Annotated in this window: 53 protein-coding genes and 1 pseudogene (2 of these 54 only partly in view); 25 read left to right on the top strand and 29 right to left on the bottom strand. The window is 67.5% G+C overall.

From position 1 onward, the window contains the following. The 5 genes from HT102_RS16300 to HT102_RS09550 all read left to right on the top strand — a co-directional run. Positions 1 to 780, top strand: the 3' portion of a protein-coding gene (locus HT102_RS16300; protein ID WP_192039197.1) for a sensor histidine kinase. The gene continues 354 nt to the left of window position 1, outside the view; 780 of the gene's 1,134 nt are visible here — the last part of the coding sequence; its start codon lies beyond the left edge, outside the window; the stop codon is at positions 778 to 780. Further along, the gene (locus HT102_RS09535; protein WP_192039198.1) at positions 777 to 1,433 is read left to right on the top strand and encodes a response regulator; all 657 of its coding nucleotides are present in this window, start codon (positions 777 to 779) and stop codon (positions 1,431 to 1,433) included. Before HT102_RS16300 ends, HT102_RS09535 begins: the two co-directional genes overlap by 4 nt. Positions 1,434 to 1,781: 348 nt before the next feature. Further along, positions 1,782 to 2,411: an HD domain-containing protein gene (locus HT102_RS09540; RefSeq protein ID WP_408611340.1), complete on the top strand. Its 630-nt coding sequence runs from the start codon at positions 1,782 to 1,784 to the stop codon at positions 2,409 to 2,411. 23 nt (positions 2,412 to 2,434) lie between these two features. Next, positions 2,435 to 3,490 (top strand): hypothetical protein, encoded by a 1,056-nt coding sequence (locus HT102_RS09545; protein ID WP_192039200.1) that lies wholly within the window; start codon positions 2,435 to 2,437, stop codon positions 3,488 to 3,490. A 545-nt stretch (positions 3,491 to 4,035) separates the two neighbouring features. Continuing rightward, a complete protein-coding gene (locus HT102_RS09550) occupies positions 4,036 to 4,848 on the top strand; it encodes a GIY-YIG nuclease family protein (RefSeq protein ID WP_192039201.1) in 813 nt (270 codons plus the stop codon). 48 nt (positions 4,849 to 4,896) lie between these two features. Here HT102_RS09550 and HT102_RS09555 read toward each other — a convergent pair whose 3' ends face one another. The 3 genes from HT102_RS09555 to HT102_RS09565 form a co-directional block, all read right to left on the bottom strand. Then, positions 4,897 to 5,607 (bottom strand): pentapeptide repeat-containing protein, encoded by a 711-nt coding sequence (locus HT102_RS09555; protein ID WP_333473368.1) that lies wholly within the window; start codon positions 5,605 to 5,607, stop codon positions 4,897 to 4,899. 255 nt (positions 5,608 to 5,862) lie between these two features. Next, on the bottom strand, positions 5,863 to 6,117 hold the full coding sequence (locus tag HT102_RS09560; RefSeq protein WP_192039203.1) for a hypothetical protein: 255 nt from the start codon (positions 6,115 to 6,117) through the stop codon (positions 5,863 to 5,865). Further along, entirely contained in the window at positions 6,111 to 7,295 is a 1,185-nt protein-coding gene (locus tag HT102_RS09565; RefSeq protein WP_225443477.1) for an ADP-ribosylglycohydrolase family protein, read from the bottom strand. Before HT102_RS09565 ends, HT102_RS09560 begins: the two co-directional genes overlap by 7 nt. A 42-nt stretch (positions 7,296 to 7,337) precedes the next feature. On the opposite strand from HT102_RS09565, the gene HT102_RS09570 reads away from it, so the two are divergent. Then, the gene (locus HT102_RS09570) at positions 7,338 to 7,781 is read left to right on the top strand and encodes a hypothetical protein (RefSeq protein WP_192039204.1); all 444 of its coding nucleotides are present in this window, start codon (positions 7,338 to 7,340) and stop codon (positions 7,779 to 7,781) included. Between the two features lie 69 nt (positions 7,782 to 7,850). Continuing rightward, positions 7,851 to 8,174 carry a thioredoxin family protein gene (locus HT102_RS09575; protein WP_192039205.1) on the top strand — a complete coding sequence of 108 codons (324 nt, stop codon included), beginning with the start codon at positions 7,851 to 7,853 and terminating at the stop codon, positions 8,172 to 8,174. A 54-nt stretch (positions 8,175 to 8,228) separates the two neighbouring features. Here HT102_RS09575 and HT102_RS09580 read toward each other — a convergent pair whose 3' ends face one another. Then, entirely contained in the window at positions 8,229 to 9,986 is a 1,758-nt protein-coding gene (locus HT102_RS09580; protein WP_192039206.1) for a lipase family protein, read from the bottom strand. A 134-nt stretch (positions 9,987 to 10,120) separates the two neighbouring features. Then, positions 10,121 to 10,621 (bottom strand): winged helix-turn-helix transcriptional regulator, encoded by a 501-nt coding sequence (locus HT102_RS09585; RefSeq protein ID WP_192039207.1) that lies wholly within the window; start codon positions 10,619 to 10,621, stop codon positions 10,121 to 10,123. Between the two features lie 149 nt (positions 10,622 to 10,770). On the opposite strand from HT102_RS09585, the gene HT102_RS09590 reads away from it, so the two are divergent. After that, positions 10,771 to 11,739 carry an NADP-dependent oxidoreductase gene (locus HT102_RS09590; protein WP_192039208.1) on the top strand — a complete coding sequence of 323 codons (969 nt, stop codon included), beginning with the start codon at positions 10,771 to 10,773 and terminating at the stop codon, positions 11,737 to 11,739. A 22-nt stretch (positions 11,740 to 11,761) separates the two neighbouring features. Here HT102_RS09590 and HT102_RS09595 read toward each other — a convergent pair whose 3' ends face one another. The 4 genes from HT102_RS09595 to HT102_RS09610 all read right to left on the bottom strand — a co-directional run bounded on the left by HT102_RS09595 (position 11,762) and on the right by HT102_RS09610 (position 14,978). After that, a complete protein-coding gene (locus HT102_RS09595) occupies positions 11,762 to 12,181 on the bottom strand; it encodes an MmcQ/YjbR family DNA-binding protein (RefSeq protein ID WP_192039209.1) in 420 nt (139 codons plus the stop codon). Between the two features lie 76 nt (positions 12,182 to 12,257). Further along, positions 12,258 to 12,863, bottom strand: coding sequence for a hypothetical protein (locus HT102_RS09600; protein WP_192039210.1), 606 nt, complete (start codon positions 12,861 to 12,863; stop codon positions 12,258 to 12,260). 119 nt (positions 12,864 to 12,982) lie between these two features. Beyond that, positions 12,983 to 13,543 (bottom strand): GrpB family protein, encoded by a 561-nt coding sequence (locus HT102_RS09605; protein WP_192039211.1) that lies wholly within the window; start codon positions 13,541 to 13,543, stop codon positions 12,983 to 12,985. A gap of 484 nt (positions 13,544 to 14,027) precedes the next feature. Beyond that, entirely contained in the window at positions 14,028 to 14,978 is a 951-nt protein-coding gene (locus HT102_RS09610; RefSeq protein ID WP_192039212.1) for an alpha/beta hydrolase, read from the bottom strand. Positions 14,979 to 15,159: 181 nt separating this feature from the next. Here HT102_RS09610 and HT102_RS09615 point away from each other — a divergent pair, with 181 nt between their 5' ends. Then, on the top strand, positions 15,160 to 15,729 hold the full coding sequence (locus HT102_RS09615) for a TetR/AcrR family transcriptional regulator (RefSeq protein WP_192039213.1): 570 nt from the start codon (positions 15,160 to 15,162) through the stop codon (positions 15,727 to 15,729). 108 nt (positions 15,730 to 15,837) lie between these two features. On the opposite strand, the pseudogene HT102_RS09620 reads toward HT102_RS09615, so the two are convergent. After that, positions 15,838 to 16,011 (bottom strand): annotated as a pseudogene (locus HT102_RS09620) (helix-turn-helix domain-containing protein); the annotation flags it as partial. A 1,059-nt stretch (positions 16,012 to 17,070) separates the two neighbouring features. Here HT102_RS09620 and HT102_RS09625 point away from each other — a divergent pair. Beyond that, entirely contained in the window at positions 17,071 to 18,015 is a 945-nt protein-coding gene (locus tag HT102_RS09625) for a hypothetical protein (RefSeq protein ID WP_333473369.1), read from the top strand. Positions 18,016 to 18,030: 15 nt separating this feature from the next. Here the strand turns inward: HT102_RS09625 and HT102_RS09630 are convergent, their stop codons facing one another. Beyond that, positions 18,031 to 19,320 (bottom strand): condensation domain-containing protein, encoded by a 1,290-nt coding sequence (locus HT102_RS09630; RefSeq protein ID WP_192039215.1) that lies wholly within the window; start codon positions 19,318 to 19,320, stop codon positions 18,031 to 18,033. Between the two features lie 173 nt (positions 19,321 to 19,493). Here HT102_RS09630 and HT102_RS09635 point away from each other — a divergent pair, with 173 nt between their 5' ends. Both HT102_RS09635 and HT102_RS09640 read left to right on the top strand, forming a co-directional pair. Beyond that, positions 19,494 to 20,075 (top strand): hypothetical protein, encoded by a 582-nt coding sequence (locus tag HT102_RS09635; RefSeq protein ID WP_192039216.1) that lies wholly within the window; start codon positions 19,494 to 19,496, stop codon positions 20,073 to 20,075. A gap of 487 nt (positions 20,076 to 20,562) precedes the next feature. Next, entirely contained in the window at positions 20,563 to 22,377 is a 1,815-nt protein-coding gene (locus HT102_RS09640; RefSeq protein ID WP_192039217.1) for an ATP-binding protein, read from the top strand. A 157-nt stretch (positions 22,378 to 22,534) separates the two neighbouring features. Here the strand turns inward: HT102_RS09640 and HT102_RS09645 are convergent, their stop codons facing one another. The 8 genes from HT102_RS09645 to HT102_RS09680 all read right to left on the bottom strand — a co-directional run bounded on the left by HT102_RS09645 (position 22,535) and on the right by HT102_RS09680 (position 30,421). After that, positions 22,535 to 23,887: a fatty acid desaturase family protein gene (locus HT102_RS09645; protein ID WP_192039218.1), complete on the bottom strand. Its 1,353-nt coding sequence runs from the start codon at positions 23,885 to 23,887 to the stop codon at positions 22,535 to 22,537. A gap of 12 nt (positions 23,888 to 23,899) precedes the next feature. Beyond that, entirely contained in the window at positions 23,900 to 25,003 is a 1,104-nt protein-coding gene (locus HT102_RS09650) for a ferredoxin reductase (RefSeq protein WP_192039219.1), read from the bottom strand. 541 nt (positions 25,004 to 25,544) lie between these two features. After that, on the bottom strand, positions 25,545 to 26,225 hold the full coding sequence (locus tag HT102_RS09655) for a CE1759 family FMN reductase (protein ID WP_192039220.1): 681 nt from the start codon (positions 26,223 to 26,225) through the stop codon (positions 25,545 to 25,547). Then, the gene (locus HT102_RS09660) at positions 26,222 to 26,674 is read right to left on the bottom strand and encodes a MarR family winged helix-turn-helix transcriptional regulator (RefSeq protein WP_333473370.1); all 453 of its coding nucleotides are present in this window, start codon (positions 26,672 to 26,674) and stop codon (positions 26,222 to 26,224) included. Before HT102_RS09660 ends, HT102_RS09655 begins: the two co-directional genes overlap by 4 nt. A 10-nt stretch (positions 26,675 to 26,684) precedes the next feature. Next, entirely contained in the window at positions 26,685 to 27,860 is a 1,176-nt protein-coding gene (locus HT102_RS09665; protein ID WP_192039221.1) for an LLM class flavin-dependent oxidoreductase, read from the bottom strand. An 84-nt stretch (positions 27,861 to 27,944) separates the two neighbouring features. Continuing rightward, complete coding sequence (locus HT102_RS09670) at positions 27,945 to 29,045, bottom strand: winged helix DNA-binding domain-containing protein (RefSeq protein ID WP_225443498.1); 1,101 nt, start codon at positions 29,043 to 29,045, stop codon at positions 27,945 to 27,947. 194 nt (positions 29,046 to 29,239) lie between these two features. Beyond that, on the bottom strand, positions 29,240 to 29,641 hold the full coding sequence (locus HT102_RS09675; RefSeq protein ID WP_192039222.1) for a DoxX family protein: 402 nt from the start codon (positions 29,639 to 29,641) through the stop codon (positions 29,240 to 29,242). A 189-nt stretch (positions 29,642 to 29,830) separates the two neighbouring features. Next, positions 29,831 to 30,421: a helix-turn-helix transcriptional regulator gene (locus HT102_RS09680; protein ID WP_192039223.1), complete on the bottom strand. Its 591-nt coding sequence runs from the start codon at positions 30,419 to 30,421 to the stop codon at positions 29,831 to 29,833. A 106-nt stretch (positions 30,422 to 30,527) separates the two neighbouring features. Here HT102_RS09680 and HT102_RS09685 point away from each other — a divergent pair, with 106 nt between their 5' ends. Continuing rightward, a complete protein-coding gene (locus tag HT102_RS09685) occupies positions 30,528 to 31,469 on the top strand; it encodes an NAD(P)/FAD-dependent oxidoreductase (RefSeq protein ID WP_192039224.1) in 942 nt (313 codons plus the stop codon). Positions 31,470 to 31,498: 29 nt separating this feature from the next. Here the strand turns inward: HT102_RS09685 and HT102_RS09690 are convergent, their stop codons facing one another. Then, positions 31,499 to 32,182 carry a TetR/AcrR family transcriptional regulator gene (locus HT102_RS09690; protein WP_192039225.1) on the bottom strand — a complete coding sequence of 228 codons (684 nt, stop codon included), beginning with the start codon at positions 32,180 to 32,182 and terminating at the stop codon, positions 31,499 to 31,501. Between the two features lie 62 nt (positions 32,183 to 32,244). Between HT102_RS09690 and HT102_RS09695 the strand changes: the two genes are divergently transcribed. Then, the gene (locus HT102_RS09695; RefSeq protein ID WP_192039226.1) at positions 32,245 to 33,414 is read left to right on the top strand and encodes a DUF2306 domain-containing protein; all 1,170 of its coding nucleotides are present in this window, start codon (positions 32,245 to 32,247) and stop codon (positions 33,412 to 33,414) included. Here the strand turns inward: HT102_RS09695 and HT102_RS09700 are convergent. The 3 genes from HT102_RS09700 to HT102_RS09710 form a co-directional block, all read right to left on the bottom strand. Then, positions 33,348 to 34,202 carry a sterol desaturase family protein gene (locus HT102_RS09700; protein WP_192039227.1) on the bottom strand — a complete coding sequence of 285 codons (855 nt, stop codon included), beginning with the start codon at positions 34,200 to 34,202 and terminating at the stop codon, positions 33,348 to 33,350. The two genes, HT102_RS09695 and HT102_RS09700, sit on opposite strands and share 67 nt — an antisense overlap. Before the next feature lies 1 nt (position 34,203). Next, positions 34,204 to 34,893, bottom strand: a complete 690-nt coding sequence (locus tag HT102_RS09705; protein WP_192039228.1) for a FadR/GntR family transcriptional regulator — start codon at positions 34,891 to 34,893, stop codon at positions 34,204 to 34,206. 297 nt (positions 34,894 to 35,190) lie between these two features. Beyond that, positions 35,191 to 36,588 carry a mycothione reductase gene (locus tag HT102_RS09710; protein ID WP_192039229.1) on the bottom strand — a complete coding sequence of 466 codons (1,398 nt, stop codon included), beginning with the start codon at positions 36,586 to 36,588 and terminating at the stop codon, positions 35,191 to 35,193. A 227-nt stretch (positions 36,589 to 36,815) separates the two neighbouring features. Here HT102_RS09710 and HT102_RS09715 point away from each other — a divergent pair, with 227 nt between their 5' ends. Next, on the top strand, positions 36,816 to 38,072 hold the full coding sequence (locus HT102_RS09715) for a bifunctional alpha/beta hydrolase/OsmC family protein (protein ID WP_225443478.1): 1,257 nt from the start codon (positions 36,816 to 36,818) through the stop codon (positions 38,070 to 38,072). Between the two features lie 4 nt (positions 38,073 to 38,076). On the opposite strand, the gene HT102_RS09720 is transcribed toward HT102_RS09715, so the two are convergent. Further along, on the bottom strand, positions 38,077 to 38,970 hold the full coding sequence (locus HT102_RS09720) for a LysR family transcriptional regulator (protein WP_192039230.1): 894 nt from the start codon (positions 38,968 to 38,970) through the stop codon (positions 38,077 to 38,079). Between the two features lie 103 nt (positions 38,971 to 39,073). On the opposite strand from HT102_RS09720, the gene HT102_RS09725 reads away from it, so the two are divergent. Beyond that, a complete protein-coding gene (locus tag HT102_RS09725; protein WP_192039387.1) occupies positions 39,074 to 40,297 on the top strand; it encodes an MFS transporter in 1,224 nt (407 codons plus the stop codon). A gap of 138 nt (positions 40,298 to 40,435) precedes the next feature. Here the strand turns inward: HT102_RS09725 and HT102_RS09730 are convergent, their stop codons facing one another. Then, complete coding sequence (locus HT102_RS09730; protein WP_192039231.1) at positions 40,436 to 41,416, bottom strand: patatin-like phospholipase family protein; 981 nt, start codon at positions 41,414 to 41,416, stop codon at positions 40,436 to 40,438. Between the two features lie 132 nt (positions 41,417 to 41,548). Beyond that, on the bottom strand, positions 41,549 to 42,976 hold the full coding sequence (gene rox, locus HT102_RS09735; protein WP_192039232.1) for a rifampin monooxygenase: 1,428 nt from the start codon (positions 42,974 to 42,976) through the stop codon (positions 41,549 to 41,551). A gap of 242 nt (positions 42,977 to 43,218) precedes the next feature. On the opposite strand from rox, the gene HT102_RS09740 reads away from it, so the two are divergent. The 3 genes from HT102_RS09740 to HT102_RS09750 all read left to right on the top strand — a co-directional run bounded on the left by HT102_RS09740 (position 43,219) and on the right by HT102_RS09750 (position 46,003). After that, positions 43,219 to 43,764, top strand: coding sequence for an NADPH-dependent FMN reductase (locus tag HT102_RS09740; protein WP_192039233.1), 546 nt, complete (start codon positions 43,219 to 43,221; stop codon positions 43,762 to 43,764). A 174-nt stretch (positions 43,765 to 43,938) separates the two neighbouring features. Continuing rightward, complete coding sequence (locus HT102_RS09745) at positions 43,939 to 45,222, top strand: alkane 1-monooxygenase (protein ID WP_192039234.1); 1,284 nt, start codon at positions 43,939 to 43,941, stop codon at positions 45,220 to 45,222. Positions 45,223 to 45,304: 82 nt separating this feature from the next. After that, positions 45,305 to 46,003 (top strand): hypothetical protein, encoded by a 699-nt coding sequence (locus tag HT102_RS09750; RefSeq protein ID WP_192039235.1) that lies wholly within the window; start codon positions 45,305 to 45,307, stop codon positions 46,001 to 46,003. Here the strand turns inward: HT102_RS09750 and HT102_RS09755 are convergent. Both HT102_RS09755 and HT102_RS09760 read right to left on the bottom strand, forming a co-directional pair. Continuing rightward, positions 45,927 to 46,178, bottom strand: coding sequence for an SHOCT domain-containing protein (locus HT102_RS09755; RefSeq protein WP_408611341.1), 252 nt, complete (start codon positions 46,176 to 46,178; stop codon positions 45,927 to 45,929). The genes HT102_RS09750 and HT102_RS09755 overlap by 77 nt on opposite strands. A 92-nt stretch (positions 46,179 to 46,270) precedes the next feature. Continuing rightward, the gene (locus tag HT102_RS09760) at positions 46,271 to 48,001 is read right to left on the bottom strand and encodes a SulP family inorganic anion transporter (protein WP_192039236.1); all 1,731 of its coding nucleotides are present in this window, start codon (positions 47,999 to 48,001) and stop codon (positions 46,271 to 46,273) included. 309 nt (positions 48,002 to 48,310) lie between these two features. Here HT102_RS09760 and HT102_RS09765 point away from each other — a divergent pair, with 309 nt between their 5' ends. From HT102_RS09765 to HT102_RS09790, 6 genes are all read left to right on the top strand, one after another. Then, on the top strand, positions 48,311 to 49,465 hold the full coding sequence (locus tag HT102_RS09765; RefSeq protein ID WP_225443501.1) for an alkane 1-monooxygenase: 1,155 nt from the start codon (positions 48,311 to 48,313) through the stop codon (positions 49,463 to 49,465). Positions 49,466 to 49,605: 140 nt separating this feature from the next. Then, positions 49,606 to 50,838 carry a glutamate-cysteine ligase family protein gene (locus HT102_RS09770; RefSeq protein WP_192039238.1) on the top strand — a complete coding sequence of 411 codons (1,233 nt, stop codon included), beginning with the start codon at positions 49,606 to 49,608 and terminating at the stop codon, positions 50,836 to 50,838. Beyond that, positions 50,835 to 52,184, top strand: a complete 1,350-nt coding sequence (gene egtB, locus HT102_RS09775; RefSeq protein ID WP_192039239.1) for an ergothioneine biosynthesis protein EgtB — start codon at positions 50,835 to 50,837, stop codon at positions 52,182 to 52,184. Before HT102_RS09770 ends, egtB begins: the two co-directional genes overlap by 4 nt. Then, the gene (gene egtC / locus HT102_RS09780) at positions 52,184 to 52,942 is read left to right on the top strand and encodes an ergothioneine biosynthesis protein EgtC (protein ID WP_192039240.1); all 759 of its coding nucleotides are present in this window, start codon (positions 52,184 to 52,186) and stop codon (positions 52,940 to 52,942) included. Before egtB ends, egtC begins: the two co-directional genes overlap by 1 nt. 64 nt (positions 52,943 to 53,006) lie before the next feature. After that, positions 53,007 to 53,999, top strand: coding sequence for an L-histidine N(alpha)-methyltransferase (egtD, locus tag HT102_RS09785; RefSeq protein ID WP_192039241.1), 993 nt, complete (start codon positions 53,007 to 53,009; stop codon positions 53,997 to 53,999). A 170-nt stretch (positions 54,000 to 54,169) separates the two neighbouring features. Continuing rightward, positions 54,170 to 54,751 carry an AMIN-like domain-containing (lipo)protein gene (locus HT102_RS09790; protein WP_333473371.1) on the top strand — a complete coding sequence of 194 codons (582 nt, stop codon included), beginning with the start codon at positions 54,170 to 54,172 and terminating at the stop codon, positions 54,749 to 54,751. Positions 54,752 to 55,087: 336 nt separating this feature from the next. On the opposite strand, the gene HT102_RS09795 is transcribed toward HT102_RS09790, so the two are convergent. Continuing rightward, a protein-coding gene (locus tag HT102_RS09795) for a TM0106 family RecB-like putative nuclease (RefSeq protein WP_192039242.1) crosses the window boundary here: on the bottom strand, positions 55,088 to 56,322 show its end. Its footprint extends 2,344 nt past the window's final position; 1,235 of the gene's 3,579 nt are visible here — the last part of the coding sequence; its start codon lies beyond the right edge, outside the window — the gene reads right to left on this strand; its stop codon occupies positions 55,088 to 55,090.

The raw sequence follows: 56,322 nt of genomic DNA on the forward strand, positions 1-56,322 counted from the left end.
TTCACGGAGTGGGCGCTGATCGACCTCCTCGTCGCCGGGGTCGTCACGCTCGCCGCCTGGATGCTCGGCGACAGTCACCGGGCGCGCCGGGTGACCATCGCCGCACTCGAGGAGCGCACCGCCCAGCTGGAGCACGCGCAGAGCCAGCTAGCGGCACAGGCAGTGGCCGCGGAGCGCACGCGCATCGCCCGCGAGCTGCATGACGTGGTGGCCCACAGCATCAGCGCCATCGCTGTCCAGTCCGGTGTCGGGGCACACCTCATCGACACCAACCCGGAGCAGACCCGCGCGGCGCTCGTCAGCATTTCCGACATCAGCCGCCAGGCGCTCGATGAGCTTCGCCGCATGCTCGGGGTCCTCCGCGAGGAGGGCTTGGACCAGCTGCGCCCGGCACCAGGCCTCAACGATCTTCCGTGGCTGTTCGAGCAAGCCGAGCGAGCAGGGCTGCGGTTGCGGCTCGCCATCGATCTCGACGGGTGCGAGGTCCCGGATGCCTTGGCCCTGACGGTCTATCGCATCGTGCAGGAGGCGCTGACCAACGTCGCCAAGCACGCTGGTCCCACCGACGTGCAGCTCTCGATCGGTTGCCACGACGGGGAGCTGCTCATCGAGGTGCGCAACGCGCGGACTGGCCGTCCCGCAAGCGTCGGAGGGGCGGGCGTGGGCCTGCTAGGGATGCAGGAGCGCGTGAATCTGTTCGACGGCTCGCTCGAGCATGGCGACGACGGCGGCGACTTCCGCATCACCGCGCGCCTTCCCCTGCCCGCGGTGATGACATGACGATCCGGGTCATCGTGGCCGACGACCAGGCGCTAGTGCGGTCGGGGTTCAGCATGCTGCTCGCCTCCGCTGACGACATCAACGTCGTCGCCGAGGCCAGCAACGGCCAGGAGGCCGTGGACCTCGCCCGCCGCCACCTGCCCGACGTGGTGCTGATGGACATCAGGATGCCGGTGATGGACGGCCTCGAGGCGACTCGCGAGATCGCTGCCACCTCGGCCACGTCCTCGGTGCGGGTGCTGATGCTGACCACCTTCGAGCTCGATGAGTACGTCTACGGCGCGCTGCGGGCCGGGGCCAGCGGGTTCCTGCTGAAGGACACCCGCCCTCATGAACTCCTCGATGCCGTCCGCGTGATCGCCGCGGGCGAGGCACTGCTGTCGCCCAGTGTCACACGCACCTTGATCGCCGAGTTCGTCCGCTCACCAGAATCGCGCCGCCCCACACCGAAGGCACTCGACTCGTTGACCGATAGGGAGCGCGACGTCCTGGCCTTGGTCGCCGATGGGCTCTCCAATGCCGAGATCGCTGAGCGGATCGTCGTCAGCATCGGCACCGTCAAGACCCACGTCAGCCGACTGCTGATGAAGCTGCACGCCCGCGACCGCGCCCAGCTCGTCGTCATCGCCTACCAGACAGGATTCACTCGCTGATCGCTGCCGCGTCCGAGCGCCGATCCACACTCCAACTCCCCAGCACATAGCGATGCCGAGCGGCAGCCACAGCGCGATCCTTCCCGCGGCCTTCTCGGATCGAAGCAGATCGAGTCCGCCTCATCAGCGCTGCCCTACCACCGTAGAGCCAAGACTTGTCGTACCCCTATGCCACTATCAGTTCTGTCAGGAGCCGACAGGGTTGGTTATCCCTCTCGCCCGAGGTTCACCGGCACTATGTCCACCGCTTGGAATAGCGGTCCGTGATGGGTTCGCCATTCTGATTGACGGCCGCGCTCGCTAGTGCTCGATCTCGTTCTCCTCGACACCGAACCATCCCAGTGAAAGGTGCTGATTTTGACCGAGCAGACCATGAAGATCGATCCGGTGAAACTGTCCGAGGCGGTGGCATTTGCTGCCGACAAGCACAGTGACCAGACCCGCAAGCGCGCGAAAGATGATCCGCGGCCGCGGATCCCGTACATCAGCCATCTGATGGCCGTCTCCGGGATGGTCATCGAAGACGGTGGTGACACCGACGAGGCCATCGCAGGCTTGCTGCACGACTACATCGAGGACATCGACGAAGACGGGGCCGACGAGCTCGAGCAGCGATTCGGGGCGCGGGTGCGCGACCTCGTGATCGGATGCTCCGGTCCGAAGAAGGAGCAGATCCCGGATTTCCGCACCCGCAAGCAGCTCTACCTCGATCACTTGACCTCGACCCGCGACGACGGAGCAGTGCGCGTGTCCCTCGCGGACAAGGTCCACAACGCACGCTCGACCGTCAGCGATCTCGAGACCGATGGCCCTTCGGTGTGGGACCGGTTCAACGCCGGCGTGGAGGACCAATTGTGGTGGTACGGCTCGCTCTCCGCGGCCTACACAGACCACGCGGAGGACGGTCGCGCTGATGAGCAGCGGGCGGCTGAACTGCAGCGCCTCGTGGCGCGGATGAAGGAATTCGGCGGTCAGTAACCAGCACGCACTAGGGGGAAACAATGGGAGCGTTCAGCGGCGGGGGCGCCGACGAGATCTTCTGGGAGGCACGCTCCGAAGCCGACCCGAATCGATGGATCACCGTCGATATCGAAGGGAACTGGCACGCCGATGCCGTGACCACCGATCAGTTCGACAGGTACCTGCCAAGCGCTGACGGAGACTGGACCGGGCATTACCAGGAGCCGATCGAGCTCGCCTTCTCGTACTACTACCGGCCCAAGTCGCGCCACGATCACCTGGCCCTGGGCCAGCTAGTGGCCATGCTGCTGCCCGAGCCCGTGAACTACTCCGGATATCCGCCGCCTCTGCCACCAGTGCCGCCTGGCTGCGTCGTGATCGAGGAAGAACTCCTGCGGTACCACGAGGCAGACGACAAGCATCGGAAGGTGCACCGCGCCTGGCTGCGCAGGAAGCGGCTCGCCATCAAGCGGCGCCAGGAGGCCACGATCCCATCCCAGCCCGAGGAGACCGCCATGGAATCTACTGACTACCTGCCCGCCGAGGACCTCGGAGCGTACCTGGCCCGGCACCGCCCACCGGGCATCCAGTCGATAGAACTGCCCATCAACCCGCAAGGCCCCGGCGGCCTCACACGCTTCGGCGACGCGATGCGCGCCGTCCTGCACGCAGTCGTTTCCGACTGGCCATCGGGGGTTGTCTTCGTCGTTGCCTTCGACGAGGACTCCCGCTACGTGCAAGGCATGTACTACCCGACATCATGGTTGATCGAGTTCGGCAAGCAACCACCGGCCGTCATGCGGGCTGCCATGTCGGACGGATGGATCGATCCTGACTCGATCCCCGACAACCACACGGACTTCAAGAGTCGCCGTGAATGGCAGAACAACCTCGTCCAGGAACTCGACTGGCACGTAGATGGCCTGCCGACAATCGCTGGCGCGCTGGAGAAGGCGGCGTACGAGCACCTCGGTGCCCGGCCCGACGATCCCTACTTCTTGCAGATCTTCCGCACCGATGACGGGGGAGACGACGACGAGGACGTTCTCGTCGCACCCGTTGATGAGGTGGACGTGAAGGAGAAGGTGCGCGCCTGAGGAGCGCGTGGGGAAGCGGTCAAATTTGCTGGTTCCTGCAGATGCTTCTCGCATGGAATGGACCGCGGTGGCCGGCATCTGGCACTTGCTGTGCCATGCCGCAACCGGGCAGCCGCATCCTAGGTTACGGAAGAGTCGAGAGGTGAGTCAGGATCGACGGCTAACGTCTTCCGTCTCGTGATCGTCAAGGCCCACTCAGCCTCGGGTTCGAGGCAGAATATCGCGTTTCGGGCACATCGACGCAGGTGAGGCGTTAGAAAAAGGTCCAGTACCACGAGCAGAAACCAGGGAGCAAGGAATCGCTGGTGGCCGCAGTCGCAGCGGGTCGAGAAGTCTGTGTCGGCGACTACATGATGGAAGCATGAGCTAGTGAAAGAAGGGGCGCAATCTCCGCTGCGCCTTGGGCAGTTCGACCAGCTCCGTGCAGCACCGCGTAACGCTCAATACACCACCAACTTCAACAACCGCACTGAACGGACCAGCGTCCACATGGTCAGCTATCAATATAATCCGCGCTGCGAACGAGGTAGAGGGAGACGATCCTGATGAGTCTGACGCTTGACCCGATCCTGCGCAGCGCCGGCATCGACCCTGCCAATGCTCTGGTGATCCGGCATGCGTACGTCAAGGAGCACGAGGATACTGGCCTACAGGGCATCCACGCCGACTCCACGGACGACCAGATCCTTGCGTACACGAGCCACCAGTCTGCGAACTCGCGAATTTTCCCGGTCGTCCCGCCCAGGATCTGGGTTGTCTTTGTCCGCGAGGGCGGCGACCGGGCCCGGCTCTGGTCAGTCTTGGAGAACTGCGGCGAGATATCGAATGACGGCGCCCTGCGAGTCTTCGACCTCGTCGAGTCGGAGCACATGGCGGACCTTAGGGACCGGCTAGTGATCGGTTGGAGATCGCCGCGCACATGGAGGCTGAACGGCCCCACAGCCGCCGAGTACCCGGTCATGGAGATCGCGGACGCGGAGCCCGTTCCGTTCCCCGGCTTCGATCAACTCCGCCTTGACCACGCGCAACTCCAGGCGGTGATGCGAGACCACCGCTACGCCTCGTGGCGCACGGCGCTCGCGTCCGTGGTGGGCGTCTACCTAATCACCGATACCCGCGACGGTCGTCAGTACGTTGGCAAGGCCGACGGCGCTGAGAGCATCCGCCAGCGCTGGAACGCTTACGCGAGCAACGGGCACGGCGGAAACGTCGAACTGCGCAGTATCGACCCGGTCGGCTTTCGCTTCTCGCTCCTGCGTGTGTTCGACCCTGCGACGCCCACGCGAGTGATCGACGAGGCGGAGAGCCACTTCAAGTTGGCGCTCGACACCCGGCGGCACGGGCTGAACCGCAACTGATCATTACGACGCATCGTCACCAGGTTTGCCAGCGGCGCCGCGCCCTAGCTACCAATGAGCAGGGCGGTGGAGCGCGTGAGGCAACCTCGTGGCCGAGTCACCCTTGGCCGCATTGAGCTGCGCCTGGGTGACGAACAAGGCATCGGTGAGGTCGGCGCCCCGAATGTCGGTGCCGCGCAGATCGGCGCCGATCAGGTCCGCTTGGCGCAGGTCAGCCCCGCTCAGGTCGGCGGCGATGAGCAGCGCACCGCGTAGGCTCGCCCCTCGGAGGTCGCCGCCGGCCATCCTTGCGCCGATCAGATCCGCCCCGCGATAGTCCTTCTTGCTGCCTCGCACCGTGGCCCGGCCGAGCTCGCTGGCCCGCAGCAGCAGTGGGTTGACCTCGCCGCGCAATGCGTTGATGTCCAACGCAAGGATTGCCTCGGCGCTGCCACGGGTCAGGGCATCGAGGTCCTCCAGCCACCGCCGCAGGTCACTGTGAATAATGCGGGCGGATGCCAGGTCGATCGCCTCAGTGACGTACCAGATCAGCTCGTGCAGGTGCCGCATCACGGGCAAGACCTCGAACATCGAGGTCGCAGACTCCGGTGCCTGGCGCCAATCGACGCCACCAAAGGTCACGTGGGACACCTTCTGCCCAGCGCCGAAGCAGTCGAACACGGTGCAGCCCGGATAGCCCTTCTCGCGCAGCTGTCCGTGGATGCCGCACCGGAAATCCGATCGCAGGTTCGAGCACGGCGTGCCCGCGGGCTTGCTCACAGCGAAGTCAGCGGACCGGGCGAAAGGGAGAGCGACGCAGCACAGGCCGAAGCAGTTGGCACAGTCAGCTTGCAGCTCCTTGCGATGCTGCTCGCGCTCTGACGACGGTGGTGGACCGGGCTGTGAAGACACCGTGCATGCTCCTGCCAGACGACGAGCATCGCGGTCACGCTGCTCCGGACTCGCTTCCATTCTCGCAGACGCCGAGCAAGAGCTTGGCACGGACAATCGCGGGCCTCGACGACCAGGACCGGGCTACTGGTATTCGCGCAGCCCGAACCTGACGGCCAATGAAGCGACCGTCGACGCCTCTTTGGAAGCCGCCCACGCTTCCTCGAGCCCCATCACGACATTGCCGTATCGCTCGTTCACCTCGTGCGCGAGCCGTGAGTACTTGCGATCGGCTGACTTGAGATCAACGCTCTCAGCCCACCTGAGGGAATAGATCGCGTAGCCCGCCAGGAAGGAAACCCTGGCATCCTCCGGAAGGCCGTAGATCGTCGTCACCATCCCGGATACCGGTCCCCCCAGTAGATGCCACGATCCTCATCCCGATCGGAGGTGAACTCGGCAATGAAATCCTCCGCGATCGCAAGCATTGTTCCCCTGCCCTCAAGCCGAACCGCCAGGTTCGCTGGCACTGCAGGCTGGCCATGCAGCGCCCCCAGGATGTTCCCGCAGATCGCGCCGGTGGAGTCGCTATCTCCGCTGTGCGAGACTGACAAGGACAACGCGTCCAGGAACTCTTCTGCATCGGGAAATGCCAGAGCCGAATACACGGCGATGGCGAGGGCTTCCTCCGCGATCCAGCCCCCACCCAGGCCCTCCAGCGTGGAGACCGATGGCCCGCCCGACCGGGCTGCGATCCGAGCCGACTCGAGCGCCTCGAGTGTCTCCTCGTGGCCGTCCCGCGTGGCCAGGATCCGTGCCGTCGCGTCCAGTGCGTCCTCGAGGCCGGCACCCGCGATAATGTGCTGAACGATCGCTGCGAGCGCGCCCGACGCGAGCTGGCCGGTGATGTGGCCGTGGGTGTAGCCGGCGCACGTTGCGGCCGCCTCGAACGGCCAGTCGCCGTCTCCGTTGTCCACGAGATGCAGCGGCACCAGACCAAACGGGGCGCTGCGCATCACCCCACCGCATCCCTTCGAGTTGTTCGATGCCGCGTTGCCGTAGCCCTGTCCCCTCATCGCTGCCAGGGCGCTCAAGCATGTGTTGCCGGGGGCGCGGCGGGCATACAACCATCGCTGTGCCTGGAGCCAGCCGTCGTGCTCGCCACTGGGCCCTGCCAGCGTCTGCGTGTCGAGCCAGCGGTGATAGGCATGGTCGATCACACCGAGGGTGAATCCGAGCCCGCGCTCGGTCCGGACGTTCGCGCGGATCATCCCTTCCACGGTGAACAACGTCATCTGCGTGTCGTCGGTGATCTCGCCGACGGGTTTCGCGAAATCCCGGACCCCATCCGGGAACGCGCTGAGGATCTCGGCTGTCGTCCTGAACTCGACGGGGTTACCGAGAGCATCGCCGACAGCGCCACCGAGAAGGCACCCGCGCACGCGCGAGGCGTAGACGGAGTGGTCGATAAGATTCATCGCCTCAGTCTGGCATGAAGCCTTCCCTGCAAAGCTCAGACCGTGAGTCATCAGACGGCGCTGATACTCTCGAGGAATGCCGAAGGCGACCGAGGACATCGAAGGCCGGATTTGTGGCCACGCGGAGTCAGTTGGTACGCGGTGACGATCCTCGCTGGGCTGATCCTGATCACCTTCGGACTGGCGTGGTTGCTTGAGTCCGTGCAGTTCGTCCGGCAAAGACGGAGCCTGACCTGGCGGATGGCCGTTTGGCCGCTGCTGGTGGCGGCTGGGGCGAGCATCGCGGTCGGCATCCGTCCCCACTTCGAGGACCACCGACCCGAGTTCGAAGCGATCGCGCAGGAGCTTCTCGACGAATCCGGTTCTAGCGAACGACAGGATTTCAGCATTGGCCGGTTCGCCATTGCTCGGGCGTTCGAGAGCCGCCATGGCGAGGTGCACTTTATCGATGCGCGCGAGCCGGAGATCCTCGCCGAGGTCGGCTGGGTCTATTCCCCTGGCGGGGAGCCGCGCGGCCGTTACGGCAACTACTCCGCTGAGCACATCAGCGGACCGTGGTACCGGTACACCTATACGCTCGCCTAGCCTGATCTTCGCGCGGTCCATGCAGCGGCCATACGATGGAGGCAAGCCCCGAGCGGAGGAGGCAAGTCAATGCCAGCCATAGCCCAAGTCGGCAATTCAGATTTCTGGACGAAGGTCCGCGACAGCGAGGCAGCTGCCATCGTCGAGTTCTGGGGGCCGTGGTGCGGCTTGTGCCGGGCATTCACGCCGACGCTCGAGCAGTTCGCCGAGGACAACGCGAGCCAGCTCCACGTTTTCGGAGTCCACGTGGGCAATGAGCCCGATATCGCCGCCGAGTACGGGGTGACCTCGACGCCGACAACACTGGTCTTCCACCAGGGCAAGGTCGTGCGGACCATGAAGGGCGTGCGATCGCGCGCGGAACTCGATGCGGAGCTCGCCGAGTTCTTGTGAGAACCAATTGCTAGCGCCGGAGAACGGATCCCGACCAAGCCCAGGCGCCGACAGTCAGCAGGTAGTCCCTGCGGGGCGACCGTCCATCCGGTCCTGTGTCCAGGCGAAGAGGTCCGGGATCAGCTCCGAGTCGGGGTCAAGGACCACGGCGACGTGATCGCGGCCCGGGTACGTGCGGTAATCCACCGCCGTGCCCGCTGCGCACTGGGAGCGCGCGTACTCCTCCTGCGCGGCGGGGAGCACCAGGGGATCAGCCTCGCCCTGCCCGATCAGCAGTGGCATCGTGAGCGGGTCAGAGGGGACGTTCTCGGCAAGTCGCTCGCCGAGCGGCCCGCTGGTGGGGTCGCGGTGGAAAACGGGGCGATCGAATAGCAGTGTCTCCACGATGGAGGCAAAGACCGCGGGCTCAGCGAGGCAGCGGGCCGCCATCTCGCGCACCGGAATGCGGGCGGCGGGCCGGACGTAGTCGCCGAACTCCACGTCGGGGTAGATGGCGGCGTAGGCGTCGATGACGTAGGAGGCGAAGATCGCGCCACCGGGTACGGCGTCAAGGTTCGACACAAGACCAGTGAGGTCGCTCGCGGGGGCAAGAGCAGCGACACCGGTGACATTGACGTCGGGAGCATAGTCAGGGGCGAGAATGCCCGTCCACAGCGCGGCATGCCCACCCTGCGAGTGGCCCCACACGACAGTCTCCTCCTCCAACTGCACGTCAGGAAGCTCGCGAGCAGCCCGTACCGCGTCAAGAACAGAGCGAGCCTCGCCCTCGCCGATGAGGTACGGGTGGGGGCCTTCGGTGCCAAGACCGACATAGTCAGTGGACACCATGACCCAGCCGTTGTCGACGACCTGCTGCAACCCGGGGGTCGCCCCCGCCTCGAAGGGATCGGGGAGCACCGAAGGCGCGCAGGCCTCGGTAGCTCCTGTGGTGCCATGCGCCCACGCGACCACGGGACGCGGGCCGGGCGGGAGTTCCTGTGGCGCCACGACGAGCGCGCTCGCGACGGCGGCCTGATCATCGTCCCGGCTGGTGGTGTAGAGGATGCGCCATGCCTGCGCGCCGTCCGGCACGGCACGGTCGAACGGCTCGGAGCGCAGTAGCACCCCGGGCTCGGCGGGCAGCTCATCTGGCGCTGCATAGAAGTCGTCGGCGCTCGGCGCACCTGCATTGATCATCGAGGACACCACGGCAAGCGCGATCACCAGGAGCAACGCTGCGGCCGCGGTCACCGCCCGGCCGAACCGGGCTAGCTTGCCCCGAGAACCCGCCTTCGTGCGCCTACCGCGCACGAGTTCGATAATCCGGGCAACGCCGTAGAAGAGGAGCCTCGCGCCAACGAGGAACGCCACCACGAACACCGTCACATCCGGCCACGCGAGGGCCAGCACACCGAGGATGATGCTCGCCGCACCGAACAGGAGCGCCGCGATTCGCTCATCGGTGGTCCCTCGCACGGCCTGCGCTAGCTGCGCGGCACCGGACACGAGCAGCGCCAGCCCGGCGATCAGAGCCACGACGCCGATCGTCGCACCCGGCCAGGCGACTACTGCTACGCCTGCGGCCAGCCACGCAACGCCGGTGAGTACCGCCATGCTCGGGCTGCGCGCGGCACGGGCCGTCGCGAGGTCACCGATGCCGAGCACTACCAGGCCCGCCGCGACCAGGCCGACCAGGACCGCGAGCGAGGCGAACGGCTTGAAAAGCAGCGCCGCACCCACTGCGATGCACACAACACCGACTACGAGGAGCAGCCAGCGCGGGTTCTCCCTGGTCTCGGTGTCCGTCGGGGGCAAACGGTGCTGTCCCGTCATCGTCCATCTCCTTCGAAGCGCGGACCGTGTGCACCGCGCGCTAATTGGTCAAATTCTAACCGCGCCAACGGATTGGAGGAAGTGCTTCGACCGCGTTAGCGGGGGAGCAGCAGCTCTAGCGGTGGCGACCGGGCTCAGGATGTCGTGCGGTCCGCGTGGTCGTGAGATCCGCTGCGGTCGGCGTCGCCATCCAGCAGGCCCGGTCCAGGCGCCAGCTCGATATCGCGCGCGGTGAGCTCGCTGCCGCAGCAGTCGCATTCGAGACGTACGTGCGCCTCTCCGGTGCAGCCGCGGTGCTGGTAGTGCACGGGAGGACCGTGGGGGGCCATGTACTCGTCGCCCCAGTCCTTGATCGCCATGAGGATGGGGTAGAGGTCATGCCCCTTCGCGGTCAGGCGGTACTCCTCGTGCGCGCTACCGGGCGCCTTCTGCTTGACCAGGATCGCGTGGTCGACGAGCCGGTCGAGGCGGTCCTGCAGGCGGCTTCGGGATATGCCGAGCGCGCGCTGGAACTCGTTGAAGCGCCGGATGCCGGTGAACGAGGCTTTGAGCACCAGCAGTGTCCAGCGGTCGCCGAGGATCACCAGGGGGCGGGTGATCGAGCAGGGGAAGTCGGCGAGGTCGTCGTAGCGCATGTGTAGATCCTACCTCTCCGGTTCTAAAAAGAGACCATTCGTGCTAGCGTTTAGTCTCTAAACGAGACCACACCGCGTGGTTCGCTGAACGAGGCCAGACCGTTGGCCGGGCACCAGCAGCGCATAGGCGGGCACGAGAAGGAGAATCCATGATGGAGGCCATCTATTTCGAGCGCCACGGAGGCCCGGAAGTCCTGCGCTACGGGCAACGGCCCACGCCTCGGCCCACACCGAACCAGGTCCTCATCGAGGTCCATGCCGTCGGCGTCAACCCCCGCGACTGGATGCTGCGGCAAGGCACCTACATCGGCCGCCCCCTGGTGGGGAAGCCGCCGATCATCCCCGGCAGCGACGTCTCCGGCGTGGTCGCCGAGGTAGGGGAGAAGGCAGAGGGCTTCACGGTCGGTGACGAGGTCTTCGCGATGCAAAGCCAACTGGGACACATGGGAGGCTACGCCCAGTACATGGCAGTGAACGCCGCATGCGTCGCGCACAAGCCCAAGGAGATCAGCCATATCGAAGCGGCCGCCGTACCCGTGGCGGGGCTGACCGCATGGCAGAGCCTGTTCGACATCGCCCGGATCGGCCCCGGCGACAAGGTCGTGGTGGTGGGCGCCTCAGGAGGCGTCGGGCACTACGCCGTCCAGCTCGCCCACCATGCCGGCGCACACGTCACCGCCGTATGCAGCACGGCCAACGCCGACTTCGTCCGCGACATCGGGGCAGACGAGGTCATCGACTACACGACGCAGCGATTCACCGATGTGGTGCGCGGCCAGGACCTCGTCTTCGACACCCTCGGCAAGGAAAGCCTCGACAGCTGCCGCAACGTCCTGAATCCCAACGGGATCTACATCACGACCGTGCCCAACCTGGCCACCATCGCACGCTGGGCACAAACCAGCCTGCGCTCCCGCGTGCTCGGCGGCCAACGCGCATCCGTCGTCACGGTCAAGGCCCGCGGCCATGAGCTGAGCGCACTCGCCGAGCTCATGGCTCACGGACACCTCCGATCCCTGGTCGACAGCGTCTACCCACTCGCCGAGGCGGCCGAGGCGCACCGAAAGAGCCGCACCTTCCGCACCCGCGGCAAGCTCGTGCTGCAAGTCCGCGACTAGTGGCGAGACGCTTGCGCTCAGCTCAAGCGAGTCCGTGCTCCGCGAGCCACACGCTGGCACGACGGCGCGACGCCCGGCACAACCACGCGTCCTGGATTAGCTCGACGAGCTCTGCGCGAGGAACCTGGTGCAGCTCCGACGCCCTGACGAGCACGGACAGGTGCCCATCGAAATGAGCTGTCGTGAAGTAGGGGCGCTGGCGATCCTGGACGAGCGCCTTCTTCTCGCTCTCGCTGGCCACCCAGATGACGATCACATCGTCATACCGTTGCCCAGTGTCCGGATCGACGGCATCGGGGCGAGCGTTGCGGAAGAAGACGAACGACTTGCCACCCACCTGATAGACCGGGTTGCTGCCAGCTTGAGCCACCGTGACATGCGGCATCCCACCCGCGACGTCGTGGACGTCGGCCACCGTCGCGGGCCTGTCGTGCTCGGTCATGAGCCCAGCGTACGAGGATTCGTGCTTGTCCTGGCACCGTTCCGGCTCTTGGACGCAAGGATGCCAGGGAGCGCCGCTAGCGTCCTAGACCGGAGAGGCTTCCGGTGTCAGGCGTGGGTGCTGGTGGCACGGTCGGGGTGTCGTCGAGGTTGTACTCGGCTGTCGCCCACGCATCGGCCTGCTCGATCAGATCGGGAACGACGTCGCTGATCCGCGAGCCACCGTTGCTGTTGAGCACCGTGATGATCCTCGCTTCGCGTCCCTTTCCGGGTTGGTAGGTGTAGTCGCCGACGCAGATGGACTGGCGCAGGCTGTCGTAGGGAGACGGGCCCGGGTAGTCGATGAAGGATCCGCGGACGGACTCACCAGGCTCCAGTCCCGGGTGGACTTGCAGCCCACAGCCGGTGAGGTCGGCGATCCGCTTGCCGTCCTGGGGGCGGAAAACTAGCACCGCGACATCCGGCACTGATCCGTCCACGGGGTCAGGGGAGGAGAACTTCTTGTCGATGATCCACCCGCCGTAGGGCTGCTGCCCTTCTTCGGCAGCAGGGGCGAACTTCACCGTAGTCCCGGGCTTGATGTTCACCGTGCAGTGGTCTGCGGTGATGGCCAGGGTGCGGGTGGCCGATTCGATGACTGACGCCGTGCAGCCCGAGGGACCGAACTCCGCACCGACATACATTGATCCGATCTTCTGCGAGATCGAGTTGGCGGTGTACGCGGTCTCGCAGGGGTCCTCAATTCAGGAGGGGAACGACAATTGTTGTGGCACAGTCGATCTTGGACAGACCATCGTTTGCACTAGGAGCTTGCTACCGACCAGCCAACCGCGCTCGCCCACGCCTCGGCCCGAGGCATGATGGCCGCGATGACGTCGGTCTTTGCCGCTGCATACGCATTCATGTCCGACCAGTCGCGCTGTACCAGATTCTGCTTGACGCTGGCATACAGATCACGGTCGGAGTCGTTCCGGCGAAGCCAGTCACGGAACAGCAGGTGCCGTCGCTCCCAATCACTTCCAGCCTCGCACACATGCACATGTACGCCCAGGTCAGCTGTCCTGAACATGCGGTGGCCGAACTCCCGAACCCGAAGCACATAGCCGACCGCCTCAAGCTGGGGGAGATAGGTGTCCTCGTCCTCGGGATCGACGACGCTGACGTCGATGTCGATGATCGGCTTCGCATCGAGCCCGACAACTGACGTCGAACCGACGTGGTCGATCCGACGCGCGAGGTCACCCAGTGCCATAGCAATCCGGCCACGCTCATTTGTGAACTGGCTCAACCACACTGAATCGTACGGAACGAGACGAATGTCCCGTTTCTCCGTGCCACCAATCAACTCCACTTCGCCTGTCACACGCTGGACCTTAGCAGCGGGGTGCGGTGGGAGTGCATTACCTCAGGTCGCGCTCGAGTCCTCGCTCGCCTCCGCGGACAAATTTGCGACCGAAGCAGTTTGCTACAGATGCGATGAGCAGTAGGTTCGGGCAGCTGCCCCACAGCGAGAGCCTCGCAGCAACTGGAGGCGGTCGATCAGTGACTGCGTATTGATGCATCTGGCGGGCGACGCTGATAGTTGCGGAAAACGCTGCCTAAAGGGCCTCGTGGGCGGCGGCGGGTGTTCTGACGAAGATCTCCCAGGATGAATATCAGCCCCGTCCAGTCGAGCGACGGTGGCGGCGTGCACGGCATTGACCTTCGCGCCGAACGCGCGCGATTCGAGTCGGCGAGGTAGACCTGAGTCGTCGTCGAAGCAGGTGCGCACAAGCCACAGTTCGGATTTGTTGGAGCCCTCGAGCATGGTCATCCAATCCTGAGACGAATCGTGGTGAACTGGGCAGTCAGGCGGTGGGGAGCGCCCGCGGCGTCAGCGGCACATTCTCGGTGAGGAATGCCAACTGGTCACCCACCACGGACGAGAAGAGGGGATCGACGTACGGATCGAAATGGCCGCCAGGATAGATGCGGATCGTTGCCCTGCGGATCTCCTCTGCAGCACGCCTCGCAACCGCGGCAGGCGTCACCGCATCCTCGGACATGATCTGCACCAACGTGGGGCACTCGATTGCCGATACTGTTCGGCCAGGGGAGTAGCGCCAAATCTTGAGCAGGATCCGGGCGGCAACGGTATCGGGGTAGTCACCGTCGGACAATCCTGACTCGCGAATCAGTTGATCGCGTCCGGTGATCGCGTCGGGGGAGACCATCACCGCACGCGTCCCAGGTAGTCCGACACTGTCGATGTAGTGAGGTGGGCGCCGGAGGAGTGCTCGGATACCGTCTCTGATGGCCGAGGGCGCCACGCGCAGCGTGTGCCGCAGCCCGACTGCGCGGACTGCGGCGATGCCGTCGACATGAGGTACCTGCGCGATGACAGCAGCGAAGTCGACGCCGTTGCCCGCAAGGGTCAGCACGTGGCCACCTGCGAAGGACGTGCCCCAGCCGACGATCCTGTTCCTGTCGACTCCGTCGAGCGTCCGCGCGAAGTCGACAGCATTGCGCCAGTCAACGAGTTGAGCGGGTACGTTCAACAGTTGTCGTGGTTCGCCGTCACTGTCCCCGAAATACCGGTAGTCGAACACGCACACGATGTAGCCGGCCGCGACGAACTTTTCCGCGTAGTCGTACAGACGCATTGCCCTGGGAGAGCCGAACCCGTGTGCCATCACGATCGCTGGCAGCGGCATGGCGGCCGCAGTGCGGGGACGGAAGACCGTAGCTGCGCACCGTATTCCCTCCGAGGTGAACGATGTTTCGGTACGCGTGAAATCGGGATGTTCGTTCGTGGTCATGGGTGAATGTATTCCTCTGTTCAGCGGCGACACTGGTCGCCTGTGTGGATCTTGTGGGAAGGCGACGGCGGTGATCAACGCTGTTCGTCCGATCTTCGCCATCCCGCTTCCTTGACTCTCTTGAACGGTCATCAAGAACGGTACCATGGTCTTGAAGGGGGTTCAAGATAGGATGTCGGGCATGCCCAGGAACCGAGGACTGCACGACAGGGAAGCAAAGCGGGCGGACATTGTCGGTGCCGCTCGTGAGCTGTTCTTATCCGACGGCTTCGAGCGCACGTCTCTCAGCCGCTTGGCCAAAGCTGTCGGTATCACCCCGAACACCTTGTACTGGTATTTCGAGGACAAGGACGACATTCTGGTCGCCGTCCTCACCGCCATCGTCACCGAGGATGCGGCTCACTACGCGAGTGTGGCGGATCGCCCGCTGACCGATCGGCTGGAATGGCTTGTGGACCGCCTACAGCGGGTGGGGCCGTTGGTCTCCACGGTGCACGAACGCGCGGCCAAATCGGAAACTATTAACGACTGGCACAACGGATTTCACGCTTACGCCGAATCGCTCTTCGCTGCCGATATTGCCGCCGCGGGCCTCTCCGGACCGGACGCCGACGCCATGATCCGCATCGGAACATTCGTCGTCGAAGGCCTTCTCACGCACGCACCGCCGCCCGGAGCTTCCCGGGCGGTGATCGACCAACTCGTCAATGCTATATCTCGTCAACCGCTCTCCGGCGGTGCTCACAGTTGATCCACTCGCCTGAACTGAGCACTTGATCTACTTCCGCTGCGCCGGTTGCTGCGCCCATGGCTGCGCGGCCAGCTCGGCGTGGCGGTGGGCGACGGAGTAGCTGTATCCGAGTATTTCCACCGCGAGTGGGGCTGGTACCTGGGTGACGAGTCGGTACACCTGTGGACGAGAGAGGTCGATTCCCCGCTCGAGCAGATGGGGGATGAGGTCTGCGCTGTTGTGCATGGCGTGTGCGGCCATGGGTCCAGGCAGGCGCCAGGTGTAGTCGACGGTCCGTTTCATATGATCTCTCCCTCGTCGACGAGTCCGAGCGCCTCGGTGACCGTCGCGTCGAGCGCCCGCTGCAGTGTTGTGGTGCGGAAGTCGCTCAAGGGATCCCACCAGGCGGGTGGCGTACGAGCGCCGCAGGGCGAGCAGGACCAGGCCCGGGGAGGGCCGAAGCTCGATGAATCGCAGTCCGGCTGATTCATCTGATGCACCACGCCCGTTGTTACTTAACATAATGTAGATTATCGGCTATATATCTAGAAGCGTGGGGACGAGTTGCGCGAGATCCGCGACCGGTTGCTCGCATCGTGTTTTCCGCACCTGGCACCCGATTCCGACCCTTAGGGTAAGGATTCGCACCGATCCTGCCACGACACACTCCGCTGCGGTTCGGTTCAGTGCCATCCTCGGTGCTCGCTGGTTCATCCAGTCGCCCGCATGATGATGCACTGGCTCGACTTGCGATGCTGCGCACTAGCTAGCCTGCTGCAGGCGGCGCGCTGCGCACTGGACCGCCTTGCATCGACGCCTGGCTCATGCGCGCCTGGCTTCGACGCAATACTGGCGCGCCCTGATTGGGACCGACCTCTCGAGCAAGCCATCGGCCGAGCGAGCTCCGATCGCCTGGAAGCAACGCCCCGAGCCGCCGCCCACCGACGGGTCAACACTCCATTCTGGGCCCCTTCCCAACGTCCGGGGCCCTGCGATACTTACGTCACTGTGACGCATTATGCTGGCGCCGCTCTGCCAATCTGCGAGCGCATGTCAACAGGTCCCGAACGCCGCGACCTGTTGACATGCGCTCGCAGATCTCGCTCGCTCCACCCCGTTGAGCCCGCTCCGCCAGCTGCCCGCACACCCGCTAGCTAATGTCACGCTGCCGCCTCCGTCTCGCGGCGCGCCATGTGGCATTAGCTAGCAAATTCGTCCCTCGAACTCGACGCCGCGCCCGCGAGCGAACCATCTCCGCCCCCCAGCGAAACCAGACCGGCGCTGCCACGCCGCCGGGCGTAGTGTCGATGCTGGCTCCGGCAAGTAGCAAGTAGCAAGCAGCAGGGCCAACGAGCAGGAAGGGTGATCGTGCAGGAACTCGTGGTGCTGAGCATGCTGGCGCGGCAGATCGTTGCGGTCTCCCCCAAGGACGGAACCGTACGCGTTCTCGTCAACGGCACGGCAGAGACCCCGGACGGGATCGTCGTCGACCCTGCCCGGGGCCACATCTATTGGACCAACATGGGCACGCCCGATCCTGGCGCGCAACCGGGCCAGGAACCCACGTTCTTCACCCGCAATGGCTCGATTGAACGGGTCGATCTCGACGGCTCCAACCGTCGCACCATCGTTCCACGCAGCACGTTCACTACCGGCAAGCAGCTCACCGCTGATTTCGACGCGGGCCACTTGTACTGGTGCGACCGCGAGGGCATGCGGGTGATGCGCTGCGACCTCGACGGGTCGCACGTCGAGACGCTCGTCATCGCTGGCCAGGGTGAGGATGCACGCGATCCCCGCCACCACTGCGTGGGCATCGCCATCGACACGGTATGCCGCAACCTCTATTGGACACAGAAGGGCGCGCCAAAATCGGGCCAGGGACGGATCTTTCGCGCATCGCTAGACATGCCGCCGGGCCGCACCGCCGAGGATCGCGACGATATCATCATGCTGCTAGCGGGCCTGCCAGAGCCGATCGACCTGCACCTCGATCGCAGTGATCCGAACGCTGGCCTGCGGCTGGTGTGGACGGACCGGGGTGCCGAACCGGACGGCAACACTCTCAACCGGGCAGTCCTCTCCCCCGCCGCCGCTGCGTCACCGGAGATCCAGGCGTATGAGATCCTCGCGCGCGGCTTCACCGAGGCCATTGGTCTCGCGTCCGGGGATGGCATCACCTTCTATGTGACCAGCCTGCGGGGCGGCACCGTGCGCGCCACCAATGTCGTCACCGGAGAAGACCGCACCATCGTTGCGCTCCCGCCAGGGTTGACGGGCATCGCGCTCGCGGACCTCCCCGGCTGAACGGCCAGAAAAGCCCTAGCGCCCGGTGATTGTCTCGACGTACATGTCGGCGAAGCGCTGCACGGCGTCGGAGCTGAGGTACTGCCGGATGCCACGGAACGTGACGAATAGCTCCTTGCCGACGCCTGCGAGCCCGACGCCAGGACTCATCAGATCGCCGAAGCAGGGCGGGCTGAACCACACCTCGGTGACATCGCCCGCATCGCCGAAGCTGGGAATATTCATGCGGCCAACGTTGGACAGGACCGTGGTCTCGATGAACTGGTGCTGCACGAGCGGCAGCATCCCGGCGAGGTTCCTCTTGATCAGCACGGGCAGCAGGTTGCCGCGGTCGAGCACATCAACGATCCAGCCCGCCGCACCGTTCTCCTTCAGCTTCTTCGTGCGATCACGCACCACCTTCGTGGCTTCGGCAAGATCGCGCGACACCGACGTAGGAACGACGATCGCGAGGAAGCTCGCGTAGTTGGAGATCACCTCGGTCGACCACTCCGCGGGCCGCAGGTTCACCGGCATCATGATCGACACGGAGTCGCCGATCCTCTCGCCGTGCGCCTCGTTCCAGCGCAGCACCGTCAGCGCTTGCGCGGCGAGAGCGACATCGTTGATCGTCGCCCCCTCCGGCTTGCTGGCAACGATCCCGGCGGTCTGCTCGGCTGTCAGCGTCACGCCAGCGAGGGTGTAGCCAGGCTCGGCCGGGTCCCCTCCATCGCTCGCGACGCGAGTGACCCTCCTGCGCTCCAGCGTGTCCTGGGCGAGCTTCTGCGCCCGTGGGATCACATCGCTGATGGAACGGGCACCAGCAATGGCACGCAGGTCACGGGCCTGCTCGATAGGCGGTCCGCCGACGATGTCCTCCACTCCCGAGTAGGCGCGCGCGACCGAGGTCATGAAGCGCACGGCGCCCATGCCGTCGAAACCGGCGTGGTGGAAGTTGAACATCAGGTAGTCGCCACCGGGGTCCCGCACCAGCGCTACGTGGAACAACGGACTGCGCGCGAGATCGGGAACACGCGACTGGAGCCTATCGCGCACCAGGCCGACCGGCTCATCGGTCACCTCGAGCGCCAGATGATCGGCAGTATCCGCGATCTCCCACGTCACGCGCGTGGACGCCAGCCGCGGCGGGGCGAGCCTGGCCCGCGCCAGCGGATGGGTCTCCACGGCCTGCCGCAGCGCGCCACGCAGGCGCTCCTCATCGAGGCTGCCGGATACCCGCACCTCGAACTGCACCGACATGATGACCTTCGAGGCGAGATTGATGAAGGCCTCGTCGAGGGAAGTGACCGTGAGCGTTTGCGCCATGCGTGTCTCCTTGCCGGGTGCCTACCGACATCGTATGCGACGGCCACGAGGGGCGCGCGGCCGATGCGGGAAGCCTTTCGACCGCCTGCGGAGCGAAAGTTACATTCGCCCCACAAATGGTCAACCGAACGCTAGCGTGATGCGAAAGCACTGCTGAGCCTGGGAGGAACACCATGAACCGAGTATTCAAGGTTGCGCTGCCCGCCTGCGCGGCCGCCATGATTGCCACGAGTGTTCCAGGCATCGCCACTGCACAGGATGCCCCGGGAATCGAGCTCTCAGCGTCCTCGCCAGGGCCATGCCTCGTGACCTTCCAGATGGACAACCGCACCAACTCCACGTTCTTCACCCTCGATTTCCGGGTCGACAATGAACCGCTCGGGCCGGACGACTTCGGTACGGGCCCCGTCGGTCCGCGCAGCGTGCGCTCCGAGATCGCACCGGACACACCACCGTGGCCTGGAAATCCCTACCGCAATGACATCGAGCCACCGTTCACGAGCACCAAGACCGAGGACCTCGAGGCACGGGGCTATCCGCCCAAGCCACCGTCAGAGACCTACCTTGTCGAGTACCGGGTGATCCTCGGGCCCGAATCGAATGACTATGTCGAGGAGTGGCAGAGCATCGAGGTGCCGGGATGCGCGGCGACCAGCAGTGGAGGCTCTCTTGACTTTGGATCGCTGGACTTTGGATCGCTGGGCAGCTCGGGCTCGATGTTCGTGCCGCCGCAGCTCAGTTTCAGCGGTTCCTGACGTTCGCGAGCCCCTCCGCGATATCCACGTCTAGATTGGGCACGTGCCCCGCGCTGCCCCGATGAGTGCCCGTGATCGCATGTTCCGGGTCTTGTGCTTCGTCACGGGGAGCGCAGGCCTGCTGTTCCCGCTCATCATTGCTCCGCCCGTGACCGAGCAGTGGCCGCTGGCCGAATCCTGGTGGAATGTCATCGCGGTTGCATCGGTCGTGCTTCCTCCATGCGTGTTGGCGGCAGGTTCGACCCTGCTGCCGATCCGGGTATTGCAGGGGGCTGCCGCGTTGTTTGCGGTGGGCAATGGGGTTGTTCTCGCGCTAGCCCCGCTCGGGTTCGCGCGCGATGTGTTTGTCACCGAGCAGGGGGCGGTTTGGGCTAGCGGCGCGACCGCGGCAGCTATCACCGCGGTTCCCCTGATCGGGCGCCCTTGGCTACTAGTTCCTTATATCCCGATGTTCAGTGCGGCGCATGCGGTTTGCAACTGGTGGGTAATGCGCGATGCGACCGTGGTGTGGGTGGCACGGGAGGCGATCGCGGCGCCGGTTTTCGGGCTGGTGTTCGCGGCAGTGGCCATCGGTGGGCTGCGCGGAGGCGCGCAGCGAGATGTGGCGACTGCGTCGTTGCGGCGAGTGGCGGCGGATCGCGCTCGGGAGCGCGCGGCAGTGGGCGAGCGTCGGCGCATCGATGCGTTGGTCCACGATTCGGTGCTGTCAGCATTGCTGGCCGCTGCGGGGAGCAGTGATCGATGGGTGGTCCGCAACGCTGCTGCCCGATCTGTAGCAGATCTCGAGGACCTCTCGAAGGCGGTGCCTGGAGGGTTGCTGTCCGTTGATGAGGTGGTGGCTCGGATGCGGCAGACTTGCAGCGATCTTGACGAGACCATACCTGTCCATGCTGTCGTGCCCGATCGGTCTGCTGTTGTCGATTCACGGGTAGTGGCCGCGCTGCTGGAGGTTCTCGGTGAGGCTGTCCGCAACAGTCTGCGGCACGCGGGCACCGACGGTCGGCGGGTGCATCGGCGCATAGACATAGCCATCGAGGCACCACGTGCTCGCGTAACGATCACCGACGACGGCGTGGGGTTCGATCCTGCGCGTGTCGCCATGAACCGGCTGGGGGTATCCGTCAGCATCCTCAACCGCGTGGAACAGCTACCCGATGCGCACGTCACTCTTGATTCGGCTCCCGGCCTGGGAACAACCATCACAGTGGATTCGCCTCTGGCGATCGCTGACGACAATCTCATGGCGGAGGGGGCTCGGCACGGCAGTGCGGAAACGCTGCCCACGACTGCTAGTGACGTTCTGGGGTTGCGCAGCACCGGGGCGGTCGCCCTAGGGGTTGCCTTCCTTGTCTCGGAGGCGCTGCGACCGCTAGCCAGCGTTCATCAGGCCCAGGTCCATCTGGGCTCGGCGATGGCCGTCCTGTGCCTGTTTGCCGCGCTAGCTCTCTTATTGCTGCCGCGGTCGGATCCACTACCGGCGGGTGCAGCAGCAGGGTGCGGGTTGGTCCTTCTCCTTGCGGCGGCCGCGACGGTGGTGCCGCTGGCCCAGCCGGGGGCGTATTCAGTGACCACCATGTGGCCTTGGGCGGTCTCGACGGTAGCGCTGGCATTCATGGCGGTCCGCGGCCGCTTGGGCATCGCCTGGCTCGCGGCGATTGCTATCGCGGCTGCTTACATGGCTTGGCAATTGCAGCCGGGCATCGATATTGCTCGTCCAATCAGCACGGAGCTGCTGTGGCAATTTTTCCTGCTCATGGTTTGCTCGTTGTTCGCGGTGACCCTGCGCCGCCAGGTCCGGCGGATCAACGCGACGCGCGCGCTCGCCGTCCAGCTCGCTGCCGAGCGAGCTGACGCGGACGCACGTCGTGCCGAGCGGGACGAGCAGCTCGCCTACCTCGCCACCACCGCCCGGCCCCTGCTCGAGGCAATGAGCGGGAACGGGAGCATCGACCATCTCGCGGAGCGGGCTCGGCTCATCGAGGCACGATTGCGCGACCGAATCCGGGCACGGGCGCTCGCTGCCGAGGATGTTCTCGACGCGGCCGAGCGGGCGCGTGCCCGCGGGGTGGAGGTGACGCTCCTCGATGACGGTGGCCTCGATCCCGAACTGGCCGCCAAGGTGCGCGCGAGGGTGACTGCGCGGCTCGAGCAGATGGTCGAAGGACGGATCACCGTACGGATCCTGCCGCCGGGGCGAAAGTCGGTGTGCACCATTGTCGAGGACTCGCCCCGTGGCGTGGAGCGCATCGAGGTTCCGGCCGGTGCCGTAGATTGGGATGCCGGGAAGGAGCGTGTCTGGTGAAGGATGCTGCTCCAGCGCAAACGCGATAGAAGCTGCGGCAAATCCACCGAAGTTTCTATCGCGTTTGACGTCATCCAGCGCGTTTGGCGTGGCGCGCGCCCTGGCGTGGCGCGAGGGCAGGCGACGCACCCACGCGGACCGCCGAACCACCCCCGGCTCACGGGAAGGCTGGCAAGACTCCCTCGTCGCTGCTCAGCCGCTTCGGCTCATGGTGCGGGCCCGGCTTGGGCCGCTCGGCACCTCCGGGAAAGGCCAGGCGCAGGATGGTGCGCTGCACGGTCCCGATCTGCTTCCAGAAGGGCCCTGTGTTGTAGGGCAGGCCGTACCTGTCGCAGATCTCGCGAACCTGCGGCGCGATCTCCTGGTAGCGGGAGCTTGGCATGTCCGGGTAGAGGTGGTGCTCGACCTGGAAGGACAGGTTTCCGCTCATGATGTGGAACAGGGGGCTGCCCTCGATGTTGGCCGCGCCGATCAGCTGCCGGACGTACCATCCGCCCTTGGACTCTCCCTCGGCCTCTTCCTTCGTGAACGTGTAGGTCTGGTCCGGGAAGTGGCCGCAGAAGATGATCGCGTACGCCCACACGTTCCGGACGAGGTTGGCGGTGACGTTCGCCGTGAGCGTCGCGAAGAACGGCTCCCGGAACGCCCGGCGATCGATCAGGCGCCGCAGTACATTGCCCTTCCGGAGGCCGCCGCCCGCACGTGCCTTGGCGTTGCGGAACCGGTTCAGGCCGCCTTCGGCTTTCCTGTCGAAAAGGGTGATCACGCCGAGCTCGACCGCAAGCATGGCTGTCGCACTGATCGCTGGCCACGCGACGTAATCCTTGACGGCCTGGCGCCGTACCTTCTTGCCAATGACCTTCAGCTCGTCCTTGAGCTGCTGCTTGTCCTTGGTGCCGTTGAATATCGCTTCGACATCGATGTCATGGACCCCGACTCCCCACTCGAACAGCAGCGCGAGCAGGACGTTGTAGAGCGGCTGGCCCAGGTACCGGGGATGCCACGGCTGCTTCGGGTCGACCCGCATGATCTCGTAGCCGACATCCTTGTCCAGGCCCACGATGTTCGTATATGTGTGGTGCAGGTAGTTGTGCGAATGCTTCCAGGCCGCGGCCGGTGAGACGTTGTCCCAGTCCCACGTTGATGAATGGATGTAGGGATCGTTCATCCAGTCCCATTGGCCATGCATCACATTGTGGCCGATCTCCATGTTCTCCAGGATCTTCGCGACGGAGAGCCCTGTGGTTCCGAGGATCCAGGATGGCCAGAATCGCGAGGTGATAAGCACCCCGCGGGACACGGCGAGCAGGCGCCGCTGCAGCTTGATCATGCCCCTGATGTATTGCGCGTCATCGATGCCGAGCTCGCTGTATACCTGCTCGTGGATGGCGTCGAATTCCTTGCCGAGCTCTTCGATCTGTTCCGGGGTCAGCGAGTGCAATGGGTGGCCGTCGCCGGGAGCATTCGCATCAGGTTTGCTTGCGTGACCGTTCAGAACGGTTTGGGTCATGGAAAAGTCCTTTCACAGGTCGATTTCAACGTGTCCTTCGGGCGCGTTGATGCAGGTTCGAACCATCTCGCCGGGTGAACCGGACACCTTGCCGGTGCGCAGGTCGCGCACCTGGCCGTGCTCGAGCCGACCGATGCAGGTGTGGCATACGCCCATCCGGCAACCGAAGGGCAGGTCACCGCCGCAGTTCTCGCCGCCGACGAGGATCGAGGTGGCTCCGTCGCATTCCGCGAGCATTTCGGTGACGCGGAAATGCACCGTTCCGCCCTCGCCGAGGCCCCGCGCGCCGCCATCTCCGGCGAACGGCTGGAAATGCTCCATCGAGAGCTTCTCGTAGACCCCTTCGGCGTCCCAGTGGGCACTCATCGCATCCAGCATGGGAGGCGGGCCGGACAGGTAGGTCGTGCGCTCGCGCCAGTCCGGGCACAGGTCGTCGAGCATGGGAGGCTTAAGGATGCCGTTCTCCTCGCTGAGGTGCACATGACGGCGATAGCCCGGGAACGCTTCCTCCATCTGCTCGAAGATCGAATCGAACATCACCTCGTCGGGGGTGTGCTCGCTGTGCAGGTGGACCACATCGCTCAGCGCGCCCCGGCGGGCGAGCTCGCGGAGCAGGCTGAATATCGGGGTCACTCCGCTGCCGGCGCTGAACATCAGGAACTTCGACGGGAGCGGGTGGGGCAGGCAGAAAGTGCCCTCCACCTCGCCGAGGAAGACATGCGCCCCGGGCTGGATGTGCCGAGTAAAGAACGTGGACATCCGGCCGCCCTCCACGGTGCGCACCGAGATGCTGAGAAGGCCATCGGGATGGTTGGGATCCGACGTCAGGGTGTAAGCGCGCCAGTGGCGGATGCCGTTGATCTCCGCTCCGATCCGCAGGTACTGCCCCGCCTTGTGCCCTGGCCAGGGGAAGTTGGGCTTGATGACCACCGTCGCGGAACGGGGCGTCTCCTGCCTGACATGGACAACCTTCCCCTGCATCTGCCGCGACGACCACAGCGGATTGACCAGCTCGAGGTAGTCATCCGGCAGCAGCGGAGTCGTCAGGACCCTGCCCGCGCGCAGGAGGCGCTTGCGCACCTGGGGGACTTGGGGGATTGCCGCGTGTTCGACCATGTCGCGCACCTTCCGTCGCCGTTGCTCGACGATAACAACGTGATGCACGTCACGTCCATGTCTTGCGGGAATGTGGGCGAAACGTCCGACACGGGGTGGTTGGACTGGGCGGCGGGGCGTGCGTGCCCAGCCTCGGCAGGGCCGCAGCCAGTCCGCTCTTCCGCCAGTGGAAGCTTTTCCGGCTCACAGCGGACAAAGTTTCCACTGGCCGGCGAGGGAACCAGCGGCAGGGAACCAGCGGCAGGGAACCAGCCGCACGGATCCAGTGGTTCACCACCGCCCGCGCCTTCCTCCCGGCCAAGCACCGGCGCGGCTCCCATCGGATCTGCGAGCAAGAGTCAACAGATGTCCGAATTCCGGGGCTGATTCGTTGACTTTCGCTCGCAGATCTCCGGCGGGAGGAACCGCGCTCTGCGCTACGCGTAGCGCGGGCGCCGGGTAGTGGAAGCTTTTCCCGCTCACACCGGGAAAAGTTTCCACTCGCGGCACCCGCGAAGGCCCCACCTGCGAAAGCAGCCCCGACCCACCAGCGAAAGCCGCCTCACCGCTTGGGGAGGCTGCCGCCGGTGGCGAGCCGCATCAAATCGGTGTCGAGCTCGATCCCGGTCTCCGCTCCTCCGGCGCTGCCGAACTCGTGCTGGTAGTGCCCCCAGGAGTTGTCGCGGACCTTCTCGGCGAAGCCGCTTTCCATGAGGATGACGAGCTCGCGGGCGGCGCGGTCGATGCGCTTGTTGAGGTCGGTGTCGGACCAGTCCTCGGCGGAGGCGAACAGCGCAGTCGGCACGGTCATGGTTCGCAGGAACGCGAAGAGCGACCGCATCTGCTCATCAACGACGAGGGCGTGGCGGGCGGTTCCGGCAGTGGCGGCGAGGATGACGGGCTTGGCGATGAGCAGGTCGTTGTCGAGGACGTGGAAGAACGAGGTGAACAGCCCGCTCGGTGCTGCCTTGTAGACCGGTGCCGCGGCGATAATGCCGTCGGCGGCGGCGAGGGCTTCGATGGCCTTGGTCATGCGGGGGCCGGTGAGCTGGGAGACGAGGGCGGTGGTGATCTCGGTGGCGAGCTCGCGCAGGTCGATGATGGTGACGATGGTCTCGTGGCCGTGCTGCTCGGCGAGGGTGGCGGCGCGGGCGGCGATGCGGTCGGCGAGCAGGCGGGTCGAGGATGGGTCGCTGGTGCCGCCGCTGACGACGACGAGGCGGTAGTGCTTGGTGGCGGTCATGGGGTGTCCTCCTGGTGCTGGTGGGCGAGCTTGCGGCAGAGTCGCTCGAGCTCGCGCATCTCGTCGTCGGTGAGGGGGTTCTTGATGGCGCGGGCGACGTCGACGGCGTGGCGTCCACCGATGCGGCGCTGGGTGGCTTTGCCGTCCTCGGTGAGGGCGAGGCGCACTCCCCTCTTGTCGTGGGGGTCGCGGTCGCGGTGGATGAGGCCGCGCTCGACGAGCCGGTCGACCATGCGCGAGAGGGCGGGCTGGCTGAGCAGGACGTAGTCGTTGAGCTCGGCGAGCCGCAGTGGCTCGGCGCACTTGGAGAGCGCATAGAGCACGTCGTACTCGCGCATGGTCGTGCCGTCCCAGATGTCGTTCGCGGCGAAGCGTTTCATCAGCGCCGCGTGGGCGGTGAGCAGTGCCTCCCACGCGGCGTTGGCCTGCTGGCTGCTGGTGCGGGTCACTGGCTTGGCCTTACTGCCCAGCCTTGGCGGTGCTGGTGTCCTGGTAGGGCGAGGTGCCGGTGAGGTTGTCGCCGCGGTTGGCGTTGGGCCGTGGCTGGCGCGCAGGCCCGTCGCCGTACTTCGCCTTGATCAGTGACTGGTGGGTGGGCGCCTCGGCGGTCTCGGGGTCCTTGCGGTTGGCGAGCTCCTTGCGCAGGACGGGCACTACCTCTCCGCCGAGCAGCTCGAGCTGGTCGAGGACGGTGCCGAGCGGGAGCCCGGCGTGATCGATCAGCCAGAGCTGGCGCTGGTAGTCGCCGATGGCGTCGTGGAAGGTCAGGGTCTTGTCGATGATCTCCTGGGGGCTGCCGACCGACAGGGGCGTCATGCCCTCGAATTCCTCGAGCGACGGGCCGTTGCCGTAGACGGGGGCGGCGTTGAAGTAGGGGCGGAACTCGTTCCAGGCGTCCTGGGAGCGCTTGGCGATGTAGGCCTGCCCGCCGAGGCCGACGATGGCTTGCTTGGCGGTGCCGTGGCCGTAGTGCTCGAAGCGCTGCCGGTAGAAGTCGATGAGGCGCTTGGAGTGGGAGGTAGGCCAGAAGATGTGGTTGGCGAAGAAGCCGTTGCCGTAGTAGGCGGCCTGCTCGGCGATCTCGGGCGTGCGGATGGAGCCGTGCCATACGAATGGGGGCACGTCATCGAGGGGTCGCGGGGTGGAGGTGAATCCTTGCAGGGCGGTGCGGAACTGGCCCTCCCAGTCGACGACGTCCTCGCGCCACAGCCGGTGCAGGAGGTTGTAGTTCTCCAGCGCCAGCGGCAGGCCCTGGCGGATGTCCTGGCCGAACCAGGGATAGACGGGGCCGGTGTTGCCGCGGCCGAGCATGAGGTCCATGCGTCCACCCGAGAGGTGCTGGAGCATCGCGTAGTCCTCAGCGATCTTGACCGGGTCATTGGTGGTGATCAGCGTGGTGGAGGTGGTGACGATGAGCCGCTCGGTGAGTGCTGCGATGTGGGCGAGCAGGGTGGTCGGCGAGGACGAGAAGAACGGTGGGTTGTGGTGCTCACCGATGGCGAAGACGTCGAGCCCGACTTCCTCGGCCTTCTGGGCGATAGCGACGGAGGCCTTGATGCGCTCGGCCTCGCTGGGGGTGGCGCCGGTGGTGGGGTCGCGGGTGATGTCGCTGACGGAGAAGATTCCGAACTGCATCGTGCATGCCTCCCTAGATCAATGCGTTTGCATATATTCTAACGCCTGAGGCGCGTGGCTATTCCCGCGCGCCTGGCGCCTGGCCTACAGCTCCGGCCACAGCAGCTCCACAGGAGTGCCGAGGAACCGCTCGTAGGGAGCGAACGCGCTAGTGATCGCCGCGCGGGCCGAATCGCTCACAGAGACGAGCGGATCCACCTCGATCCGCTGCCCGGCGCGGGTGAGGGACTTCTTCCGCCAGGTGGCGATCACCCGGCCGGAGCGCACGATAGTCGGCCGGAACACCCCGTTGTTGCCCGGAACGATGGCCTGCGCGTGCGCCGCATCGACCATCAGCCCGCGATCCTTGAAGCCGAGCAGGTACTCATCGAAGCCAGGCAGCGCGCGAACCGTACGCGGCGGTGTCGCGGGTGCATCGAGCAACGCTGGTGGGCAGTACATCTCGACGCCCTCGCAGGTGATTCTCGTGAGCTCATCACCGGCTTCGGCGATCGCCTCCTTCGCCTCGGCGGTGTTCAGTCCGGTCCAGCCCATGAAGTCCTTGCGGGTGGTCGGCCCATGACTGCGGAAGTAGCGGATCGCGAGGGTGGCGAGCGCCTCGGCGCGCCCAGGTCGGGCTGGATCGGGGACCCATTCGTCGAGCAGGACGAAGGTCTGCTCATTGCCGATGCTGGGCGCGATGCAGGTGACGCCGACCTGGCTGGCGTACCACAGGAAGTGGTAGCTGCGCTGCCTCTGCGTGCCGATCCCGGCTTCCTCGAGCACCTGCAGGCACTCCGCCCGCGTCATGCGCCCGCCTCCGGACAGCGCGGCGCCCAGCACATCGACCGCTTTGGTCATCGCTTGGCGGTCAAGGTCATGGTGCTCGTGGCGCCGCTCCGCTCCTTCCAGCACCTTTGCCCCGGTCAGCTCCAGCATCCAGCGGGCATCGCGGGACGGCACGAAGTGCACGGTGCCGCGCATCGGCCACGTCCGCAGCGCCTGCTTGTCCTCGAGCGCTTGCTGGACGTCCTCGATGGTGTGGCCAGGCAGTCGCGCGCCCAATGACCACAGTCCGCTGCCAATATCCTGGGCCTGCATGGCGCCGAACCACTCGACCACCTCGGCGACCGTTCTCGCCTCCGGGGACGACGGGGCGAGCAGCAGGCTGTGCATGCGGCGGGCTAGGACCTCGCGGGGCTTCATCTCCACGGGGTCGGTTCTACTCCCCTGCCCTGACATTCGCCCGCGCGCGCTCGGTCGTGCGCGCATGTGCACCCCTTCACGCGCTCGGGAGGGTGCACAACCGCACGCATCCGCGGGGTTGCACAACGCGATGGCCCGCGCTCCGGTCGGGAGCACGGGCCATCCGATGCAGCTGGGACTGGTTGTGGCTGGGGTCAGAGCAGCGCGCTGGTGACGGTCAGCCCGGGATCCTGGGCGAACACCCAGACCAGCGCGAGCGTGGCACCGGCGAGCGCGATGTCCTTGTTGAAGGAGATCTGCGTGTTCATCTTCGCTGCCGGGTCGGTCTCGGCCCAGAAGTTGTGCATGATGATCGCGGTGGGCACGAGGAACAGGAACAGCAGCGCCGCGCCGATCTCCCCGTAGACGCCGAGCAGGACGCTCAGCCCGCCGACCGCGAGGGCGATCCCGCTGGCGATGGTGGCGGGCTTGGCGAACGGCACGCCCTTGGACTTCGCGTAGCCGGCCATGGCGTCGGCCTGGGCGAGGTGGCCGATGGCGGAGAAGAGGAACAGCGCGCTGAAGAGGATGCGGCCTGCGAGAAGTACGACGTCCATGATGGTTTCCCTATCTGGTGTGGTGCTCGGGCGGTCCTTCCGCCTCGCTGCCCCCAACAACTTAATTGCGTATGCAACTATTTCCGGGGCGAGGGGTGACCTCGGCCACCAGCTGATCCCACTTCTGTGCGGTTCTGCACCCGCTCGGGCGCCCGGGAGGGTGCACAACCGCACCCATCCGAAGGACCGCTAATCCTCGAGGGGCGTGATGTGCATGCGCTGCCCAGAGGGGCCGAAGATGCCGAGGAACTCGACGCCGTCGGGGGTGGCGCTGCCAAACCAGTGCGGCGTGCGGGTATCGAACTCGGCAGCCTCACCGGGCCCGAGGATGTACTCCTGATCACCGAGCAGCAGGCGCAGCTTGCCGCGCAGCACGTAGAACCACTCGTGGCCTGGATGCACGCGTAGTCGCGGGGCGGCAGCGGCACCGGGGTGCGCGGTGGCTCCGGGGAGGACGTGATTGAAGGCGTGCAGCCCGGAGGCTCCGTGGCTGAGCGGCAGGATGGTGCGATCGCCCCGGCGCAGCGGGCGGATATGCACGCGCGGATCACCCGCAGCGGGGGCGCCCACGAGGTCATCGAGCGGAACGTTGTAGGTCCGGGAGAGCGGCAGCAGCAGCTCCAGAGTGGGGCGACGCTGTCCAGATTCGAGGCGCGAGAGGGTGCTCGTCGAGATCCCAGTCTGCGCGGCGACGTCGGCGAGGGTGAGATCGCGCTGGGTGCGCGCGGCGCGCAGTCGGCCCGCTACGGCGGTGAGGGTGTTCTCGACGGTCTCATCCATGCCTGCGAGCTTGCCATACCAGCAACAGGTCTTGCTACACATGAGACCGGGCCCCCAGACTGGAAGCAGGCCCGATCGGGAGAAGCCCAGCGGTGAAGGAGATCCCATGAGCACATACGACGTCGCGATCGTCGGCGGCGGCCCGGCAGGCCTCGCGGCCGCGGTCACGCTTGGCCGCTCCCTGCGATCAGTGATCGTGATCGACGGCGGCGAGCCACGCAATGCCCCAGCGGAGGGAGCGCACAACGTCCTCGGCCAAGAGGGCATCGCGCCCCACGATCTGCTGGTAAAGGGCCGGGCGGAGGCACGCGGCTACGGCGCGGTGATCGTGGACGCAACTGTCGCTCGGGCACGCCCATCAGGCGCGGGAGGCTTCACGCTAGGCCTCGAGGACGGCACTGACATCAGTGCGCGGCGGGTGCTCATAGCTACCGGCATCGTCGATGAGCTGCCATCGGTGCCGGGCTTGCGCGCGCATTGGGGCTCGCGGCTTTTGCACTGCCCGTACTGCCACGGGTGGGAGGCGCGCGGGCAAGCGATCGGGGTGCTCGCGACCGGGCCGATGGCGATGCACCAGGCGCTGCTGTTCCGCCAGCTCAGCGACTCGGTGACGGTGTTCGTGCACGAGCGGGAGGCCTTCGCCGCGGATGAGCGCGAGCAGCTCGACGCCCTCGGTATCGCTGTGGTGCCGGGCCCGGTGCGGGAGGTCGGTGGCGATGGGCCGCTGCGCCTGCTCCTCGGCGACGGGAGCAGCTGGGAGGTGGACGCGCTCGCGGTGGCGCCCCGCTTCCTGGCGCGGGTTGACGTCTATGAGCAGCTGGGCGGGGTGGCGTCCGAGCATCCGATGGGCCGGTTCATCGAGACCGACCCGATGGGCCGCACGGAGGTGGAGGGCGTGTGGGCGGCTGGCAACGTGCGCGATCTCAAGGCGATGGTGACCGCATCGGCCGGGGACGGAGTGGCGGTCGCGGCAGGGCTGAACGCGGATCTCGTGGCCGAGGATGTACGCGGTGCCGTGGCGCGGAGGCGCTCAGCGACCGTCGCATAGAGCGACACATACGTCATGTGACTCGGCTGTCAGGTTTCCAGGGGAGGCTGATCCTGGGTCCCGCCGTCGAGGGCGCCGCTGTCGAGCTGGGCGATGGACCGCAGGGTGGCGGCGGGATCATCGCCCAGTCCGATGAAGAGGCTCTCGAGCAGGGGCGCGAGCACCTTCGCCACGCCGCCGGGCCGGGTGATGTATCCGCCGAGCTCGAGCATCGTGTAGCCGTGGATGGCCGACCACCATTGGGTGGCCACGCGCACGGGGCTTGCCGGGCGGAACCTGCCGTCGTCGAGAGCTCGCTGGACGGCCTCGAGCACGAGGCCGAAGGTCTCGGCCCTGCCGATCCGGAGCTCGTCGGGGGCGTGCCTGCGGTATGGGCCGAGCGATGCTGCGCCGAACATGATGGCGTACAGATTTCCGTTGGCCCGGGCGTTGGTGAGGTACGCGCGCGTCAGCCCGGCGATGTCGGCCACCGGGTCATCGGTGCTCCCGACGCTGGCCATGGCCTCGGCGAGCCTGGTGAACGCCTCCTCGACGACGGCTTCGACGAGCGTGGCGATCGAGCCGAAGTGCGTATAGACGGCCATGGTTGACGTGCTTGCCTCCGCGGCGACTCGCCTGGTGGTCAGCGCCGCGGGCCCCTCCTCCGCGAGCAGCCGAGCGGCACCGTCGAGCAGCTTCTGGCGCATGTGATGGCTATCCCGTGTTCGTGCCATGCCTTCCATCCTTGCATCGCACCTGCTATAACAAACGTTATACCAAGCGTCTAGGAGCAACTGTGAGAAGAACCTTCACGGGCAAGGCAACATGGCTGGCCCTCGCGATCGTCTGCGTCGTCTACGCCCCCATGGCGATCGAGTACATGTGGACCTTCTTCGGCATGCGCAGCCCGCAACTGTGGATCAGCGCTTTCTCGCAGGTGGTTGGAGAGAGCCGCGCCACCGGGCCCGGATCGGTGGAGCACGAGCAGGCCGCCGCCTATGCAGCGAACCGCATCGCGCTGCTGCTGCACACCACGACGGGGGGCCTGGCGATCCTGCTGGCCATCGCGCAGTTCAGCACCCGCCTGCGTGCCCGCCACCTCGTACTGCACCGCGCCACCGGGCGCGTGTTCGCCGGCCTCGTGCTGATCAGCATGATCACATCGATGATCTACCTCGTGCGCGTCGGCCCCGCGGGCACCTTCGACGGGCCTGCCTTCCACCTGCAGCTCTGGTTCCTCGCGATCGGCACGCTCGCCGCGACCATCGCTGCGGTGGTGGCGATCCGGGCGCGCCAGCTCTGGATGCACCAGAGCCTGATGGCCTACGCCTTCGCGCTGCTGCTGACCGCTCCCCTGCTTCGCGTGCAGTACATGCTCTACGGCGCGCTGGATCCCGCGTACTCGCAGGAGCTCACCAACATGATGGGTGCGATCGTGCTCGGTTTCGCCGCGGTGACCGGCGCGATCCTCGCGTCCCGGCATTTCAGCACGCCGGGAAAGGCACCAGTGGCAGCAGTGGGACGGATCGATCAGGTCGCCTGGGCATCGTCCCTGCTCGGCACCGGGATGATCGTGGCCCTGCATCACCGGTGGATCGGTGACGTGACGATCCTGACCGCGACCCTCGTGGCGAGCTTCGTGGTGTTCCTCGGTGGCTTCGTGCTCGCCGAGAACATCGCTGGCCGCGGGACGGATCAGCGGGCCCTCGCCGACTGGCGGATCCATCGAAGGGCGCTCACGCTCGCTCCGCCGATGTTCCTCGCCCTCTGGCTGGTGTATTCGATCCCGTTCACCGCGCTCGAGGCATTCCACGGCGCCGCGCTGACCGCCCCGCCCGCCGTGCTGACCGTCGGGCTAGTCGTCGTTCTCGCCCAGCGCCGTGTTTCGCGCCGTCCGAGTCACCGCCGAGCAGGCTCCGACTCCTCAGTGGCGGTGGGCGCCCAGCCGGGCCCGCGGAACAGGTAGCCCGCCCGGTCCCGCCACGACCGGGAGCCGCGAACATCCCGCCAGATCGCGACGAACTCGTGGGTGGCCACGCGCAGCGGATTGTAGGTGTTGATGTTCTTGGTCAATCCGTAGCGCACGCGCTCGCCCTCCGGCTCGAAGGTGCCGAACAGCCGGTCCCAGACGATGAGGATGCCACCGTAGTTCTTGTCGAGGTACTGCGGATTGGTGCCGTGGTGCACGCGGTGGTGCGACGGGGTGTTGAGCACGTACTCGATCGGTGCCCAGAGCTTCCCTACTCGCTCGGTGTGGATGAAGAACTGGTAGAGCAGGTTCCAGGACTGCGCGAGGAGGATCATCCACGGCGGGAAGCCGAGCAGCGCCAGCGGCAGCCAGTAGGGCATCGACGAGAACGGCGTCCAGGGCTGGCGCAGGGCGGTGGAGAGGTTGTAGTACTCGCTGGAGTGGTGCACCACGTGGCTCGCCCAGAACACCCGGATGGTGTGGTGGGTGCGGTGGTACCAGTAGTAGAGGAAGTCGTCGAGGAAGAACAGCACCACCCACGTCAGCGGGTTCGCGGGATCGACCTGCAACGGGGTGAGCAGGTACGCGGCGGCGTAGATCGCGACGACGGCGAGCTTCCAGCCGATGTTGATGACGACGTTGCCCAGGCCCATGGTGATGCTGGTGCGGGCATCGCGCAGGTCGTAGCCGCGCTGGTCCTCGTCGGGGCGCCAGCGGAACGAGAACGCCTCGATGGCAAGCATCAGCACGAAGACAGGCACAGCGTGCAGGATCAGATCGAACATCTCACGGCTCCAGGATCGGTGCGAGCAGGCGCTCGGTGAGCGCCTTGGCCCGGTCTCCGTCGCGGTCGGCGATCAGGCGGGCGAGGGCGAGGTGGTTGTCGCGGTCGGCGTACTCCGTGACGAGGGCGGGGATGCGCTCCACCCCGATGGCGGAGATCCCGCTGACAAGGGTGTTGAGGCCGAGGCGGAACGCGATGTTGTGGGTCCCGTCGATGACGGCCTCCCAGAAAGCCAGGTCGGCGGAGGTCAGCTCGGCAACGGTTGCGGGGCCGGCCGGGTAGCCGTCGGCGGTGGCGAGCACGCGCGCGAGCTCGTCACCGGTGGCGGTGGTGGCGCACAGCAGTGCCGCGTCGGCGGCAACGGTGGCGCGCAGGGCGAGAATGTCGCGCAGCACCCGGTCGGCGGGCACCGCGCCACTGATGGCCAGCGCGTGGAGCACCTCGAGCCCGGCGGTGTGGCGCCAGTCCTCGATGCGGGTCTTGCCGCCCTGGGCGATGCGAATGAGGCCGACTTGCTGCACGCGCTTGAGCGCTTCGCGGATGGCGTGGCGGTTGACCGCGAAGGCGACGGCGAGCTCGCGCTCGGAGGGCAGCGCGTCACCTGGTGCGGCACGGCCGGAGAGGATCTCGTCGACGAGCGCGGCGAACACCGTGTCGGAGACGGCGGCGCGGGCGACGGGAGCGATGTCCATGCCGTCAAGAATGACCCACGCCCGGCTCACCTGTCAACTGGTTGGACCAGTTGGGTTTCTGCGGCAAGCCGGTGCCGGAGCCGCACCTGCGCGACCCCTCGGACCTCGCCCCCCGCCCCTCGCCCCTCGCGAGTGGAAACTTCTCCCGCCCCAACCGGGAAAAGTTTCCACTCGCGGCGACCAGCCGAGGCCAGACCAGCCGAGGGCCAGGCCAGCCGGGCGACCAGCCGAGGCCAGCAGCAGTGGCACGAGCACCCCGGCTGGATCGTGCTCGCCTAGCCGCCTCGGAGCATGCCCCTACCTGCGAGCGGGCAGCTTCAGCAGCGCGTTCTCCACCGCCTCGGGCAGCGCGGGGTGGATCCAGTACTGCCCGCGCGCCAGCGAGCGCGCCTCGAAACCGAGGCTCATCGCCTGGATGAGCGGCTGGATCAACGTTGCGGCCTGCGCCCCGAGGATGTGCGCGCCCACGAGCTGCCCGGTCGCGCGGTCGGCGATGAGCTTGACGAAGCCGTCCTTGTCCTCCATCGCCCACCCGTAGGCGACGTCGGCGTAGTCCTGCACGGCGACGTCGATGTCGATCCCGGCGGCGTGGGCGCCGGCCTCGGTCAGCCCGACCGAGGCGATCTGCGGGGCGCTGAACACCGCGTGCGGCACGAACCGGTGATCGGTGACGGCGAGGTCGTTCGGGTTGAGCAGGTTGTGCTGCACGACGCGCTGCTCGTGGTTGGCGACGTGCTTGAGCCCCCACGGCGAGGAGATGTCGCCGAGCGCCCAGATGCCGTCGATGCTGGTGCGCTGGTGCTCGTCGACGGCGATGCGCCCGTCGCTGGTGGTGCGGATGCCCGCGGCCGGCACATCGAGCAGATCCGTGTTGGGCGTGCGGCCCACCGCGATGAGCACGGCGTCGGTGTCGAGCAACTCCTCGCCCGCCGGTCCCTCGAGGGTGAGCCTGGTGCCGCGGTCGAGGGCCTCGGCGCGGACGGTCTTGCGAGCGAGTCGGGTGTCCCAGCGCGCGGAGGCGATGTCGGTGAAGCGCTCGGCGATGTCGGCGTCCTCCCCGCGCAGCAGCGTCGAGGACCGCGCGATCAGTGTCACCTCGACACCGAGGGCGCTGAAGACGTGAGCGAACTCCGCCGCGACGAATCCGCCGCCGATGATGGCGAGGCGCTTCGGGAGCTCGGGCACGCGCATGATGGTGTCGCTGGTGTGGTAGTCGATCTCGTCGAGCCCCGCGATGCCGGGGATGGTGGGTCGCGACCCCGCGGCGATGACGATCTCATCGGCGGTGATGGTGGTGGCGCGGCCACCGCCGTTGGGCTCGATGCCGAGCTCCTTGGCGCCGGTGAAGCGGGCCGTTCCCGCGAACACCGTGACGTTGCTGTTGTCCGCGTGGCCGCTGCGGTACTCGCGCCCGCTGGCCTCGATGGGATCGATGCGGCCAAAGACCCGCTCCTGGATCGCCGTCCAGTCGACCTCTTCGACCGTGGTGCCGAGGCCGAAGCGCGCGCCGTGGCGCGCCGCGTGCGCGAGATCGGCGGTGTGGACGAGCATCTTCGTGGGGATGCAACCCGCGTTGAGGCAGGTCCCGCCGAAGGATCCGCGCTCGATGACGGCGATGCGCTTGCTGCTGAATCGCTCGTCGATGATGGAGTTGCCCGACCCTGTGCCGATGATCGCGAGATCGAAATGCTGCATGTGCTTGGCCTTCCTCGCCCCCCTCGGGGCCTGATGATGGGATCAGGCTGCTACAACGTGGCCTGGGGTGCTTCCATGCCGTGTTTGTCGCTGATCAGACAATCACCGTTGCATCCGGGGCCATCATGGCACGGGCCCGGTCACCTCGGCGACAGTCCGGGACTGCCCGGTAGCGTGGCCAGTGTTGTGCCGCAGGAGACCCTGGCAAGCAGCGAAGGAGCACCCCCATGCAAGGACAGTCACGCGAGGGCCGCGTCATCACCGGTGGGGCCGTGCAGTTCCCCGGCCCCGATGGCGTGATGCTCGCCGGCCACGTCGATGTGCCGGATGGGCCCGCGCAGGCGTTCGCCGTGTTCGCCCACGCGTTCACCTTCAGCAAGGACACCGTCGCCGCGTCGCGCATCGCGCGAGCCCTGACCGAGTCCGGGATCGCGGTGCTGCGCTTCGACTTCGCCGGGCTCGGCTCGTCGGAGGGCGATTTCTCCGAGACGAGCTTCAGCTCCAACATCGCCGACATCGATGCGGCCGCGAATTTCCTGCGCGAGCACTACGAGGCGCCGTCGATCCTGATCGGCCACTCCCTCGGCGGGTCCGCGGTGCTCGGCGCGGCGCACCGCATCGCCGAGGTCCGGGCGGTGGTCACCCTCGGCGCGCCCGCCGATCCCGCGCATGTCGCGCACTTGTTCGATGAGTCGCGGGAGGAGATCGAGGAGTGCGGGCACGCCACGGTCACTCTGGCCGGGCGCAAGTTCACCATTCGCCGCGAGTTCCTCGAGGACATCCAGTCGCAGCCGCAGCACGATCGCATCCGGGGCCTCGACGCGGCACTGCTGATCCTGCACTCCCCGATCGATGAGATCGTCGCCATCGACAATGCCCGGCAGATCTACGACACCGCCCGGCACCCGAAGTCGTTCGTCACCGTCGATGGGGCGAACCACTTGCTCACCGATCGGCGCGATGCGGCCTACGTGGCGTCGATCATCGCTGCCTGGTCCTCGCGCTACACCCGCACGGAGCAGCCCCCCGCTCCCGCCGAGCCCGACCTCGCCGCGCCGCAGGGCACCGTCACCGTCACCGAGGCCAACGAGGGCATCTACGCCCAGCACATCGCGGCGGGAAAGCACCGCCTGCGCGCCGATGAGCCCGAGCCGATCGGCGATGACACCGGGCCCTCCCCGTATGACCTGCTGCTCGCCTCGCTCGGCTCGTGCACGTCGATGACCATCCGCATGTACGCCAATCGCAAGAACTGGCCGCTCGACGGCGTGCATGTGGCGCTGCGGCACTCGCGCGTCCATGCCAAGGATTGCGAGGCCTGCGAGACCACCAAGGGCTACATCGACCACATCGAGCGGGATATCCGCATCACCGGCGACCTCGACGCCGACCAGCGGGCCCGGCTGATGGAGATCGCTGATCGCTGCCCCGTGCACCGCACCCTGCACTCGGAGATCCACGTCAGCACGCGCGAGGCCCCGTGAGGCCCTAGGCCACGCCGGAACGCGCGATGACGAAATCGTGGAAGGCTTGCACGGCTGGCGGCTGGGGCGCAGCCGCGCTGCGGACGAGGCCGACGTCGCGGGTGGCGCGGGCACCGGCGAGCGGGATCTGCACGAGCCCCTCGGGTAGCAGCGGGTGCTGCTCGATGGGCATGAGGGCAACCCCGAGGCCCGCGGCGACCATCCCGGCGATGGTGAGCAGCTCGGAGGTCTCGAAGGTGATGCGGGGCCGGAAGCCGGCGGTGGCGCAGTGCTCCTCGAGGATGCGTCGCATGCCGTAGCCGTGGTGCATGGTGATGAACGGCTCGGCGGCCGCCTCGGCGAGGTCGACGGCCTGGCGGGAGGCGAGGGGGTGGTCGTCGGGCACGGCGAGGGCGAGCTGCTGCTCGATGAGCTGGGTCCAGGCGATGCCGGTGTCGTGCGGCCGGGGGGAGACGATGCCGAGGTCGAGGGTGCCGTCGAGCACCCGGTCGGTGATGGTGGAGGCGGCATCCTGGGCGAGGGTGAAGGTGACGCGCGGCTCGGTGGCGCGGAACTCGCGGATCAGCCGCGGGACGAGCCAGGAGCCGAAGGAGTGGAGGAACCCGAGCCGCACGGTGCCCAGCGCGGGGTTGGCGAGGTCGGCGATGCGTCGGCGGGCGGTATCGAGCTCGGCGGAGGCGCGTCGGGCGTGGTCGAGGAGGATGCGTCCGGCGGCGGTGATCACGAGGTGGTGTCCTCGCCGGTCGAACAGCGTGGCGCCGAGGTCGGTCTCGAGGCGGCGGAGCCTGCGGGAGAGGGTGGGCTGGGCGATGCCGAGCTCGTCGGCGGCGGCGGAGACCTGGCCGTGCTCGGCGATGGCGATGAACTCGTGAAGCGCGTCACTCGTCCGTGCTGCCATGATCACCCCCAACTGCTGGTATGCCGCTTCTGCATGCACTCTAGCGGTTCCATGTATTTTCCTTCACCGCCTGGGGTGGTCGACGATTGCCTGCATGGCCCCGATGATCACCGCGCAGGCGACCGCGCCCCATGCCACGCCGCATGGGGTGGACTCGCGCGGGTACCGGGCCATCACCGTGGCCTTGTTCATTGCCGGGGTCACCACCTTCGGGTCGATGTACTCGACGCAAGCGGTGCTGCCCGAGCTCTCCCGAGCGTTCGGGGTGGCTCCCGCGACCTCAGCGCTCGCGATGTCGGTGACCACCGGGGCCCTCGCGCTCGCGATCATCCCGGCGAGCGCGATGTCCTCGCGGTTCGGCCGCACCCGCGTGATGACGATTTCCGCGATCGCCGCCGCGGTGATCGGCCTGCTCGTGCCGCTCTCCCCCACGCTTTCCACGATCCTGGTGCTGCGCGCCCTGCAGGGCCTCGCCCTAGCGGGAGTGCCCGCGGTGGCGATGGCCTACCTGGCCGAGGAGATCGAGGGCGCTTCCCTCGGCCAGGCGATGGGCCGCTACATCGCGGGCACGACCGTCGGCGCGCTGCTCGGGCGGATCCTCGCCTTCGGGCTGCTCGACGTGACGTCCTGGCGGTGGGCGCTCGAGGCGACCGCGCTGGTAGCCGCGGCCAGCGCCATCGTGATGATGCGGATGCTGCCCCGCTCGCGCATGTTCGTCGCCCGCCCCGTCTCCCTGCGCGCCACCGCCAGCCAGGCCTGGGGCCACCTGCGCGATACGCGGATGCTCGCGCTCTTCGGCGTCAGCTTCCTGCTGATGGGCGCGTTCGTGTCGATGTACAACTTCCTCGGCTACCGGCTGCTCGGGGAGCCATTCGGGCTTGCCCCCGCCCTCGCGGGACTGGTGTTCCTGTTCTATCTCTCGGGGACCGTGTCCTCACCCCGCGCCGGGCGCCTCGCTGACCGGTTCGGCCGGCGCGGGGTGCTGCTCGGCGCGATCACGCTGATGCTCGTCGGTGCCGCGCTGTCGCTGCCCCCCATGCTGCCAACGTTGCTCGCCGGGATCGCAGTGCTGACCACCGGGTTCTTCGCCGCTCACGCCGTGGCATCGAGCTGGGTGGGCGTGCTCGCTCGACGCGACCGGGCGGAAGCATCGTCGCTGTACCTCGCGGCGTACTACACCGGTTCCGCGGTGCTCGGTGGCGGCGCGGGCATCATGTTCGGCCATGGCGGCTGGGCAGGGCTCATCGTCCACGTCGCGGTGTGCGTGGTGCTCGCGCTCGTCCTCGTCCTGTGCGCGCTGCCGCGCTCGGTCGCCCGGCGCGGCTAGCGGCGTTGCGCGCCTGCCTGGCGCGCCGGGATCTGCTGGTGATTGTCACGCGACACGCCGCGACACGCCAACGCCGGGCGTGACAATCGCTAGCAGATTCACCCGCCGCCACCAGGAACGCTGCCCCGGTGGAAGCACCTAGCCCCGCGCGCCCTCCAGCGACCGGGCACCATCGCCCAGAACAACGTCCACCTGGGCCGCGCCGATCCTGACAGCCGTGCGCAGGAGCTGCTCGTCCCGCTCCCCGGTACCGACCATGGGCGCGGTGTCGGGCGGCCTGATCACGGAAAAGGCCGGGCTGGGCCGGCCAAGGATCTCCTCGAGCTGCTCGGCACGCTCGGCGCGGCCCGTCCAGGCCTGCACGGCAGCGCGGGATTGCCGCGCGAGGTATCCGTGGACGGCCAGCACCTCCATCAGCGCGGAGAGCCCGCTGTTGCCGGCGAGGGCGTGGGCGGCGCTGCGGGTGCGCAGCACGAGCACATGCGTCGCGCCCCAGGCGAGCGCGGAGCCGAGCGGAACGGATTCGGCGAGGCCGCCGTCGAGGTAGCGCTGGCCGCCGAGGTGCACGGGCGGCCCGGCCACCAGGGGCAGCGCGCAGCTTGCCCGCAGTGCTGCCCTGATCCCGGCGGGCGTGCGGGTGTGTCGGTGCAGGTCGGTGGCGGCGCCGGTAGCTAGCTCGGTCGCCACCGGATGCAGGGTGGTGTGGTGCGCCCCGATCGCGGCGAAATCCATCGGGGCGATGGTGGTGTAGATCGTCTCGACGAGATGCTCGATGTCGAAGGCCCGGCCGCCGGTGAGCAGGCGGCGCGGCTCGAGGATGCGGTGCACAACGCGCGGCTCCCACCACGTCCAGAGGTGCTCGTTGGCGGTCCCGGCGAGGAACCAGGCGGCGTTGAGCGCCCCGGCGGAGGTGCCAAAAACAGCATCGAAGGCGGTGCTGTAGCCGAGCTTCTCCAGAGTGGCGACCATGCCGCCCGAGTAGGAGCCACGCGCTCCCCCGCCCTCGATGACGAGCGCGACCTTGTGGTCGTCCGCGCGATCGCGCGCGGTCGAGGCGAAGGCACGGCGATGCCGCAGGATATCGAGGACGGTGCGCTGCGGGCGGGAGAAGCTGTGCATGAGACGTAACGTAGCGGTTATCGTCCAACCCTGCTGCAACGATGGTTACTCGACTCGTGAACTTTCCGCGCCACTCGGTTACCGGCACGTTGCGGGGCACGGCTCGTTTGCGTGGTCGTCGGCCCGCCGCGCCTACTGCGCCGCGGCCCCGAACCACCTGCGCAGCGCATGCTCCAGATCCTGCTGGTCCTCGCCCGCCCAGGCGATGTGTCCGTCGGGGCGCAGCAGCAGCGCGGGCACGCCTACCTCGGGGCTGGTGTCGACGAGGTGGTCCACCCGTCCTGCCCATCCCGCGACCGAGAGCATGCCTGCCTGGTCAAGCAGCATGCCCCGGCCGTTGTGCAGGTGCTCGTAGAGCCGACCATGCTCGAGCTCGAGGTTCCGCAGGCGCTTGCCCACGAGCTCGTGCCCGTCACCGAGGTCGTAGCGGACCCCGAGCGCGGTGATCTTCTCCGTGAGGTAGCGGTTGACCTCGTCGATGTCCATGAGTTCAGCGATCAGGCGCCGCACGGCTCGCGGGCCGGGCTCGGTGGAGAGCAGTTGCATCTGCGCGCGGGTGTTGTCGAGCACATCCGCGGCGACCGGGTGCCGCTCGGCATGGTAGGTCTCCAGCAGCCCGCCCAGCGCCCAGCCGTTGATCTCGGCGGCGAGCTTCCAGCCGAGATTGAACGCGTCCTGGATCCCCAGGTTGAGGCCTTGCCCGCCCACCGGCGGGTGGATGTGCGCGGCGTCGCCGGCGAGCAGCGCTCGCCCCACCTGGTAGCGATCGGCCTGGCGGGTGGCGTCGCCGAACCGGGAGAGCCATCGTGGTGAGTGCGCGCCCAGGTCGGTGCCCGCGGTAGCCCGGAGCTGCTCGGCGAACTCGGTCAGCGTCGGTGGCGCCGAGCGATCCCCGGCCACACCGGCGGCAGGCACGATGACGCGGTACGCACCGTCGCCAAGAGGCATCGCGCCGAACCGCTTCTCGGTCTCGCGGACCCGGCTCGTCACTGCCACCACGGTCTCGAGCGGCTCGCTGAGCTCCATCTCCCCGAGCAGCGTCTCGACCCGCGAGGGCTCGCCGTCAAAGCCCACGCCGAGCAGCTTGCGCACCGCGGAGCGCCCGCCGTCGCAGCCGACGAGGTAGCGGGCCCGCAGCTCGTGACCATCGGCGAGCCCCACAGTCACTCCGGCCTCGTCCTGCTCCAGGCTGGTGAGCTCGCGGCCCCGCCACACCTGCGCGCCCCGCTCGAGGGCGCTCTCGGCGAGCAACCGGTCGGTGATGGTCTGCGGGATGCCGAGCACGTAGCCGTGCGCGGTATCGAGGTGCTCGGGGGCGGGCTTGGCGATACCGGCGAAGAACCCGCCCAGCGGATGCTTCTGGCCCTTGTCGAGGAAGGGCCCGAGCATGCCCCGCTGATCCAGGATCTCGAGGGAGCGTGCATGCAGTCCGAGCGCGCGGACGAACGGAGGCGGCTCGGCATCCCGCTCGACGATCAGCACGTCCACCCCGTGCAGCCGCAGCTCCCGAGCCAGCATCAGCCCCGTCGGCCCCGCCCCCGCGATGATCACATCAACCATGGAATCCCCCTGCTCACCGGGGCCGCGCCGCCGCGTGCCCACACCTTGAACGGTGATTGTGCGCCACCACCGGGGCCTTGCCGCAAGGCCCCCAGTGCGCTATAGATTGAAGGGGGCAGGGAACGTCAGTCGTTTCCTGCCGTTGCTGTCTTCCGGGGAGCATCAGCGCGCGACGAGGACTACGGTGGAGGCGTCCACGATCAGCGCGGAGTCTTTGATTCCCTGCATCCCCGAGGAGCGCAATGAAGATTGGCATCATCATCGGTTCGATTCGTGACGACCGCAAGGGAGCGCTTGTTGGCTCCTGGGTGAGCGGGGCCGCGAAGGCGCGCGATGATGCCGACTTCGTGGTGATCGACCTGAAGGCATTCGACGTTCCGCTGCTTACCTCAGCGACCGTTCCGGGGGCGGCGAACCGGCAGTACGATTCCGAGGCCGTCACCGCCTGGGGCGCGGCGATCGATGAGTGCGACGGCTTTGTGTTCGTCACTCCCGAGTACAACCACAGTGTCCCCGGCGGGTTCAAGAACGCGTTCGACAGCATCGGTCCCGAGTGGAAGGGCAAGACCGTCGCGTTTGTCTCCTACGGCGCCGACGGAGGCGTGCGCGCGGTGGAGCATTGGCGCCAGATCACCGCGAACTTCCAGATGCATGACGTGCGGGCGCAGGTCGCGCTCGGCCTGTTCACCGATTTCGACGAGGCCGGACTAGCCCTGCAGGACCGCCGCGAGGGCGAGCTCGCGACGCTCCTCGACCAGCTCGTGTCGTTGACCGAGCGCCTCTGCTGACACTGGGTCCCCTCTCTCACCGTGACGTTTCGTGCTGGTACGACGGTTCACGGGCCGCTCCGAGGAAGATCATTCTGCTGTGATTCACGTCACTAAATCGGCGATTTGGGCGTAGTGTCGGAAGTAGCGGCAACACAGAGTTGTGGTGCCTTTGTGGTGAGCCAAGGAGGGCTAATGACTTCATCGGATTCGCTGCACGAGACTCCCGTCTCGCAGTGGCACGACAAGAAGCGCTACTGGTGGATGCTCGGGATGGCGGTCCCTGCCTTGTTCCTTGTGGGAATGGGTTTCGTCGCGCTGTACAACAGTCTCGGCTGGACGACCGCGGCATCGATCTCCTGGTGGATCGGCCCGATCCTCGTCTACATGATCATTCCCTTGATCGACATCGCTCTCGGTCCGGACGGCTCGAACCCGCCGGATGACTGGATGGAGAAGCTGGAGAACGACAAGTACTACCGGTACATCCTCTACGCCTACACCCCGATCCAGTACACCGGCTTCGTCTTCGCCTGCTATTTCGTCACGGCCAGCAACCCGAGCTGGATCGGCTATGACGGACCGCTATCGTTGATCGACAAGTTCGGCGTGATGGCCACGATGGCGATGATCGGCGGCATCGGCATCAATACCGCCCATGAGCTCGGCCATAAGAAGGTCCAGCTCGAGCGCTGGCTGTCGAAGATCACCCTCGCGCAGACCTTCTACGGGCACTTCTACGTCGAGCACAACCGCGGCCACCACGTCCGCGTCGCCACGCCGGAGGACCCCGCGAGCGCGAGGTTCGGCGAGAACTTCTGGATGTTCCTCCCCCGCACCGTGTGGGGCAGCCTCAAGTCGGCCTGGCACCTCGAGCAGCAACGCTTCGACCGGATGGGCAAGAGCCCGTGGTCCATCAAGAACGATGTGCTCAACGCCTGGCTGATGTCGGTGGTGCTGTGGGGCGCGATGGTCGCGATCTTCGGCTGGGCCGTGCTGCCGTGGATCATCCTCCAGGCCGTCTGGGGATTCTCGCTGCTCGAGGTGGTCAACTACCTGGAGCACTACGGCCTGGTTCGGCAGAAGACCGCGAGCGGGCGCTATGAGCGGTGCGCGCCGTCGCACTCGTGGAATAGCGACCACATCTGCACCAACGTGTTCCTGTACCACCTGCAGCGACACAGCGACCACCACGCCTACCCCACCCGCCGCTACCAGATCCTGCGCTCCTGGGACGGCGCGCCGAGCCTGCCCAGCGGCTACGCCAGCATGATCGTGCTGGCCTACTTCCCGCCGCTGTGGCGCCGCGTCATGGACAAGCGCGTGCTCGCCCACTACGGCGGTGACATCACCAAGGCGAACATCTATCCGCCCAAGCGGGAGAAGATCCTCGCCAAGTACGGCGCCGGAAACGCTGACGGAGGGAACTCTGGCGACGAGAAGCCGGGCGCAGGGAACTCAGGCTCAGGGGAATCCTGACCCACCCACCGCCGCGCTGACGGTGCCCTCCTGGTCCACGCCGACCGGGAGGGCATTGTCGTCGCGGGGCACAATGGCAGGCATGAAAGGCATGACGCGCGAGCATCGCATCGCTGGAGCCCTCTACCTGCTTGCCGCCGCGGTGGTGATCGGCGGCATGGTGCTCTATGCCAGCATCGGCATCGACCTCGAGGAGGCCGTGCGCGACGGCACGATGGCCTCCTACCTCGAAGCCGCCTCGGGCAGCGCCGCCCTGGTGCTCAACTACGGCATGTGGATCGTCACCGCTCTGCTCGTCGCGCTCGGCTCGGTAGCGCTGGCCGTGGGAAGCCGGACGCTAGCCTCGGCCCTGGGTGCTGCCGTCGCCGTGATCGCTGCCGCGGTCGCGCTGCCGACGTACCTGCTCGCGATGACCCTCGTGGTGGCCGCGGCCGACGAGGGCGCCGTCGATCTCGCGAGCGTGCTGGGATGGATGGCCTCCCGCGCCGACTGGACCACCACGGCGCTGCTGCTCGGCCTCGCGCCCGCCTTGCTGAGCTGGTCGGGCCCGTGGGCTCCCGGCTGGATGCGATTGCTGGGCGTCGCCTCGGCCGCGTGCGGGGCAGTGGCGATCGCTGTGCTGCCCATCGAGTCGCTCGCTCCCGCCGGATATGCCGTGCTGGTCACGGGCCCGATGTGGCTCCTGGCCGCCGGGGTGGTGCTCGTCAGCCCTTCGCGCGGCGTTGCCCGCGCAGCCGGCGGCGCAGGGCCGAGTACTCCTCCGGATCGATCTCGCCATTGACGAGGCGCCGGTCGAGCAGTTGCTCCGCGGTCGGCGCCGAGGGATCGCTCGCTCCGCTGCGGATCAGCACGATCATCGCCCACACGAGAACAGCGAGCAGCGCGATCCACACCACCGGCATCAGCATCATCCAGGACCACCCGGCCCCATCCCACCCAAGCATCATCGCCGACACCCCTTTCCTCGTCCGCGCTCTCGATCCTCCCTGCGCGGACGGGCCCAGCTTCAGAGCCGCCGGTCATGGAAAGCGGGGCCAACTGGCCGGGATCATGGGGGCATAGGTCCCTTCGGCCGTTCCTGCGGGGGGTGGCCGTGCCGCGTCTTGTAGGCACGCAGGTACCCGTCGACGGCGGTGGGCAGGGTGGGAAAGATCTGCTCCTCGCCGATCTTGCCGAGCAGGCCCGCGGCGTCGAGGTCGGCGCGCAGCTCCTGCTTGACGCGCGCGAGGGCGAGGGTGATGCCCCGTTTCTCGAGCTCCACGCGCATCTCCTCGAGCATGTCGGTGGCGGTCAGGTCGATCTCGATCATCGCCTCGGCGTTGAGGACGAGCCATTCGGTGGGGGTGGGCGCGGAATCGACGGCGGCGACGGCGCGGCGGTGGAAGTCGGCGGCGTTGGCGAAGAACAGGGGCGCGTCGTAGCGGTAGACGACCAGGCCAGGCATGCGGCGGGCGTTGGGGTAGTCATCGATATCGTGCATTCCCGCGAGGCCGGGCACCTGGCCAAGGATTCCGTCGTGGGGCCGGGCGACACGACGCAGCAGGTCGAGGATCGACAGCACGATGGCGACGATGACGCCGTAGAGCACGCCGAGCAGCAGCACGGAGAAGGTGGTAACGAGAGCGAGGACGAGCTCGCTGGACCGGTAGGCGGCGATGCGGCGGAACTCGCGGACATCGATCAGTCGGGTGGCGGCGAAGACAACGAGCGCGCCGAGGGCGGCGGTGGGGAACAGCTCGAGGATCGGGCCGCCCGCGTAGAGGACGACGATCACGACCGCGAGCGCAGCGAGGGAGTGCAGCTGGGTGCGGCTTCCGATCGAGTCGCCGAGCGCGGTTCGGCTCGCGCTGCTGCTGACGGGGAAGCCGTTGATCGCCGCGGCCCCGAGGTTGGCGCTGCCGAGGGCAAGCAGCTCCTTGTTGGCGTCGATGCGGTAGTTGTTGCGGGCGGCGAATGATCGCGCGGTGAGCACGTTGTCGGAGTAGCCGACGATGGCCACGCCCACTGCGGGCAGCAGCAGGGCGCTCAGGTCGTCACCGGTGATCGAGGGCAACGAGGGGGCGGGCAGCCCCTGCGGGACCGCGCCGACGACAGCAATGCCGATATCGCGCAGCGAGAAGACCGCGGTGACCACGGCGGCGAGGATGACCGCGATGAGCGGGATCGGCAGGAGCGGCCAGCGGGCGTGCGCGGCGAGCAGGAACACGGTGGTCGCCGCGGCGAGGGTAAAGGTCGGCCAGTGGATATCGCCGATCAGCCCGAGGAAGGACAGCGCGCGGTCGGTCGCCGAGTCGCCGTCGACGGGGGTGCCGGTGATGGTGCCGAGCTGGCTGACGATCATGATCAGCGCGATGCCTGCCATGTAGCCGACGAGCACGGGGCGCGAGAGCAGATCGGCGAGGAACCCGAGCCTGGCTGCCCAGCCAAGGATGCAGGCGATGCCCACGAGCAGGGCGAGCAGCGCGGCGAGGCTAGCGTAGCGGGCGGGGTCCCCGGCGGCGAGGGGGCCGATCGCCACGGCTGTCATCAGTGCCGTAGTAGATTCCGGCCCCACCGAGAGCTGCCGCGAGGTGCCGAGGATCGCGTAGATCACCAGCGCGGCGCCGATGGCCCACAGCCCCACCACCGGAGGCAGCCCAGCGACGGCGGCATAGGCCATGACCTGTGGAATGAGGTAGGCCGCGACGGTGATGCCGGCGAGCACGTCGGCCCGGAGCCAGCGCCGCTGGTAGTGGCGCAGGGCTACGACGTTGCGTGGCACCTCGTTTGCCGTGGCCATGTCGACACTCCCGGCTCGAGAATTGTGGCGTTCTCGTGATCCTGCCATGCCCGGGCGGCCGCAGGGCAGGTCTTCGCTCGCCCCATCGCCATATCAAGCAGCGTTGCTTGTTTCTTTTGGACAAAACGGCGGGACTGTGATGCACGATGCACGTTCTCGCGCTATCGTCAGCGAGGTATACAGATCACACGTTTGTGTCTGCGTGTGTCCGTTTCGCTGGAGAGGACAAAGGTGTCGTCAGCAGAAGTTGTTCCAGAGAGCCCCGTGAGCGAGTGGCGCGACAAGAAGCGCTACTGGTGGACGCTGGGCATGCTTGTTCCCGGCGCGATGATCATCGTGCTCGGCCTCGTCTGGGGGCTCAACCAGATCGGCCTCACATCCGTCACGCACGTGCTGTGGTGGGCAGGGCCCATCCTCGTGTACATCCTCATCCCGCTCATCGATATCTTCCTGGGTCCCGACGGCGAGAACCCGCCGGAGGAATGGATGGAGCGGCTCGACAATGACAAGTACTACCGGTACATCCTCTACGCCTACATCCCCCTGCAGTACATCACGTTCTTCATGGCGATGTACCTGATCACCGCTAGTGACCTGGGCTGGCTCGGCTTCGACGGCGGCCTCGGCGTCATCGACAAGATCGGCCTGGCCATCAGCATCTCCTTCGTCGGTGGCATCGGCATCAACACCGCCCACGAGCTCGGCCACAAGAAGGAGAACCTCGAGCGCTGGCTGTCGAAGATCACCCTCGCGCAGACCTTCTACGGGCACTTCTACGTCGAGCACAACCGCGGCCACCACGTCCGCGTCGCCACGCCCGAGGACCCCGCGAGCTCGCGCCTCGGCGAGAGTTTCTGGGCTTTCTGGCCCCGCACCGTGTGGGGCAGCCTCAAGTCGTCGTGGCACCTCGAGAAGACCCGTTTCGAGCGCATGGGCAAGAGCCCGTGGTCCATCAAGAACGATGTGCTCAACGCCTGGCTGATGTCGGTGGTGCTGTTCGGTTCCACCATCGCCATATTCGGCACCGAGGTGATCCCCTACCTGATCCTGCAGACGATCCTGGGGTTCTCGCTGCTGGAGGTCGTGAACTACCTCGAGCACTACGGCCTGGTGCGCCAGAAGACCGCGAGCGGGCGCTACGAGCGCTGCTCCCCGCAGCACAGCTGGAACAGCGACCACATCTGCACCAACGTGTTCCTGTACCACCTGCAGCGACACAGCGACCACCACGCCTACCCCACCCGCCGCTACCAGATCCTGCGCTCCTGGGACGGCGCGCCCAACCTGCCCAGCGGCTACGCCAGCATGATGGTGCTCGCGTACTTCCCGCCGCTGTGGCGCCGCGTCATGGACAAGCGCGTGCTCGCCCACTACAACGGCGACATCACCAGGGCCAACATCCACCCCCGCAAGCGCGAGAAGTACCTCGCCCAGTACGGGGCCACGGCTAGCCACAACAGCTAGCAAGCACCCTCACCGCCTCCGGGGCCAGCGCACGCCGCGCTGGCCCCGGACTTGTTTCGCTGTCCGCCGCCGCGGACTGGTCTGTCTGCTTGGTGGCAAAGTGTGGCGCGGATCGCTTGGGCGCCGGTAGTTTCGAAACCATGGGCCTACCCCCACTGGCGACCACGCTGCCCGCGGACCCCGCGCGTATCGTGCCAACGCGCGAGGCGGCGCACGAGCTGATCACCAACCGTGTCACCGCCACCTCGGCCGGCCCAACGGTCGGCGCCGAGATCGAATGGCTCGTGCTCGACCCCTCCGATCCCGGCCGCAGGCCCGCCTACGCTGATATCCGGGCCGCCCTGGGCCCCTGGGCGCCACCGCTCGGCGGGCGCTCGGCTCCCCTGCCTGGCGGCTCGGTCGTCACCATCGAGCCCGGTGGTCAGATCGAGCTATCGAGCGCGCCGTCACCGACCGCCCGCGAGCTCCTCGCCGCGCTGCACAGCGACGCGCGCCTGCTCGCCGCGAGGCTCCACGGCCATGGCCTCGTGCTCGGCTGCGCCGCCGCGGACACCGGCCGGGAGCCCAAGCGGATCCTCGACGCGCCCCGCTACCGCGCCATGGAGGCGGTGTTCGATCGCAACGGGCCAATGGGGCGGATCATGATGAACAACACCGCTGCGGTGCAGCCCTGCGTCGGCCCAGGCACCACCGCAGCCGAATCAGAGGCGCGGTGGCAAATGCTCAACGCCATCGGACCGGCCCTGATCGCCGCGTTCGCCGCGTCTCCCCGGGTGGCGGGCGGCGCGGCGGGCCAGTGGGCCTCGCAGCGCATGCGCGCCTGGTTCACCCTCGATCCGGCCCGCACGAGGCTGCCCGCGGGATGCACCCTCGCTGACGGCTACGCGACGTGGGCGCTCGAGGTCCCGCTGCTGTGCGTGCGCTCCGAGCACGAGGACTGGGCCGCACCACCTGGCCTGGACCTAGGCTCCTGGATCGAGCAGGGCGCTTCATCCCCGATCGGGCGCGCGCCCGCCGTCGCCGACGTCGACTACCACCTCACGACCCTCTTCCCCCCAGTGCGGCCCAAGGGATTCTTCGAGATCCGCTATCTCGACCAGCAGCCTGACCAGCGGTGGGACATCCCCGTCGCCGTCGTCGCGGCACTGGTCTCCTCCCCCGGGCTCGTCGATCGGGCCCATGCCCTTGCCGAGCCGACAGCCACCTCGTGGGCGCGGGCAGCCCGGCTCGGCACCAGCGACCCCGCCCTCGCCCGCGCGGCAGGCGACCTGCTCATGCTGGCCGCCCATCATTGCGACGACACCACCCTCGCGTCCCGGATCGAGCAAGCAGCCCGGCGCCGCAACACCACCGCACGAGCAGGAGCGACGTGACGACCGACCAGCCAGTGCACCCGCACTCGACCAGCCCGTCCCCCAGCAGCGTCCGCGAGCGCATCGCCACCACCCTCGAGCGTGCGCGCGCCCGCAGCACCCTGCTCACCGATGCTGTCGACGAGGGCGACCTCGTCGCGCAGCATTCGCCCCTGATGAGCCCGCTCGTGTGGGACCTCGCGCACATCGGCAACCAGGAGGAGCTGTGGCTCGTCCGCGATGTCGGCGGGCGCGAGCCCCTGCGCGCGGACATCGACGAGCTCTATGACGCCTTCCAGCATCCTCGGGCCACGCGCCCCCGGCTGCCGCTGCTCGGCCCGCGCGAGGCCCGCGACTACGTGCGCGTCGTCCGCGACAAGACCCTTGATGTGCTCGATGCGACACCGCTCGAGGGCGCGCCCCTGATCGAGGGCGGCTTCGCGTTCGGCATGATCGCCCAGCACGAGCAGCAGCACGACGAGACCATGCTCGCCACCCACCAGCTGCGCCGCGGCGAGCCCGTCCTCGCCGACCCCGAGCCGCCCCGCGCCCGCGCCGACGCCACCGGTCGCGTTGTCGTGACCGCCGGACCCTGCGAGATCGGCACTGATCACGAGCCCTGGGCGCTGGACAACGAGCGACCCGCCCACACGATGTGGATCGACGAGTTCGCCATCGCCCGCGCCCCGGTCACCTGCGGCGAGTACGTCGAGTTCATCGCCGACGGCGGGTACGAGCGCCCCGCCCTGTGGTCGAGCGAGGGCTGGCAGTACCGGCAGGACGCGAGCCTCGCCGCGCCCCTGTTCTGGCGCCGCGAGGGCGAGCAATGGTGGCGGCGGCGCTTCGGCCGCGACGAGCCCGTGCCCGTCGACGAGCCGGTGATGCACGTGTGCTTCCACGAGGCCGAGGCGTTCGCCCGGTGGGCCGGGGCACGCCTGCCCACCGAGCACGAGTGGGAGAAGGCAGCCCGCTTCGACCCCGCGACCGGACGATCCCGCCGCTACCCGTGGGGGGACGCCAACCCCACCGCCGAGCATGCCAACCTCGGGCAGCGCCACGTCCGTCCCGCGCCGGTGGGCGCCTATCCCGCCGGCGCCTCGCCGCTCGGGGTGCAGCAGCTCATCGGGGACGTGTGGGAATGGACGTCCTCGCACTTCCTGCCCTACCCCGGCTTCCGGTTCTTCCCCTACGCCGAGTACTCCGAGGTGTTCTTCGGCCCCGATCACAGGGTGCTGCGCGGCGGATCGTTCGGCACCGACGAGGTCGCCATCCGTGGCACGTTCCGCAACTGGGACTACCCGATCCGCCGGCAGATCTTCGCTGGCCTGCGCCTCGCCTGGGACACCGGCAGCGCCGGGCCGCGCTGATGTGCCGGCATCTCGCCCGCATCGGCGGGCCCATCGCGGCGGGCGATGTGACAGCCCGGGGAGCGCACTCCCTGGCGCGGCAGGCCCACGCGCCCCGGTTCATGCGCGGCACCGGCACCCTCAATGTCGATGGCTACGGCGTGGCCTGGGGCGGAGGCGATGGGTGGCGCTCGTACCGGCGGGCCATGCCGCCGTGGGCGGATCCCTCGGGCGAGACCGTTCTCGGGGCCATCACCGCGCCTGCCGTGATGGCGGTAGTGCGGGGCGCCACCACGGGCATGCCCCTGAGCGAATCCGCCTGCGCCCCGTTCATCAGTGATGGCTGGGCGTTCTCCCACAACGGGTATGCCACCGGCTGGCCCGGCAGCCTCGAGCCGCTCGCCGCGGAGATCCCGCTCGCCGACCTGATGACCCTCGAGGCTTCGGTGGACTCGGCGGTGCTGTGGGCCTGGTTGCGACACCGCCTGCGCTCCGATGAGGATCCCGCCGCCCTGCTGCCGGAGCTCGTGGCCCGCGTCGCCGAGGCCGCGCCCGGCTCCCGGATGAACCTCCTGCTCAGCGACGGCACCCACATCCTCGCCACCGCCTGGGGGCACAGCCTCGCCTGGTGGCGCGATGGCGGGGAGATCGTCGTGGCCAGCGAGCCCACCGATGACGCGCCCGGCTGGCAATGGCTGCCCGACGGGCACCTGCTCATTGCCCGGCCCGATCGCGTGGAGACCATCGCCATCCCCAGCACGGCCAGCCCGCCGCCCTGAACTCCCTGCCCCTGCACCGGCCCCAGCCCCCTGCATCCCCCTGCATCCCACGATTCGGAGAACCATGGTGAACAGCACGCAGCGCCTCGACGTCCATCTCGCCGACGACGCCCGCGCGGAAGCGCTCGTCGCGGACGTGCGGGCCGGGCTCGCCGCCCAGCCCCGCTCCCTGCCTCCGAAATGGTTCTACGACGCCACCGGCAGCGAGCTGTTCGAGCAGATCACGCGACTGCCCGAGTACTACCCCACCCGCACCGAGAAGGCCCTGCTCGCCGACTGCGCCCCCGAGATCGCCTCGATCACCGGGGCGCGCACCATCGTCGAGCTGGGTTCGGGGTCCTCGGAGAAGACCCGGCTGCTGCTCGATGCGCTCGATCAAGCCGGCACCCTCGCCACCTACGTCGCCCAGGACGTCTCCCCCGCCGCGCTCGCCTCAGCGATGGCCGAGCTCGAGAAGGACTATCCGCGCCTAGCCGTGCACGGGGTGGTCAGTGACTTCTCCGCCGGCGGGTTCCGCGACGGGCTGCGCTTCGTCCCCGAGTACCCCGATCGCATGATGGTCTTCCTCGGTGGCACCATCGGCACCCTCGACCCCATCGAGCGGGCCGCGTTCCTCGCCGCGATGCGCGAATCCCTGCACCCCGGCGAGCATGTGCTCATCGGAGCCGGGCTCATCCTCGACGAGGCCACCATGGTCGCCGCCTACGACGATGACGCCGGGGTGACCGCGGAGTTCAACCGCAACGTGCTCGCCGTGATGAACCGGGAGCTCGGCGCGGACTTCCCCGTCGAGGAATTCGAGCACGTCGCGGTGTGGGACGCGAGCGCGCAGTGGATCGAGATGCGGCTGCGGGCGCGCTCGGCGATCGCGGTGCGCATCCCCGGCGCCGGGCTCGATGTCGACCTCGCCGCCGGGGAGGAGATCCGCACCGAGGTCTCCGCGAAGTTCGACCTGCTCTCGCTGTCCGCCGAGATGGCCTCGCAGGGCCTGCCGGTGGCGCACGCGTGGCAGGATCCGGACTCGCGGTTCGCGCTGCTGCTCGCGCGCGTCGAGTAGCGCGCTGCTGGCCGACCGGGCCGATCGTGAAGACCTGGCCACGTCCCGCGTGGCTCGATCTTCATGATCGAACGGGACATAACGATGCATCGCCACCCCTCGTCCGTGTCCGATTTGGGGACTACCATGTCAGGTAGGTCGGGATCCAACCTGATCAGAGGTGATGCTTTGTGAGCACGACAACGATCCGACGAATTCTGACGTCGATGATGGGATCGCTGCTACTGGCCATGGGCCTGGTCGCAGGTCCGGGCATACTGGGCTCGGCGGTGGCAGGCGCTTCCCCATACTGCGGAATCACGTGGGGCTCCCTCGACAAGTCGTGGCAGCACTATTCCTCCGGCACGGTCTCCAACGTTCGCTCCGGTCGCCACGCTTGCTTCGACCGGCTCGTGGTGGACGTCGCTGGCCCGGTCGCTGGCTACAACGTTCGCTATGTCGATGTGGTCCGGGCCGAGGGATCCGGCTTCGAGGTTCCCCTGCGTGGCGGCGCCCGCCTGCAGGTGGCCGTCCACGCGCCCGCCTACAACGCACAGGGCGAGCCCACCTATCGGCCCGCCGATCGCAGCGAGCTCGTGAACGTCTGGGGGTACAACACGTTCCGCCAGGTAGCGTTCGCCGGGACCTTCGAGGGCCAGACCTCACTGGGCATCGGCGTGCGAGCACGTCTGCCCTACCGGGTCTTCACCCTGGAGGGCCCAGGCACGTCATCACGCGTGGTGATCGACGTGGCGCACTACTGGCAGCAGTAACCCATCCGCGTCACCCAGTCCTGGCACTTGCTAGGGCTGGGTGACCACGTGTCGGTGAGGCGGGTTCGCGGGTTGGGCCGCGGGGTCGCGACTTGCGCGGCGGGTCGGCGGGGTGGCGGGTCGGCGGGGTGGCGGGCAAGGCGGCGGGTCGGCGGGTCGGCAAACGCACCGGAAACCGTCAAACGCGATAGAAGCCGACCCGGGTTCTCCGGAGTTTCTATCGCGTTTGCCGCGCGCAGCGCGAGGCGCGAGGCGCGCGACTTAAGGCGCGCACCGCGCAGCACGCGGCAGACCGCGTGCCGCGCGCCGGCACCGACCCCGGCAGGCAGCGCGGGTTCAGCTAGTCGCCGCCGCGCACAATCCGAGGAACGCCCCGAGCTCGGCGAGGCCGTCGGGCGTGGTCGGCATGTAATCCGTCAGCGCGCGCGAGCGGATGATCACCGCGAGCCATTGGCCGCGCGAGATCGCAACGTTGAGGCGGTTGCGCGACATCAGGAAGCCCATGCCTCGCGGCACGTCCTCGACAGCGGAGGCGGTCATGGACACGATCGCGACGGCGGCCTGGCGGCCCTGGAACTTGTCAACGGTACCGACGAGCACCTGTCCGAGGCCGGCGTCGCGCAGCACGGCCGCGATCAGGTCCACCTGCGCGTTGTAGGGGGCCACGACGATGATGTCGCTTTGGCCGAGCGGCCGCGCGGGCTCATCGCGGGCAGGCTTCCAGGCGGTGCCGAGCAGCCCGGCGATGGTCTCGCGCGCCGCGTGGGCCTCCTCGACCGAGGACGTGGCGTTGCCGCGGTGGTCGATGGCGCGAACGGCGATGCCCGGCTCGATGCCATCGAGGTGGCGGGCGGTGGTGACTGCGGCCTTGGAGCCGAGCCGCCCCTCGTAGGAGAGCGTGGAAACGGCCTCGCACAGCGTGGGATGCATGCGGAAGGTCGTGTCGAGGAAGTAACCGTGGCTCTCGCGGAGCGTGCCGTGGCCCTCGAGGATCCAGCCCAGCGCGGAGAGATCGACCGGCTCGGGGTGGGTGCCCTGGCTGACCTGCGGGAGCTGCTGGGGGTCGCCGAGGAGCAGCAGGTTGCGGGCGCTGCCGGCGACAGCGAGGGTGTTGGCGAGCGAGTACTGCCCTGCCTCGTCGATGACGAGCAGGTCGAGGGATTGCTCGGGCACCTGGCCGGGATTGGAGAATGTCCAGGCGGTTCCGCCGACGACGATGCCGCTGTGGGCGCCATCGATCAGTCCGGGAAGCGCCTTTTTCGCGACGGTGGTCCAGAGGTCGGAGCCGAGGCGATTGTCTGCCTTGACCACCTGCGTGGCGGGCACTCCGGCCTCGGCGATGCCATCGAGCATGTTCTCGACGACGGAGTGGGACTGGGCGACCACGCCGACTTTCCAGCCGTGGTTGTTGACGAGCGCGGCGATGACGCGGGATCCGGTGAAGGTCTTGCCGGTGCCGGGTGGTCCTTGCACGGCGAGGTAGGAATCGGCGAGGTCGAGCAGGGTCGTGGTGATGGCGCTGGCGGTGTCGCCGCCGTGGTCGCGGGCGCGGGCGGGCGGGCGTCCGCTGC

This window comes from Lolliginicoccus lacisalsi (assembly GCF_014841105.1).
GTDB lineage: Bacteria > Actinomycetota > Actinomycetes > Mycobacteriales > Mycobacteriaceae > Lolliginicoccus > Lolliginicoccus lacisalsi.

Bases quoted from the DNA above. Each gene is read 5' to 3' on its own strand.
- HT102_RS09730 (WP_192039231.1), bottom strand. From the start codon at position 41,416: ATGCACAGCTTCTCCCGCCCGCAGCGCACCGTCCTCGATATCCTGCGG.
- HT102_RS09615 (WP_192039213.1), top strand. From the start codon at position 15,160: ATGCCCAGGAACCGAGGACTGCACGACAGGGAAGCAAAGCGGGCGGAC.
- HT102_RS09770 (WP_192039238.1), top strand. From the start codon at position 49,606: ATGGGCCTACCCCCACTGGCGACCACGCTGCCCGCGGACCCCGCGCGT.
- HT102_RS09600 (WP_192039210.1), bottom strand. From the start codon at position 12,863: ATGTATGTCGGTGCGGAGTTCGGTCCCTCGGGCTGCACGGCGTCAGTC.
- HT102_RS09565 (WP_225443477.1), bottom strand. From the start codon at position 7,295: ATGTCCTCGGTCGCCTTCGGCATTCCTCGAGAGTATCAGCGCCGTCTG.
- HT102_RS09610 (WP_192039212.1), bottom strand. From the start codon at position 14,978: ATGACCACGAACGAACATCCCGATTTCACGCGTACCGAAACATCGTTC.
- HT102_RS09700 (WP_192039227.1), bottom strand. From the start codon at position 34,202: ATGTTCGATCTGATCCTGCACGCTGTGCCTGTCTTCGTGCTGATGCTT.
- egtD (WP_192039241.1), top strand. From the start codon at position 53,007: ATGGTGAACAGCACGCAGCGCCTCGACGTCCATCTCGCCGACGACGCC.
- HT102_RS09655 (WP_192039220.1), bottom strand. From the start codon at position 26,225: ATGACCGCCACCAAGCACTACCGCCTCGTCGTCGTCAGCGGCGGCACC.
- HT102_RS09560 (WP_192039203.1), bottom strand. From the start codon at position 6,117: ATGGTGACGACGATCTACGGCCTTCCGGAGGATGCCAGGGTTTCCTTC.
- HT102_RS09550 (WP_192039201.1), top strand. From the start codon at position 4,036: ATGAGTCTGACGCTTGACCCGATCCTGCGCAGCGCCGGCATCGACCCT.
- HT102_RS09670 (WP_225443498.1), bottom strand. From the start codon at position 29,045: ATGAAGCCCCGCGAGGTCCTAGCCCGCCGCATGCACAGCCTGCTGCTC.
- HT102_RS09650 (WP_192039219.1), bottom strand. From the start codon at position 25,003: ATGGTCGAACACGCGGCAATCCCCCAAGTCCCCCAGGTGCGCAAGCGC.
- rox (WP_192039232.1), bottom strand. From the start codon at position 42,976: ATGGTTGATGTGATCATCGCGGGGGCGGGGCCGACGGGGCTGATGCTG.
- HT102_RS09595 (WP_192039209.1), bottom strand. From the start codon at position 12,181: ATGACCGAGCACGACAGGCCCGCGACGGTGGCCGACGTCCACGACGTC.
- HT102_RS09675 (WP_192039222.1), bottom strand. From the start codon at position 29,641: ATGGACGTCGTACTTCTCGCAGGCCGCATCCTCTTCAGCGCGCTGTTC.
- HT102_RS09535 (WP_192039198.1), top strand. From the start codon at position 777: ATGACGATCCGGGTCATCGTGGCCGACGACCAGGCGCTAGTGCGGTCG.
- HT102_RS09590 (WP_192039208.1), top strand. From the start codon at position 10,771: ATGATGGAGGCCATCTATTTCGAGCGCCACGGAGGCCCGGAAGTCCTG.
- HT102_RS09745 (WP_192039234.1), top strand. From the start codon at position 43,939: ATGACTTCATCGGATTCGCTGCACGAGACTCCCGTCTCGCAGTGGCAC.
- HT102_RS09725 (WP_192039387.1), top strand. From the start codon at position 39,074: ATGATCACCGCGCAGGCGACCGCGCCCCATGCCACGCCGCATGGGGTG.
- HT102_RS09710 (WP_192039229.1), bottom strand. From the start codon at position 36,588: ATGCAGCATTTCGATCTCGCGATCATCGGCACAGGGTCGGGCAACTCC.
- HT102_RS09640 (WP_192039217.1), top strand. From the start codon at position 20,563: ATGCGCGATGCGACCGTGGTGTGGGTGGCACGGGAGGCGATCGCGGCG.
- HT102_RS09720 (WP_192039230.1), bottom strand. From the start codon at position 38,970: ATGGCAGCACGGACGAGTGACGCGCTTCACGAGTTCATCGCCATCGCC.
- HT102_RS09750 (WP_192039235.1), top strand. From the start codon at position 45,305: ATGAAAGGCATGACGCGCGAGCATCGCATCGCTGGAGCCCTCTACCTG.
- HT102_RS09680 (WP_192039223.1), bottom strand. From the start codon at position 30,421: ATGGATGAGACCGTCGAGAACACCCTCACCGCCGTAGCGGGCCGACTG.
- HT102_RS09580 (WP_192039206.1), bottom strand. From the start codon at position 9,986: ATGACGGGACAGCACCGTTTGCCCCCGACGGACACCGAGACCAGGGAG.
- HT102_RS09630 (WP_192039215.1), bottom strand. From the start codon at position 19,320: ATGGCGCAAACGCTCACGGTCACTTCCCTCGACGAGGCCTTCATCAAT.
- egtC (WP_192039240.1), top strand. From the start codon at position 52,184: ATGTGCCGGCATCTCGCCCGCATCGGCGGGCCCATCGCGGCGGGCGAT.
- HT102_RS09545 (WP_192039200.1), top strand. From the start codon at position 2,435: ATGGGAGCGTTCAGCGGCGGGGGCGCCGACGAGATCTTCTGGGAGGCA.
- HT102_RS09645 (WP_192039218.1), bottom strand. From the start codon at position 23,887: ATGACCCAAACCGTTCTGAACGGTCACGCAAGCAAACCTGATGCGAAT.
- HT102_RS09575 (WP_192039205.1), top strand. From the start codon at position 7,851: ATGCCAGCCATAGCCCAAGTCGGCAATTCAGATTTCTGGACGAAGGTC.
- HT102_RS09760 (WP_192039236.1), bottom strand. From the start codon at position 48,001: ATGGCCACGGCAAACGAGGTGCCACGCAACGTCGTAGCCCTGCGCCAC.
- HT102_RS09585 (WP_192039207.1), bottom strand. From the start codon at position 10,621: ATGCGCTACGACGACCTCGCCGACTTCCCCTGCTCGATCACCCGCCCC.
- HT102_RS09740 (WP_192039233.1), top strand. From the start codon at position 43,219: ATGAAGATTGGCATCATCATCGGTTCGATTCGTGACGACCGCAAGGGA.
- HT102_RS09690 (WP_192039225.1), bottom strand. From the start codon at position 32,182: ATGGCACGAACACGGGATAGCCATCACATGCGCCAGAAGCTGCTCGAC.
- HT102_RS09715 (WP_225443478.1), top strand. From the start codon at position 36,816: ATGCAAGGACAGTCACGCGAGGGCCGCGTCATCACCGGTGGGGCCGTG.
- HT102_RS09665 (WP_192039221.1), bottom strand. From the start codon at position 27,860: ATGCAGTTCGGAATCTTCTCCGTCAGCGACATCACCCGCGACCCCACC.
- HT102_RS09635 (WP_192039216.1), top strand. From the start codon at position 19,494: ATGAACCGAGTATTCAAGGTTGCGCTGCCCGCCTGCGCGGCCGCCATG.
- HT102_RS09685 (WP_192039224.1), top strand. From the start codon at position 30,528: ATGAGCACATACGACGTCGCGATCGTCGGCGGCGGCCCGGCAGGCCTC.
- HT102_RS09765 (WP_225443501.1), top strand. From the start codon at position 48,311: ATGCTTGTTCCCGGCGCGATGATCATCGTGCTCGGCCTCGTCTGGGGG.
- HT102_RS09705 (WP_192039228.1), bottom strand. From the start codon at position 34,893: ATGGACATCGCTCCCGTCGCCCGCGCCGCCGTCTCCGACACGGTGTTC.